Source organism: Methylosinus trichosporium OB3b (assembly GCF_002752655.1).
GTDB lineage: Bacteria > Pseudomonadota > Alphaproteobacteria > Rhizobiales > Beijerinckiaceae > Methylosinus > Methylosinus trichosporium.
Window position 1 is genome coordinate 57,672 of the sequence record NZ_CP023740.1, and the last position, 56,143, is coordinate 113,814.

Here is a 56,143-nt window from a genome sequence, read left to right on the forward strand (position 1 = left end):
CTTGTCGATCGTGATCTTCTCCGGCTCGCCATGCTGGTCGATCGCCTTGCGCAAAAAGCGCAACGCGGCTTTGCAGTCCCTCTTGGCCGTCAGCAGGAAATCCACCGTCCCGCCTGCCTTGTCGACCGCCCGATACAGATATTTCCAGCAGCCTTTGACTTTCACGTAGGTCTCATCGAGACGCCAGCTGGATCCGATCGAGCGCTTGCGAGTGTGGAACTGTTTCTCCAGCAAAGGAGCATACTTGACGACCCAGCGGTTGAGCGTCGAATGGTCGACTTCGACACCTCGCTCTTCCATCATTTCCTCGAGTTGACGATAGCTCATCGGATACGCCACATACCAGCGGACGCCCCACAGAATCACGTCGCGTTCAAAATGGCTGCCCTTGAAATCAATCATCGCACTCGTCCGCCAGCTCCACTGCCGGCAATTATAGCCCAAACCGACCTGCGACAAAAATTCGCGACAGAACCAGCAGCGCTACACCTCCTATTTCAACGTGGCCGACCACGGGTGGCCTCCATCAGCCCACGATCTGCATAGATGCGCCCGAGTGGAACGCGCATCGCTGGGCGATAAAGGTCATAATGCTTTGCGCATTCGGACTATATGAATTTTCGTGCAAAGGATTGTTGCGAAGGCCGAGGGCTTCCGCGGTTCCGTTCGAGCATCCCCAAGGCCTTAATAGGATACCGGCCAAAAAGGCGGGGTGTGGCGCACTGAGCTCTCTATATGTTGCGGCGCAGACGAGTGCAAACGATGAAGCCAGATTGTCGATCACGGAGCCTCCCGTTCGCGCGCGTCCGCGCCACTTTCGCCTCGAAGAGGCGCTTTGCCGAATCGACGGAAGGGCGTTCGACTGGCCAAGTTCGTCAGTCTTCCCTTTCGGGGCAATTCTCTCATGCCATGAGGCCTAAAACGCTTTCTGTCCAATCGGCGACGGCTTCGACGCCATGCTCTTCGCGAATCGACAGGGCAAAGTCCCGTGCGGCGCGCAGATAGCTGTCGTCACAGAGTTCGGCGAGCGCACGGGTGACGCTTCGTAGATCATAGCTGGAGAGCTTCAACGCTAGACCGAGGCGCAGACGTCGGACGCGCTCGCCATGGTCTGGCTGGTCGCCAAAAAACGGAACGACCAATTGCGGCTTGCCTGCACGTAGTGCTTGAGCGGTCGTTCCGATCCCGCCATGATGCACCACGCAAGAGGCATGAGGGAAGAGTTCATCGTGGGGCGCCTCGGAGCAGACGAATTCGTTTGGCCCAGCCGAGCCGGATAGCCTCTCGGCGTCCTTCGCTCCGGCGAGCAAGACAGCTCGACGCCCGAGAGAGCGGGCCGCCCTTATGCTGACGTCGTAGAAGTCGCCTGAAACTTGTGGAGCGAAGGAACCCAAGGTGAAGACGATTGGCGCGCTTCCCGACGACAGGAAAGCGCACAATGACTCGCTTAGTCGGCGCCTTCCCTCGTCTCGAGGCTCATAGAAGGGAAAGCCCGGAACTTCCATATTCGCCGGCCCGTCCAGCGGGCGCGGCGCGAAGCGGGGTGAATAGAGACCAAATATTTTCGACGCGCTGCTCTTCCCGCCAAAATCAAGGAAGAAATCCTCGCGCGACTGGGGCAGTCCGAGCTTTTTTCGAAACGAATGGAAGCGCTTCATCCGTAAGCGTCGTTGTGGCCCCATTGATTTTTCGGGTTCGGGCGGATATTCGGATGTGAGATTCTTCTGAGGGACAGCCATGTCTCTGGAAGGATCCGAAGATGAATGAGAATGCGACGGTCGAAACGGCTTTTGGCGCGGGATTTGTCGGACGTGTGGATTTTCGTCGTTCACGTTCGGGCAATCGGCTGTGGTCGAAAGAGCTGAAGGGCCGGATCGTGCGAGAGAGCCTCGCGCCTGGAGCGCGCGTCGCCGACGTGGCGCGCAAATATCGGATATGCGCGCAGCAATTGACGCAATGGCGCCGCCAGGCGCGCACCGGGCGGCTCGCGCTGGTGACCGATGGTCCCGCGGAGTTCGTGGAGATCGAGCTCGAGCAACCCGCGGCTCACAGCGAAGGCGATGCGAAGATCGAGATCGTCGTCGGCAAGGTCGTGTTGCGGCTGGAGCAGGACACCGCGTCGACGCGCATCGCCGAGATCATGACTGCGCTGGAGCGTGGCGCATGATCATTCCGTCACAAGGGCTGCGGATCGTGCTCGCGGTGCGGCCCATCGATTTTCGCTGCGGGCATGACGCGCTGGCCGCTCTGGCGCAGAACAAGCTCGGACTCGATCCGCATTCCGGCCTCATCGTCGTGTTCCGCTCGAAGCGAATGGATCGCTTGAAGATTTTGCTGTGGGACGGAACCGGACTGGTGCTGATCTACAAGCGTCTCGGCGAAGGCGGTTTTTCTTGGCCGCAAATCAGCGACGGCGTCCTGCAATTGAGCCGGATTCAGTTCGAAGCGCTGTTCGACGGGCTTCACTGGAAGCGCGTCGGCGAGCGGATCGTGGCGACGCCGACCGCGGCGAGCTGATCGCAACTTCGGCTTCATTCGGCGACTCGCTTGCGATAGAATCGCCGAGATGACGCCGAGCTTCGATCCCGCCAGACTCGCAGAGCTTCCTGCCGAGCTGCGCGCATTGTTCGAAGCTCAACGCGACATGCTCGAAGCCGAGCGCATCCGCGCCGATCGCGAGCATCGCCGCGCCGAGAACGAACTCGCCGCGCGCCTTCACACGGAGAGCGAGCTTGCAGCGTCGAAGGAGACGGTCGAACGTCTGCAACTGCTCGTCAAGGAATATGAGCGCGCGCGTTTCGGCAAACGTTCGGAGAAGCTCGATCCCGATCAGTTGCAGCTCGTTCTGGAAGATATCGAGATCGCCATCGCCGAAGTCCAGGAGCGGGAGGACGATCGCGCGCGCCGCTCGGGACGCCCGGCGACGAGCGCGCGCGCCGGCCGCGCCGCGCGCGCCTTTCCTGCTCATCTGCCGCGTGTCGAGCGTGTGATCGAGCCAGAGAGCCTCGCCTGTCCTGCGGCTGCGGCCTGATGGTTCGGATCGGCGAGGACCGCTCCAGCCGCCTCGACGTGACGCCGGCGCAATATCGCGTCATCGAGACCGTGCGGCCCCGCTACGCCTGTCCGAAAGGATGCGCGGGCGTCGCCCAGGCGCCGGCCCCCGCGCATCTGATCGAGGGCGGCATCCCCACCGAGGCGCTGCTGGCTCGAGTGGCGGTCGCCAAGTTCAGCGAGCACATGCCGCTCTACCGCCAATCGCAGGTCTTCGCGCGCCATGGGATCATGCTCGACCGCGCCGTTCTCGCCGATTGGATGGGAACGACGGCCTTCCACCTCGCGCCGATCGTCGAGCGCATGAGCGCGTTGATGAAGCTGTCCGGCCGTCTATTCATGGACGGTAAGCGCACACCCGGCGCCGTTCACTCGGTAGGCTTGAAATTCCAGGGCATGAGCGCCTCGATGTTCTTGTTGGACCATCGGTCGGCGATTCGTTCGAGGGTCTGCTGGGCCCAGGCGTAGGGATCGACGCCGTTCACTTTGCAAGTCTGAAGCATGGTAGCGATGGAAGCCCACGTCCGCCCACCGCCGGCGGACCCGGCGAAGAGTGAGTTCTTGCGCGTGATGGCCTGGGGCCGGATCGCCCGCTCGACAATGTTGGAGTCGATTTCGACGCGGCCATCGTCGAGGAAGAGTCCGAGAACCGCTCGATGCGATCGGGCGTAGCGGATCGCCTCGGCCAATTTCGATTTGCCGGAGATGCGCGGCAGCTCGCGCTCCCAGAGATCGAACGATGCCTGCACGATGTCGCCCGACGTCGCCCTTCGCGCCGCCAGGCGCGCCTGCGGCGGCTGACCGCGCACCTCCTCCTCGACGGCCCACAGCAGCTTCATCTGCTCCACCGTCGCCGTCGCGACGATCGACTCGCCGTTCGCGTGGAGCTCGAAGAACCGGCGGCGCAGATGGGCCCAACATCCGGCCAGACGCAGCCCGTTGGAATGAGGAGCGCCCGCGAGCTTGCGATATCCCGCATAGCCGTCGCATTGCAGGATGCCGCGATAATCGCCGAGGTGACGCGCCGCGCAATCGCCGGATCGGCTCTCCTCGAACCGATAGGCGACCATCGGCGGTCCCGCGCCTCCGAACGGCCGATCATCCCGCGCATAGGCCCACAACCAGGACGTCTTGGTCTTTCCGGCGCCGGGGCTCAGCGTGGGCAGCGTCGTTTCGTCGGCGAAGATCCGTTCGCCCTCGCGGATGCGCGCGAGCACATGCGCCGCGAGCGGCTCGAAGTGGAAACCAACCGCGCCCATCCATTGCGCTATCAGCGAACGTCCCAGCTCGACGCCGTCGCGAAGGTAGATGGCCTCCTGACGGTAGAGCGGCAGCCCGTCGGCGTATTTCGACACCGCGACTTGCGCGAGCAGCGCTTCCGTCGGCAGGCCGGCTTCCACAATGTGCTCGGGCGCCGGCGCTTGCAGGATCGCGGCGGGGTCCTTGTAGGCGTATTTCGGCCGGATCGTCACGATCAACCGGAAGCGCGCGCGCACGACATCGAGCCTGACGCTCTCCTCCCGCCCGATCTCGACCCGCTCCTTGCCCTGGAGCTCCTCGGGAACCTCGGGCTCCAGGATTTCCTCGACCCGCTCCAGATGCGAGGGAAACCGCGGCTTGTCGCGAGGCGTCTTGCGCGGCTTGGAATCCGCCTTCGCGGCCAAACGCGCGTCGATCGCCGCGAGGCCGGTTTCGACTTCCTCGAACACGAAGCTCTGTTGCTCGGCGTCGTCGGCGCCGAGCTTTTCGGAACGTTTCCCGAAGCGGTCGCGATGAAGCGTCTTGATGATCGAGGTCAGCCGATCGATCTCGGCTTTCGCCACCGCATTCGTTTGCGTGAGATCCTCGACCTTCGCCGTCAGGCTCGATGTTTGCGAACGCAATGCCTGCGCGTCGGTCTCTGAACGATCGACGCGCGCCAAGGCGTCACGCGCCAGCGCCTTCAGTTCATCGACGTCGTCAGGAAGCTCGCCGAAGCGCTCGATCATGCTGCGCAAGGTACCGCTTTCGTTGCTGAAAGTCCCGCATTTTATGGACTTTTCAACGCTTCCGGCGCGCCTTTTTCCAAGGTCAGCCGGCGCTCTGCGGCGCCGGCGCCTCTACCGCCCGAACCCGCCGCCAATCGAGTCCTTCGACCAGCGCCATGACTTGCGCGTAGCTCAGACGGATCTCGTGGCTCCCCGCTGTCGGCCAGCAGAAATGCGAATGCTCGAGGCGCTTGGCGAAAAGACAAAGACCCGAACCGTCCCACCACACGATCTTGATCCGGTCGGCTCTTTTCGCTCGGAAAACATAGAGGGAACCGTCGAACGGATCGGCGCCGGCGTCCTGAACCAAGGAAACCAATCCTTCTGGTCCTTTCCGGAAATCCACGGCCGCCGCCCGCAACAGCACCCGTGCGCCCGGCGGAATCATGCCTCACGCACCGCGCGCAGCAGGCGGCGAAGGTCGGCTTCCGAAATATCCGCGTTCACCCGCACGACCGCCCCGCCGAGTTCTATCTCCACGCGCCGCGTCTTTGCCGCACGCGGCTCCGCCGGCGCCTGGCGCTCGATCTTTTCCGCGCGGAGAGCGGCGGCGCGTCGCCACCCGAAAAGTTGCGACGGCGTGATATCGAGCGAACGCGCCAGCGCCGAGACATTCGTGCCGGGCTCCAGCGACGCGGTGATCGCCCGGTCCTTGAAGTCCTCCGACCAACGTCGACGTTCTCCGACCGGCGCTCCTTCGAGACGTTCAGCTCGGACCTCGATGAACTGGTTCGTGTCAGTTCTGCGCATAGGCGTAGACATAGATGTTGCTATCCATGTCCAACCGCTACCACTTCCACGCCACGCGCCGCCAGAATGGCGCCGGGTGAACGCTTACCATGGACGAGACGCGGGCGCCGGTTCTCGATCCCGGCCGCGGCCGGACGAAGACGGGCTATCTTTGGGCCGTTCTGCGCGACGACCGCGGGCACGGCGGCGCCGATCCGCCGATCGTGGTCTATCATTACGCGCCGGGTCGCAGTGGCGAGCACGCCGAGCGGATGCTCGAAGGATTCGACGGCGTTCTCCAGGTCGACGGCTATGGCGGCTATCATCGTCTGGCTCGCCCCGAGCGCAAAGGCGGCGCCCCGCTGCGGCTCGCCTGGTGCTGGAGCCACGGAAGGCGCGAGATCATCGCCGCCACGCCGAAGGCGGGCTCGCCAATCGCCGAAGCGATCCTGGCGCGCATCGCCGCGATCTATGCGATCGAGGCGGAGATCAGGGGCAAAGAGGCGTCGATCCGGCAGAGCGGTCGCGCCGAGCGGTCGCGGCCTCTCGTCGTCGAGCTCGAAGAGTTTTTGCGCGCCCAGGCCGCGCGCCTCTCCGGACGCAGCGACATAGGCAAGGCGGTCGCCTATCTTCTGAACCATTGGGCCGGGCTGACACTGTTCCTCGACGATGGACGCGTCGAGATGGACACCAACCTCGTCGAAAATCGGATTCGGCCGCTGACTCTCACGCGCAAGAATGCATTATTCGCGGGGCACGATGAAGGTGGACGTTCCTGGTCGCGTCTCGCTTCGCTCATTGCGACATGCAAGCTGAACAGCATCGATCCCTATGCCTGGATGAAGGCGACGCTCGAGGCGATCGCCGACGGCCATCCGCAGTCGCGCATCGACGAGCTGATGCCCTGGGCCTTCAAATCCTCGTCGCCGACGCCAGCCGCCTGATCGATTGCCGCACGCTGACCTAATCGCTGGCGAAGCTTTGCGCCAAAGGCGTGCAATGCCTTGTCGCAAAGAATTGCAAGCTGTTCTTCCATTCCAGCGGCAATGGGACGGAAACGGCGCTTACCTTCATCCGCATGTTCACGCCGGTCCGTATGAACGAGCGGACCACTTTGTTGAACCTGATCGCGGGGCGAGACGCAGGCTGAAGGATGTAGGGCGCCGGAGGCGTCAGCGACGGATTGGAAGCCGACTGCACATACAGCGGCGCAAGGGCGAGCCTCGCAGTCGGAAGGCCAGACGTCTCTGCGGCCAGATTCGCGCCGACGAGCAGATTATGAGTGACGATCGCATCCGCTCCCTCCGCCGCGGCGAGAGTGTCGTCGTAGGTTTCGGCGAGGAAACGAAGATAAATTTCGTCCAAGATAAAATATGGGTTCCTCAACATGATCCGAAAGGCGCCGGCAAGATCGACGCCGAGCGCGCCGACGATGTCGTTCTCGTGTGGTCGCAAGCGAGCATAGGCGATACCCTCGCGCTCGATCGAGCCTCTATGCATTTCAGGCGCAGCGATGACCACATCCAGACCCCGGCGGCGCATTGCGTGAGCGACGGCGATAAACGGATAAATGTCGCCCAGAGTGCCGAATGTCGCCAACAAAATGCGCTTGCGCCGCCCCATCGCTTTTTCCAAATTTCAAATGTGCTTCACAACTCTTACCAACAAATGTTCGTCGTGAGCAACACGACCCGGAAGCCAGCCGACGATGTATAAAATAACTCGCCCGATCATATTTGTCCCACGAAGGATCTATATGGCGCGCTCCCGCCATTCGATCATGAATACTCGTGGCGCCACTTCATAGCCCAGGCGTCCGTGGAATGGAACCACTCCAGTGGCCGCTTCTCGCACGAGCACCGTATCAGCGAAAATGCTCTGCGGAGGCAAGATTGTAGAGCTGACCCCAGTGACCGTCATATCAGACCATGACGTTTGCAATGACCCAACCGACGCGAGCAGCACGTCCGAGCAGGCTCCTTTGCTGTCATTGAGGTCGCCGGTAAGGAAAACTGGCGGCTCTCCCGATGAGGGAACGCGGAAGCGTACGACTGGCGAGATAGGCTACACGGTTTCCCAACCCGGGCACTGTCATGTAACGCCGCCGCAGCAGCGCTTCGACCGCTGATGCAGCGCAGCGATCCACGTCCATCAGCCCCATCCGCCCCCAACGCAAATCGCTTTGTGCGGCCATAGCCGTATCTATGCCTCCCGGCAAAAAAGCGCCGACACTTACACTCGTCCCTCTCAGTTCGATTGAAAGCGCCTGAATGAGCGTGTTCATATACGCCTTCGAGGCCCCGTAAACCGCCTGATACGGCAATGAGGTCTCGGCTCCCAGACTGGAGATCGCGAGAATCGCCGTCTCGGAACGGCGAAGTTTGAAGATGCTGACGATACGCGCCAGCAGGTCCGTGAAGCCGAGAACATTGGTCTCGATCAAACTATGATAGTCGGAAATGTTGTTTGCGTCGAACCGACCAACGCTCGTGAGGCCGGCGGCGAGCAAGGCTGCTGTCGCATCGAGCTCCTCGATCTTGGCGGCGATCCGCGACCGGCCCTCTTCTGTGCTCTGGTCGGCCGAGACGACCTCGCTGGCAATTCCGAAACGTAGTTCGATTTCGGACTGCAGATCGAGCAATCTGTCCATGCGTCGGCCGACCAAGATGGGCTTTGCTTTGTAGGAACCCGCCAGGCAAAGCGCTGCGGCCCTGCCGAGGCCCGATGATGCGCCAGTGACAACGACCCATGATTCAGCGATAGGCAGGCGCGCCATTATTTCACTCTCTCGCGATCGTTCCCGGGCGCGCTCGAGGGCTCGCGGGAGAAGTTTAGGGTGTTCCGCGATCTCAGCGGTGCTTGTTGGTCAGCTTGATGATGGCAGTTCTTACGGGTCGGGGCAACTTCCGCTGTTTCGCGACCAATATACTGCTGCTTGCGTATCGCGGACGACTTCGCATTCCTTCCGTTCAATCAGTTCATCAGCGCTCTTGGAACCTGTTTGGCAGCGCTGAAGTGTCATCGGCGCGCATCCTGCGTATTCCGCGGCCGGGTGACGGAGAACGGCTCGTCCCGTCATTCGTAACCCGTGATTGCCGCGTCGATTTCTATCCGCGCACCGTCGCGCTCCAGCAGCAACCGGCGTCGCTCCCCCGGAGCGCCGTGGAGTTTCGACAACACCGCTTCCCTGCTGGCGCCCCGAATTTCAGCGCCGTCGACGGCCACGAGCTCGTCTCCGATTTCAGCTCCTTCGATGGCTTCATCGGCTCCCTCGGCGCTCGCCTTGCGAACAAGGTTGCCGATGAAGTAGCGATCATCGCGCCGAACGAGGGTAAGGCCCGGCTGATCGAGTCCGTGCAAATCAATGCTCCGCTGCTTTCGCCAATAGGTCATTCGGTTCGGGTAGTCGATCGTCAGCTTGTAGTCTTTGAGCACGTTGCCGCCGAGCCAGCCTATGACGGGCGTCGGAGCCGCCTTGCGCCAATTGTCCCAAAAGAAGTCGCCGAGCAATCCATCGACGAAGACGCCGAGTATCGGGGCGGTCGCCAGTGCGCCGACATTGTCGAGGGAGAGCGCGCCGACCGTGATTCTCGGAACGCGGAACACGACGCCATCCTTCTCGAAGGCGAAATCGACCATATTGGCGTTGGCCGGACCGACCGCGCCAAAAGCGCGCCGCCATTCGGGATGTTGCGCCATCCAGCCTCTCGCGACATCGCCTCGCACCCAGCTGTAACCGGAGCCAGCGTCAAGCGCGAGCGGGTAAACGCTATCGCCGATTTTGACCTCGATCGCGATGACGCCGGTCTTCGAATTAACCTCGCACGGAACGGCGACGCCCTCTGGCTTTCGAGTCCCGGGCTCCGCGATAGCCAAGGCGTGACGACCATAGTCGAGAGTTACAATGAACTGCTGTAAGAGACTCGCCGGCAGCATAGCTTCGACCGGCTTGGGCGCGAAGAGATGTCGAAAGTCTGGAACGCCGAGTCCGCCATCGCCATTCACGACCCCGCCCGCGTCCGCCATGATCGCGCGGTCCCCGACCCAGAATCGTAACGGTCGCCCTCGGTCGATGGCCAACTCCTGATAGAGCGTCCGCGTCAGAACCGGCGCAGCCATACCCATGTTGAACCAAACGAGCGCCTTACGCGTTCCCCCCTCCGGCGTTTCGAAGGCGACGTCCAGCAGCACACGCCCGGCGTCGAGGATCATAGGAATTTCACCAGTCGCGAAAGCCACGGTCGTTTGCGGCGGAGGGCCTTTTCGCGCCGCCTCGGCCGGCGCGGAAACGCAACTCAGAAGCATGGGAACGACCAAAAGCGCACAACGGGGAAAATCGGTCATGGCGAAGCCTAGCCATAGAATGAATCAAACGGCGTCTTTCAAGGATCCCACCTCATCATCCGGCGTATATTCCATCAAGTCGCCGGGCTGGCAGTCGAGATAGCGGCAAATCGCGGCGAGCGTCGAAAAGCGAACGCCATTCACCTTGCCCGATTTGAGGAGAGAGAGATTTGCCTCGGTGATGCCGATCGCCTGCGCGAGAGTCTTTGAGCGAATCCTGCGTTTGGCCAGCATGACGTCGAGGCGCATGATGATCGGCATCAGACGAATCCGTCCCGTTCCTGCTCGATCTCACGACCGAACTCCATGACGTCGGCGATGACGAAGGCCAGTGTGCCGAAGATCAACGACATGACCTCGTCGAGGTGAAACCAGATCGGATCACTCGTCACTCCCGCGAGTATGATGACGCGATTGGCGACGAATGGCGCGGCCGAGTAGAGAATGAGGCCTACGCCCATGAATTTTATTCGGCGCGCATTTTCGAAGGCGAACACGATCCCATCGGCATAGAGACGAAACAACCCGCGCGCCTCGTGAAGAATGAACATGATCGGCGTCGTGAGGAGGCAGATGGCGACAGCGCCCGCCAGCCGCTGGCTCGGGGCAAAGGCCGAGAGAGCCACGCGGCCTCCTGCCGGTTCGGGCGCTCGTCCGATCCATAGTCCTCCCGGACCAAATGAGAGGAGCGGCCCGTCATAGAGCAGCGCCGCCATGGCGAGCGTCAGAGTAAACGCCGCAGCCAATGCGAAGGCGACGGTCAGCGCGGTCGCAAGCAGATCGCTTCTGCGGGTTGTGTCGCAAATTTTGTCTACGGACGCGACACCGGCGTCTGAGAGTGACGCGGCTCACGCCACGAGGGCATAGAACTGCTGCGCTGGACGCAATTCGCCTGTCGTTCGCAGCTGCCCCTTGCGGATCATATGCATGAGCTCGATCCCGGAAAGTGTCGCGGCAGCCGATCGAAATGATTTGAAACCCAACATCGGCCGCGTCACTCGCTTCACCGCTCGATGGTCCTGTTCGACAATATTGTTGAGATATTTGATGCGGCGGATTTCGATGTCCGCTTCATGCTCCGCATTGTAGCGTTCGATCGCGGCCGTGTTGGCGCCGCTCTTGTCGATCGTGATCTTCTCCGGCTCGCCATGCTGGCCGATCGCCTTGCGCAAGAAGCGCAACGCGGCTTTGCAGTCCCTCTTGGCCGTCAGCAGGAAATCCACCGTCCCGCCTGCCTTGTCGACCGCCCGATACAGATATTTCCAGCAGCCTTTGACTTTCACGTAGGTCTCATCGAGACGCCAGCTGGATCCGATCGAGCGCTTGCGAGTGTGGAACTGTTTCTCCAGCAAAGGAGCATACTTGACGACCCAGCGGTTGAGCGTCGAATGGTCGACTTCGACACCTCGCTCTTCCATCATTTCCTCGAGTTGACGATAGCTCATCGGATACGCCACATACCAGCGGACGCCCCACAGAATCACGTCGCGTTCAAAATGGCTGCCCTTGAAATCAATCATCGCACTCGTCCGCCAGCTCCACTACCGGCAATTATAGCCCCAAACCGACCTGCGACAAAAATTCGCGACAGAACCATCATGCGCGGCGCCGTCGAGCGCGTGCGCCCGAAGATGATGACGGTCACGGCCATCATCGCCGGCCTGCTGCCGATCCTCTGGAGCCATGGCGCGGGCTCGGAGGTCATGCAGCGCATCGCGGCGCCGATGATCGGCGGCATGGCGTCCTCGACGGCGCTGACGCTCGTCGTCATTCCGGCGATCTATGCGCTCGTCAAGGGCTTCCGCTTGCCTCGCGCCGGAGTCACTTCGAACGCAGGCCGAGCAGCACGCGGCCGTCCGGTTCGGAATTGACGCTCGATCCCGTGACTGCGGAGGGCTTCGACGCGAGCGCCCGCGCGCGCAGGCGAGAGGCGTCGACGCCGAGCCGCGTCAGCGCCAGGACGACCGCCTCCGCCCGCTGCTGATCGTAGCGCGCGCTCCCGCGCCCGGCGCATCAGGCCACCCACGGCGTCGGAGCAGTTGGACGAGTTGCTGGGATACCATGTCCCTATGGGCCGCCCGCCCAAGCACGACCTGTCCACCTGGACCGTCACCGACGATTGGCCGCGCCCCGTTCCGGTCACGCAGGCCGAGATCGAGGTGTTCGAGCAATGGTTCGGAGACCTATTCGATGAACTGTTCGGCCCTGAGGGCTGACACTTCGGGGATTTGAAATCGGCGTTGAAACCCGCCTTCCAATAGATTATATGTAGTCACATATGCCTACATATGTGAGGGCGCAACATGCTGACCATCAACCTCAGAGACGCCAAGGCTGGATTTTCCAGCCTCGTTGATGAAGTCGTCAAAGGAGAGATCGTGACCATTACCCGTCATGGTAAGCCCGTTGCGGCCCTGGTTTCGGTCGAGGCGGCGGAGATCGCGCGCAAGGCGCTCGAACGCAAACGGGCGGGCCTTGTCAGCTATCTCAGGACATTCCCAGGCGGAGAGTTCCCGCGTAACCGCAAACCATCGCGGGATGTCGAGCTTTGAGCGGCTTCCTTCTCGACACCAACGTCGTTTCCATGTTGGCGCCGTCGAGGGCGAAAGCGTCAGCCGATTTTCTCGACTGGTTGGATCGCATGGACGGCGACGGCCGGTTATTCCTGTCGGTTGTCTCCATCCATGAAATCGAGAAGGGAATTGCACTTCTCGATCACAAGGGGGCAACGGCGAAGGCCGCGAGCCTGAAAGTATGGCTCAGTGGCCTTGTCTCCACATACGATGACAAGATCATTGGCTTCGACGCGCAGGCTGCCGCGATCGGTGGGCGATTGGAAGCGAAGGCGCTCACGGCCGGCCATGATCCTGGCATGGCCGATGCCGTGATCGCCGGCATCGCAGCGGCGCATGAACTCATCGTTGTCACCCGCAACACGAAGCATTTCCTGCCATTCGGTATCGCCGTGTTGTCGCCGAACGAGGCAACTGCCCAAGGAGACCCGGCATGAGCGCTGCCTCTTCCACGATCCCCCTGCGCGCCGCCCTTTACCTGCGCGTCTCGACGGCGCGGCAGGCCAAGCATGACGTGTCCATCCCCGATCAGAAGCGCCAAGGCGAAGCCTATTGCGAGGCGCGCGGCCTGCAACTGGTCGAGACCTATGTGGAGCCCGGCGCGTCGGCGACTAATGACCGCCGGCCAGAGTTTCAGCGCATGATCGAAGCGGGCACGTCCAAGCCCGCGCCGTTCGATGTCGTCGTGGTTCACAGCTTCTCGCGCTTCTTCCGCGACGCCTTCGATATGGAGTTCTACGTCCGCAAGCTGGCGAAGAACGGCGTGAAGCTGCTGTCGATCACCCAGGAGATCGGTCGACGATCCGGTGCATCAGATGATGCGGCAGATCATGGCGCTGTTCGACGAATACCAGTCGAAGGAAAACGCCAAGCACGTCATGCGGGCCTTGAAGGAGAACGCCCGTCAAGGCTTCTGGAACGGCTCGCTTCCTCCTATCGGCTACCGTGTCGTCGCGGCCGAGCAGCGCGGGGCCAAGACCAAGAAAAAGCTGGAGATCGACCCGCTCCACGCCGACACGGTGCGGCTGATCTATCGCCTCGCGTTGGAAGGCGACGGCACGACCGGCCAGATGGGCGTCAAGAACATCGTCAGCTACCTCAACAGCCGCCGCATCTTCACCCGCGACGGCGGGCGCTGGGGCATCGGTCAGGTTCACCGTATCCTGACCCGCCGCACCTATATGGGCGAGCACGAGTTCAACAAGCGCAGCAAGACCAAGAAACTGAAGCCGCTCAGCGAGATCGTCACGGTTCCGGTCCCGCCGATCATCGACCGCGAGACGCTCGACACCGTGCAGGCGTTGCTCAAGGCCCGTAACCCCAAGGTCATGCCATCCGCCGTCATCAGCGGCCCGACCATGCTCACCGGCCTGATCCATTGCGGCAAGTGCGGTGGGGCGATGACCATCCGCACCGGCAAGGGCGGGTGCTATCGCTATTACGCCTGCTCCATGAAGGCACGGCAGGGGCCGACCGCCTGCACCGGCATGGCCGTGCCGATGGGCAAGCTGGACGATCTTGTCGCCAGCCATCTGGAAAGCCAGCTGCTCCAGCCCGAGCGGCTTGAAACCATCCTCGCAAGCGTTCTCGACCGTAGGCAGGAGCAATCCGAACGCCGCCGCGAGCACATCGCCGAACTGAACAAACGCGCCGCCGAATCGGAACTACGGCTCAAGCGCCTCTACGACGCCATCGAGGCGGGCGTCGCCGACATCGACGACCCGGCGCTCAAGGACCGCATTGACGGCCTGAAGGCCATCCGCGATCAGGCCAAGGCCGATGCCGAACGCGCCCAAGCCATGCTTGATAATTCCGGCGCTAGGGCCATTACGCCGCAGATGGTCCGCACCTTCGCCAAGACCGCGCGCCAGCGCATCCGCCTCGAAGGCGGCGGCTACCGCCGCGACCACCTCCGCGCGCTCGCCCAGCGCGTCGAGGTCGCGGACGGCGAGGTTCGGATCATGGGATCGAAGACCCGGCTGCTTCAGGCGCTCACCGCGAAAAACGGCGTAAACTCAGTGCCCACTCAGGGACTGAAGTGGCGGGTCATACGGGATTCAAACGCCTAGGTCGCGGCGATCCGCCGCGAACGTTCACGAATTCCAGGGAAAGCGGACCCTGGGGCCGTCCGCGACGAATGGCCGGTCCTTTCCGACGGCGAAGGAGGAACTGTGACCCAAAGCCGTCATTCTGATCCGAGACAAATTTCGTTCTTGCAAAAGCTCTACCTTTAGCAATACTGTCTATGTTCGGCTAAGACGCCATCGACGGAGGCCGGTATGGTCAGAATACTTAACGTGATGGATGATCTCTCAAATTTTAAGTCGCTTGGGGACGGCAAATATGAATCAGGTTATTGGGTGGCTCCTGATCTTAACTGCTCTATAATTCGACTATTCAGAAGGGTTGGCGTTTCATTCCTTGGTAGAAAGATTCTTGCCGAACGAATAGAGGATTTTGAGGATGAAAAAGGCTCAAGAAAGGTAAAGATTTTCATTTTTAAAGATGACAAATCCCAACACGGAAAGTCTCGACCGCCTCGCTTCAGACCGAACGGATGTGTTTATAGCGACGAATAGAAAATTTTGGGCGCCAGCCTTGTAATCCTGCTCCCTGACACGAGATCGGTTTGCGTCGCCGTGCCTTTGGCGAGGGGCGCAAGCGCCTCCTTTCGCTGATGGCGATTGAGGGCAGGGGGCCGCCCCATGTGAACGCCTTGCGCCTTGGCGCGGCTGCGGCCCTCGCCGGTGCGGGCGCGGATTAGCTCGCGCTCGAACTCAGCGTGCCCGCCGAGAACGGCCAACATCAATTTGCCGTGCAGTGTCGTGATGTCGGACCATGTGTCCGCGAGCGAGCGGAAGCCCGCTTCGGCTTTCGCAATGGAGTCGAGCGTGTTGAGAAGATCGGCGTCGAGCGGGCGAGGCGGTCGCATCACCAGCAACACGTCGCCCTTGCCAGCGGCGAGGGCGCGGTGGAGCTGGGCGGGCCGGAGCCAAGTCAAATTCGCGGTCGAGCCTTTCTTGCGAACGTCCGCTCCTGGCGCCTTCCGGCCGCAGCCACGAGGCTCGCGGGTTTTTTCCGAAGCGACCGAGCCGGCCTCGACACACTTGGGAGTAACGCTCCGATCGGCTATTCTCTCCGCACAGTTTCGTTTCAGCCTATTCGTCGCCCAAGGCGCAAGGTGATTTTGTGGCGCTCACTCTCACTCGCATCGAGGCGCTCGCGCCGGACCAGGCTTCGCTCGCTGCGGCGCGCAAGCTCCTGAAACCCTCGAGCTGGCCGACTTTGGCGAGCGACGAGCAGGGGCTCGTTTGGGGCGAGGCGCAGGGGTTCGGCTCGGCGCCCTATCGCGTCATCGTCTGCGAAACCGACGCCGGCTATAAATGCACCTGCCCCAGCCGAAAATTTCCCTGCAAGCATTCGCTCGCGCTGATGTGGCTGCGCGTCGAGGGACAGGCGAGTTTTGCGCAAGGCGAGGCTCCGCAATGGGTGCGCGACTGGACGGCGCGTCGACGCGGCCCCTCCGCCGAGTCCGCCGAGCAGCCCCCGCGCGAGACCTCGATCGCGAAGGCGATCCTCGATGAAAACGCGACCGCGGAGACGGCCCCGGAGGCGGAGGCCCGCGCCGCCGCTCTGCGCGAGAAAAACCGCAAAGCGCGCGAGGCGGGCGTGCTAGCGGGTCTGGACGAGCTCGATGTCTGGCTGAAGGATCAGATCGAGCGCGGCCTCGCCGTCTTCGTCGTCGATGCGGCTTCGTCCTGCCGCAAGATGGCGGAGCGCCTCGTCGACGCCAAGGCCCCCGGCCTCGCGACGCGCCTCGACAGCCTACCGGCGCGGCTCTTCGGACTCGGCGAGGCGCTGCGTCCGCAGGCGGCCGCCGAGGAGCTCGGACTGCTTCATCTGATCGCGGAAGCCTATCGTCGGCAGGCGACGCTCGACGCGCCGCTTCGCGACGACGTGCGCCAGATGATCGGCTGGACGCAGACGCGCGAGGCCTTGCTCGCCGATTCCGGCGCGCTGCGGGTCTCGGGTCGTTGGCGCGTGTTCCTGACGCGAGCCATCGTCCAGCCGGATCGGCTGAGGCGGGTCGAGACTTGGCTCCTGCGCGAGCGCGACGCGCAAGGGCCGCGCTTTGCGTTGCTGCTCGATTTCGTGCCGCTGTCCGGCGGCGGCAACGTTTTCGGCTATTCGACTGGAGACGGGTTCGAGGCCGAGCTTGTCTTTTACGGCTCTCCCGTGCCGTTGCGAGCGCTGGTCGCGCGCCAGATCGGGCCTTCGGCGCAGAGCTCCGCGGCGCCTCTCCCCCAGCAGTCGCTCGGGCGCGCCTTCGAGACCTATCGCAGCGCGCTCGCCGCGCGGCCCTGGCTCGATATCTGGCCGATGGCCTTCCACGGCGCGCGCGTCCGACGCGCCGCCTCCGGGACCTTTCTCGTCGACGAGACGGACGCAGGCTTCGCTCTGCCGCTCGCTTCGGAGCAGGACGCCGCCGCGCCCGGCCTCGCCATGGCGTCGCGACTCGACGGCGTCGGCCTCTGGGATGGACGCGTATTTCTCCTCGCCGAAGCGAGTTCCGATCTCGGCCGATGGACGCAGGCATGAGGCGCGCGGCCGTCTCCTCTCTCCTGCCCGGCTTCGTCGTCGGGACGTCGCGACGCGCGCTCGATTATTCGCGCCTCGCCGTTCCGCCCGCCGATCCGAAGGCCGATCTGAAAGCTCTGGCGCTGCTCGCGACGGCGTTGCGCTTCGCGCCGCCGCCCGCGCCGGAAACCTATTTCGCGGTCAGTCCGCGCGACTCCGGGCGGCGCCTCGTGACGCAAGAACAGCGCGCGCTCATGCTTCGTCTCTTCGCCTCCGGGAAGCCCGCGCTCGCGCCACAGGACGATCTCGCTTTCGCTGTCGCGCTCGCCATGGAGCGGGCGCGAGTCGCGCCGCATCCATTCGATTTTCACCGCTTGGAGCCCTTCCTGCGCGCGCATGCGGAACGGTTCGGCGCCGACGCGCTGGCCTTCATCGAGCGCGACAAGGCGATCGAGGAACGGCGCAGCTATTTCGACGCGGAATTCATCGTCGACGACAATTGGATCGACGCCACGCCCGCCCGCCGCGGCGATTTTCTCGAGCGGCGCCGGCTGAGCGATGCGCCCCGCGCGCGGGAGTTGGCGGAGGCCGTTTGGTCCGGCGAGTCCGCCGACATGCGCTTTCGTCTGCTGAAAGCCTTTCGTGTCGGGCTCTGCGTCGAGGACCGCGCATTTTTGGAAGGGCTCGCCAAGGATCGCGCGCCCAAGGTGCGCGACCTCGCCGCGCGCCTTCTCGGCAAGCTCGCCGGCGCCGATCCGATGCTGGCGGAGGCGATGAAACGCATTCGCGTCGGCAGCCGGGGCCTGCTGCGCAAACGCCTCGCGCTGACGATGGAGCTGCCGGCGACCGTGGCAAAGAATAATTGGCGTCAATGGGTGCGCGAGACATTCTCCGAGATCGAGATCGCCGATTTCGTCTCGGCGCTCGGCGCGACAGAAGAGGAAGCGATCGAGGCGGCGAAGGGCGATGCGCCGCTCCTCGGCGCAATGCTGCTGATGACGCTCCGTGCTCGCCGCTTCGATCTCTTCCGCAAGGTCGCGCCCCTCGGCGCCGATCCGCTCTGGCTGCTGATCGAGGATTTCTTCGCCGACAGCCTCGATCTTCCGCCGGACGATCGGCAGTCCTTCGCCGCCGCCATTTTGCAGGCGGAGGCGCCCGACGCTCGCGGCGGTGGAGTGCTGGCGCAAGCGATGAGCCGTCTGCTGCGCATTCTCGAAGCCCCGCTCGCCGCGCCGACCTTCGACCATCTCTTTCAGTTGGTGGCGAAAGCCGATGCGCAAGCCGTCGAAGCGGCGGCCCAGCCCCGCCTCGTCGCCCTGGCGCCCGCCGAATTCCACCCGCGCCTGCGCTCGCGTCTCGAGGCCAACGCCTCGGATGAGGCCGCGCAAAGCCTCGTCGCGCTCGATCTTCTCGACAGTCTCGAAAGCATTTCGACCCATGGCCAATAATATGAATGAACTGAAATTGCGCCGGCCCGCAGAAGATATTTTCGTGCAGGAGCTCGACGCGCTGCGGCGCGGCGACGACCGGCCTCGGCCCGAGAATTGGCTGATGTCGCCGCAGGCGGCGGTCACTTATCTCATCGGCGGAAAGGCCAAGGACGGAACACCGATCTCCGCCAAATATGTCGGCAATCGGCGCCTCGTCGAGACGGCGGTCGCGACGCTGGCGACGGATCGCGCGCTGCTGCTGCTCGGCCTGCCGGGCACGGCGAAATCATGGGTGTCGGAACATCTCGCGGCGGCCGTCTCCGGCACGTCGAAGCGGCTCATTCAATGCACCGCCGGCACGGACGAGAATCAAATCCGCTATGGCTGGAACTACGCCATGCTGCTCGCGCATGGTCCATCCATGGACGCGCTCGTCAAGACGCCGCTGACGCGCGCCATGGAGGATGGAAGCATCCTTCGGCTCGAGGAGCTGACCCGCATGGGCTCCGACACGCAGGACACGCTCATCACCGTGCTGTCGGAAAAGACGCTGCCGATCCCCGAGCTCGACACGGCCATAGACGCGCGGCGCGGCTTCAATGTCATCGCGACGGCCAATAATCGCGACAAGGGCGTCAATGAATTGTCCTCCGCGTTGAAGCGGCGCTTCAATGTCGTCGTGCTGCCGTCGCCGGCGACGATCGAGGAAGAGACCGGAATCGTCGTCAAGCGCGTGCGCGAGACCGTCACAGGACTCGGCCTGCCGCCGATCAAATCGCCGGATGCGGAGCTCATGCGCATCGTCACTCTGTTTCGGGAATTGCGCGACGGCAAGACGCTGAACGGCAAGATCAAGCTGAAGACGCCCTCTGGCTCGCTCTCCACGGCGGAGGCGATCTCCGTCGGCGTCGGCGCCTGGGCCGAGGCGGCGCATTTCGGCGAGGGCGCGATGGCGGCCGAGCACATGGCCGCCAATCTCGTCGGCGCCGTAGTCAAGGACCCGGTGCAGGACATGGTCGCGCTTCAAGAATATCTCGAGAATGTGATGCGCTCCCGCGAGGGATGGGACGATCTCTATGGCGCGATCCGCGACGTGATCTGACGCGATGGACTCCCATCTCCATCTTCTCGGCGTGCGCCATCACGGGCCGGGCTCGGCGGCGCTGCTCGTCGCCGCGCTCGACAGGCTCGACCCCGCCGTCGTGCTGATCGAGGGCGCGCCGGAAGGCGAAGCGCTCGCGCCGCATGTCCGCGGCGACGGGTTGAAGCCGCCGGTCGCCATGCTGTTCTACGCGCCGGGCGAGGCCAAGCGCGCGGTCTTCGCGCCCTTCGCGGAATTCTCGCCCGAATGGCAAGCCATGCGCTGGGCGCTCGCGCGCGGCCGTCCTCTGCGCTTCATCGATTGGCCGGCGAGCGTCTCTCTCGCCTTCACGCAGAAGGACGAGGATGCGGAGGCGCAGCGCTCCGACCCGCTCGACCTTCTGGCCGAAGCGGCCGGCGTCGCCAATGGCGAAGCGCTGTGGAATACGCTCGTCGAGGAGAGCGGCGGCGCGAGCGATCCAGTCGCCGCTTTCGCCGCCATCGGCGAAGCCATGACCGAGGCGCGCCGCCATGCCGAGGAGAGCGGCGCGCCCGCCGCCCGTCGCGACGCGATCCGCGAAGCCTTCATGCGTCTCTCCATCCGGAAGGCGCTTCAGGATTTCGGCGGCGCCGTGGTCGCGATCGTCGGCGCCTGGCACATCGACGGCCTCCGCGCGAAAGTTTCGCCCACGGTCGACAAAGCGACGATCAAAGGCCTCGCGAAAGTGAAGGTCGAAGCGACCTGGGCGCCCTGGACCGACAGCCGTCTCGCCTTTGCCTCCGGCTATGGCGCCGGCGTCGTCTCGCCCGGCTGGTTCCGACATCTCTGGCGCGCCTATCGCGAAGAGACGTTCGAGCCCCTATCCTTCGCGGCCGGCTGGCAGGCGCGCACGGCGACCCTGCTCCGAGCGGAGGGCTTCGCCGCCTCGCCCGCCGCCGCCATAGAGGCCGCGCGGCTCACACTGTCGCTCTGCGGATTGCGCGATCTCGCGACGCCCGGCCTCGACGAGATGCGCGATGGCGCGCTGGCCGCGCTCTGCAATGGCGATCCTGTGCCGCTGCGCGTCGTCGAGCGGCGGCTCTATATCGGCGAGACAATCGGCGAGATTTCCGGCGACGCGCCGCAGAGCCCGCTCGCGCGTGATCTCGCGCTCTGGCAGAAGCGCGTGAGGCTGGAGCCGAAGGATATCGAGAGCGACATACGTCTCGATCTGCGCACCGAGGCGGGTCTCGCGAAATCGACGCTGCTGCATCGGCTGCTTCTGCTCGGCGTCTCCTGGGGGACGCTCATCGAGGCGGACGCCGGCCGCGGCACGTTTCGCGAAATCTGGCGCCTCTCCTGGCGTCCGGAATTTTCGGTCGCGCTCGCCGAGGCGCTGATCTACGGCGTCACGATCGAGGAGGCCGCCGGCAATATCATCCGCGACCGCGCCGCGCATTGCGCGCGCGTCATGGACATGGCCAAGATCGTCCGCGCGAGCCTCGTCGCCGATCTTCCCGACGCCGCCGGAGCGGCGATCTCAGCGCTCCAGGCGCTCGCCGTCGACGCCAGCGATCTCACCGATCTGATGCTCGCCATAGCGCCGCTCGCGAGCGCGCTGCGCTATGGCGTCGCACGGCGGCTCCCCGAGGAGGCGCTGCGCGCGCTGGTGCATGCGCTCGCGGTGGAGGTCAATGCGGGCGTGCGCATCGGCTCGCGTCAACTCGCCGCCGATGTCGCCGCGGCGCGCGTTGCAGCCATGCGCGGCTTCGACGAGGCGCTGGCGATCTTCGACGCGCCCGATCTCGTCGCCGGCTGGCGCAAGGCGCTGACGCTCATCGTCGAGGACGAGCAGAGCGCGCCGGCGGCGGCGGGCTTCGCGCTTCGGCGCCTCCTCGATCTCGGCCTCTGGACCGCGGAGGCAGCCGCCGCGGCTTTCGTGCGCCGCATGTCCGCCGCGCCGCTGGAGGCTGGCGCCTTCCTCGAGCATTTCGTCGCCGGCGGCGCGGAAATTCTGCTTCAGGACGCGGCGCTGCTCGCGCTCGTGGACGCTTTCATCGTCGATCTCGACGACGATTCCTTTCTCGCCGCGCTTCCCTTGCTGCGACGCGCCTTCTCGGGCTTCGACAGCACGGCGCGCATCCGGCTTATCGATGGCGTCGCGCAAGGGCGGCGCACGCTCTCGCACGCGCCCGCGCCAGAACCCGAGGAGGATGATCCGGCCTTTGCGGCCGCGCTTCCTTTGCTGCTGCGCATTCTCGGACTCGAGGCCGCGTCATGACCAACGACAAGGAACGCATGCGCCGCTGGCGTCTCGCGGTCGGCGGCGAGGAGGCGGAGGCCGCTCTTTCGGACGCTGACCAGCGCCTCTCTCGCGCGCTCGGCGCGCTCTATGAGAGCGACCCCAAGACCGGCCGCCGTGGCGGGCTCGGCGCTTCGGCACCGCGCGTCGCGCGCTGGATCGACGACATTCGCGAATTTTTTCCGGCCTCCGTCGTCGAGGTGATTCAGAAGGACGCCTTCGAACGCCTCAATCTCAAAGCGCTGCTGTTGGATCCGGAGTTCATTGCGACTCTGGAGCCCGACGTGCATCTCGTCGCCGACCTCATGTCTCTGCGTTCGGCGATGCCGGAGAAGGCCAAGTGCTCCGCGCGCCTCGTCGTGCGGGCATGTGGTGGACGAGCTTATGCGGCGCCTCGCGCATAGGATGCTCGAAACGCTGCGCGGCGCGCTCGACCGCCAAAAGCGCACGCGGCGTCCCCGCGCGGCGGACATAGATTGGCGCCGGACCATCGGCGCCAATCTGCGCCATTATCAGCCGGAGCATAGGGCCATCGTGCCCGAGACGCTCATCGGCTTCGCGCGCCGGTCGAAGCAGCGCGCCGATATCGATCATGTGATCCTGTGCGTCGACCAATCGGGCTCGATGGCGGCCTCTGTCGTTTACGCGTCGATCTTCGCGGCGGTGATGGCGTCGCTGCCGGCGGTGCGCACCTCGCCGTCTGCTTCGATACGGCGATCGTCGATCTCACCCAGCAATGGCCGATCCTGTCGATGTGTTGTTCGGGGTGCAGCTCGGCGGCGGCACCGACATCAACAAGGCGCTGGCCTATTGCGAGGGCCTCGTCGAGCAGCCGGCGAAGACGCATCTCGTTCTGATCAGCGATCTCTTCGAGGGCGGAAGTGCGAAGGACATGATCGCCCGTGTCGCATCGCTGAAGCAAGCGGGCGTGAATGTCATCGTCCTGCTCGCTCTGTCGGATCTCGGCCGCCCCGGCTATGACGCCAATCACGCAGGGCTGATCGCCGCGCTCGACTGTCCCGTGTTCGCCTGCACACCCGACCAGTTTCCGGGCCTCATGGCGACGGCGCTCACCAGGCGGGACATCGGCGCCTGGGCCGCCGCGAACGACATCGCCGTCGTGAGAGCGACCGGCCGTATTTAGCTGAGGCGGTAGACCAACGATCGCTCGCCGGCGGAGCACGAGCGACATAACATCCGCCGCGGTGATGGCGCTTGAACAATCGCTTTTTCCACGATTTACGCGCTCACATTTCGCCTACTGCCCCGCCCGCCAGGGAGATCGATACGGGACCACTTCTCCGAAGATTGATTCGGAACGGGCCAGGGATCTGCCCCGCAAAGCGACGAGCGCTCACCACAGACCGGCGCCGATATCGATCTCCCTCATGCCCAAGCCGCGGACTGCACGAAAAGTGCGCGATAATCCTCGAATTCTGAGATCGGCCCGCGACAGCGCTGCAAAGCCCCAGCGCATTGTCCGAGCATGGCCGACGTCATCTCCCTCCCTCTCCGCATGATCTCGATCCATCGGCCGTGTCGAATAATTGACAAAGATCGGGACAGTCAGGAATCTTGCGTGCGGGGCCGGGTTCCCATCACCGTATTCTCAGACTTATAATAAGCGCCGACGTCGGTTTTGGAGAGGAGATTGCCGATCGGCGAATAGGAGAAGCGCTTGACGATCGAGGACGGTGAGGCGGCGCGGGTCGCCATGGTCAGGCGGTCGAGCTCGTCATAATCGAAGCTGTCCGAGACGCCCGATGTTGAAGCTACTTCAACTCTTTGTCAGACCACACGTCACGGTAATGCTCTGTAACCAAGAATCTCCAGCCTGGCGGAAGTCCCAAGAATGGCAGCACGAGCGGAGCCCACTCTTGTAGATGTATTCCATGGAGTGGCACAAAAAAATCTTCCTCCGTAGACAAGTTCTCGCCAGCCCAAATGTACCATCCGCTTGTTTCCTTGTCTGGGGAAATCCGCATCCCATTTATTGGGCGGATTCCCTCTTTAAGGTTCCTGGAAACGCCCACTTTCAGAGCAAGATCGCAACCATAATATGGCGCGCTGAACTGCGAGCATATTTGCTTTTGGGCCTCTTCAAGGTCGATCATTTCAGAATCCAAACTTGAGCTTCATGGTTCTGCTGAAGGCGCTCAATTGACCGCCTTGTATTGCAGAGCACGTTGGGCAGTGAGGCTGAACGGCACTTATCGAACTCTGGCCCTGTATATCGATAGAGCCTTGTCTATAATACTGAACGATGAGCGGATCAATGTGATCGGCAATTTGGTTACTTGTTATTTGCCCACAATCGACACAGGGCTGCCCTTGAACCGCGGCTCTTTGAGCAGCTGTAGGGCCTGCTCCAGACGGGCGAGTGTATGGCCGAGACACGTTGCTGCTTGGTTCAAAGCTGCTGTCGGGAACTCCGGATTTAGCACCTCCTTGGTTTTCCGAATACCAAGTGTAGAGCCCCTCGCCCAGCGCCGCGCCGGCTGCAGCGCCGCTCTGCGCGCCGGCATAGCCGCCGACAACCGCTCCGGCGAGTGCGCCAGCCGGAGTTCCGACCAGCACGCCAGCTCCCGTAGGCGCGCTGAGGCCAAATCCTTCGCCGCCTCCGACGGCCGCGCCCACAAGCACTCCTACAATGCCTCCACCGATGCCACCGAATATGCTTCCGACGGTTCTCGCGCAAGGCAATCCACAGCCGATTGTGTAGGCGTAAGCCCCACTGCCCGTCGCGTATCCCGCGGCGATGGTGGAGGCGGGGGCGTGTTCCGGGGGCGGCGTGAGGTTGGGCTGCCTCGTCATGAAAAAGCCCGCGGCTCGCAGCTGCGGCCCATAGATCCGCAGAAACGTATCCCTACGCCGTGGGCCGCCTTTTCAAAATCGATGGAATAGAGCGAAGCTGCGCAGCTAAGTCGGCTTTATGAGCGAGGCAAGCTGCACAGCATGGGTCGGATGACATTGATCACGGGCGGCGAACGACGGCGCCGATGGAGAAACGAAGACCGGACGCGGATATTGGCGGCGATCGCCGAGCCGGGCGCGGTGGTCGCCGATGTGGCGCGGCGCGAGGATGTTTGCACGAGCCTCGTCTACAAATGGCGGCGCGCGGCGCAGCGGGAGGCGAGCGCCGCTGTGTGCGGATTTTCGCCGGTGATCATCGAGCCCGCTCCGCGAGTGGCGACGTCACAGGAACAGCCGCTGCAAGAATCCGCGGCCGGCGTCGTCGAAGTCGAGCTGAACGACGTGCGTGTGAAGATCAGCGCCACGGCGCCGTCTTCCGTGATCGCTGCGACCTTGAAGGCGCTGCGCTCATGATTCCCTTGCCTGCGGGTTGCCGGGTCTGGATCGCCACCGGCCATACGGATATGCGACGCGGCATGCAGGGCCTGGCGCTTCAGGTTCAAGAGCAGTTGCAACGCGATCCTCACGCCGGTGACCTCTACATTTTCCGCGGGCGCCGCGGCGATCTCGCAAAAATCCTCTGGCACGACGGGCTCGGCCTGTCGTTATACGCCAAGCGGCTCGACCGTGGAAAGTTCATCTGGCCCTCGGCGAGCGCGGGCGCGGTGTCGATTTCGGCCGCCCAGATGGCCTATATGCTCGAGGGAATTGATTGGCGAAATCCGCAATCGACATGGCGTCCAGCAAGCGCGGGATGAGCGAAAAAGCTGGGGTCGGACGCATTTTGGGGCGCCACAAATCGAAAGATTTGTGATTCACTCGCTATATGGACGCCATCGGCAAAGCCCTGTTGGACGAAAACGCCGCGCTGAGAGCCGAGCTCGCCGTCGCGCGCGCGAAGGCGTCGGAAGACATGGCGCTGATCGCCGCGCAGAAGCTTCAGATCGCCAAGCTGGAGCGCCAGATATACGGGCAGAAATCGGAGCGGTCGGCGCGTCTTCTCGAGCAATTGGCGCTCATGTTCGAAGAGCTGGAAGCGAGCGCGACGGAAGACGAGATCGCCGCGGAACAGGCGGTCGCGAAGACGACGGCGGTCGCCGGCTTCGCGCGCAAACGGCCGGAGCGCAACACCTTCCCGGAACACCTGCCGCGCGAGCGCGTCGTGATCGAGGCGCCGACGAGCTGCGCCTGCTGTGGCGGCCAGCGCCTGCGCAAGCTCGGCGAGGATGTGACGCAGACATTGGAGACGACGCCGCGTCAGTGGAAAGTGATCGAGACCGTGCGGGAAAAGTTCTCCTGCCGGGACTGCGAGAAGATCACGCAGCCGCCGGCGCCATTCCATGTCGTTCCGCGCGGCTGGGCGGGGCCGAGCCTTTTGGCGATGATCGCTTTCGAGAAGTTCGGCCAGCATCAGCCGCTGAACCGTCAGGCGGATCGTTATGCGCTCGAAGGCGCGCCGATCGCTTTGTCGACCATGGCCGATGCGATCGGCTCCATTTGCGCCGCGCTCGAGCCACTGCGCCTTCTCATAGAAGAGCATGTTCTCTCTGCCGAGCGCCTGCATGGCGACGATACGATCGTGCCCGTGCTGGCGAAGGGCAAAACCGACACCGGCCGCTGCTGGGTCTATGTGCGCGACGATGCGCCCTTCGACGGCGCCGGACCGCCCGCTGCGATTTTCTATTACTCGCGTGATCGCAAAGGCGAACATCCGCAGACCCATTTGGCGAACTACTCCGGCATTCTGCAAGCGGACGCCTATGACGGCTACAACAAGCTGTATGCAGCGGAGCGCAAGCCTGGTCCGATTCTCGAAGCGGCGTGTTGGGCGCACGCGCGGCGCCCGTTCTTCGTCATGGCCGACATCGATGCGAACGTCCGTCGCAAGGCGGCGGGGAAAAAGGAGATTCCTTTGTCGCCGATCGCGATAGAGATCGTGCGCCGCATCGATGCGCTGTTCGAGATCGAGAGGTCGATCAACGGCAAGAGCGCGCAAGAACGCCTCGCCGTTCGCCGAGCGTCGAGCCGACCTCTCGTCGACGCGCTCGAGAGCTATATGCGCGAACAGGTCGCCAAGCTCTCGCGTGGACATGATCTTGCCAAAGCGATGCAATATATGCTGAAGCGATGGCCGGCCTTCACGCTGTTCCTCGACGACGGGCGCGTTTGCGTCTCGAACAATGCAGCCGAGCGTGGACTGCGGGGAATTGCTCTGGGACGAAAATCATGGCAGTTCTGCGGGTCTGACCGTGGAGGCGAGCGCGCCGCCGCTATGTATGGGCTCATCGTCACAGCGAAGATGAACGGCGTCGATCCGCAGGCCTGGCTCGCCGACGTCCTCGCGCGCATCGCCGCGCATCCGGCGCATCGGCTCGATGAATTGCTGCCGTGGAACTGGCGCCAGAAGGATAAAGCTGCGCCGGCGCTGGCGGCCTGACCATGCACGTCAACAAGGTCTCTCACGTCACGACCATCGATCGTATCGCTGCGCAGCTCAGCGAAAGCGTCGACTTCCTCCATGACGTCGCCAATGAAATGGAGCCCGAGGATGGCGTGATCTGGGTCTATGGCCTCGGCGACCTCGAGATCCTGGCATTCACCGACTTCGGCATCGAAAACCTCGTCGAACTCATCAAAATCCACAAAGAGATGAAGTTGCCTCGAGAGCGCTGACGCGACGGTCCTGCGGCCCACGGCGAATGCTTACGCAGAAACGACAGATATTGCTGATATTGCAGCTGACTGCCGATTGGGAATGGTAGGATCGACGCGCCGTAATAGGCCGCGCCGGTGATCCGGCCATAGATCGCGGCGTGTAGCTCGTCCATTTCCGCGCCGCGCCGACGAAAGCGGGCCGGCTCCGCTGCTTGACGCGGCCGAGATCGTCATATTGGGTGGCGACCTGCACATGGCTTCCGTCGAAGCCCTGCGTGTCGCGCAGGACCTCGCAAGTCCCGGACCGATCGTCTCAGATACTCTTAACAGAAATCTCCCAAGGAACCGCGCTCGGAAGTTCTCGAATCTCCCCATTTATACTCACAAAAACCGGACCATTCCCTGCCAATGCGGATGTAATATCGCCAGTTCTAATAAATTCATCGGTATTATAAAAAAATACCCACCCACCTTCTATGGTAATAGCTTTCTCTTCCATGATTGATAACTTCTCCCCAGCCGATTCGCCGATTTTCCTGACAAGATCGCGAGCTAGAGAAGTTGCTTCGTCCACTGATATTGTCATTGGTCTGTCCTCAGCAGTCGAAAGGCATCAAACCCGTCAAATGCCTTCATAGGCCTACCTTGACCTCTGCTGCATTGAGATCCTTCGCTTCACCATACCGCTTTATTGCAAAGCCGCCTCGCGCCAGGGGGGTGGCGCACAGGATCGGCTCGACGACGGCGAACAACTGGTCTGCATTCGGGCCGTACATGTAGATGACGCATTTCCCGCCGCCGAACTCCTCGCCGTCGAACTCGCCCACGTTGCCTACATTGATGGCATGTTGAAGCTCACTGGTCAGATCAGCGATGATCTCACGCTCCCGCTCTGAACCGAAGGGGTCTTCGATCAATCGCAGATGGGCGATTACAGCATGTTGCATCTAAATCTCACGCCAAGAGCTTGCTTAATTTCGCTTCCACAAAAGCATAACCCGCCAAGCCATCAGCGGGGAGGTCGTTGTCATTTTCCAACACCTCCTCGCTCAATATCTTGCTCGGATCGTTATCATCATAGCGTATCAATATAGGCTTGGTTTTCCCCAGCGGATCACGCCTGACCGCATTAGGCATCGGCCATTTGGTAGGATCCCATGAGGGCAGCTTTCCAACAACACGCCACAGCCCCTTGAATAAGCCGAGATCACCAAATCGCAAGGACAGGACTGCATCGTTCGGCTCAAGACCCGATAGGTCAACGTCGGTTTGCGATGCGAGGCGCGGCCCAAAAAAATAACCGAGCAGCAGTTTGCCGGTGGGGGCGGTTCGCGCAACCACCCCTCTGGCGAAGCCTCCATCTTTCAATGGAACCAGAAAAACCGAGCTGTCCGGGTATGAGCGCTTCATGGTCCACCGTGTTCTAAGAGATGCTTTTGAGCCGCGTCCATATAGGTTGGAAGCTTCGCATTCGACGGGCTGATCGGCCTGATTTTGTTCAGCGCCGGGCCAGGTTGTGTCGCAAATTTTGTCTACGGACGCGACACCGGCGTCTGAGAGTGACGCGGCTCACGCCACGAGGGCATAGAACTGCTGCGCTGGACGCAATTCGCCTGTCGTTCGCAGCTGCCCCTTGCGGATCATATGCATGAGCTCGATCCCGGAAAGTGTCGCGGCAGCCGATCGAAATGATTTGAAACCCAACATCGGCCGCGTCACTCGCTTCACCGCTCGATGGTCCTGTTCGACAATATTGTTGAGATATTTGATGCGGCGGATTTCGATGTCCGCTTCATGCTCCGCATTGTAGCGTTCGATCGCGGCCGTGTTGGCGCCGCTCTTGTCGATCGTGATCTTCTCCGGCTCGCCATGCTGGCCGATCGCCTTGCGCAAGAAGCGCAACGCGGCTTTGCAGTCCCTCTTGGCCGTCAGCAGGAAATCCACCGTCCCGCCTGCCTTGTCGACCGCCCGATACAGATATTTCCAGCAGCCTTTGACTTTCACGTAGGTCTCATCGAGACGCCAGCTGGATCCGATCGAGCGCTTGCGAGTGTGGAACTGTTTCTCCAGCAAAGGAGCATACTTGACGACCCAGCGGTTGAGCGTCGAATGGTCGACTTCGACACCTCGCTCTTCCATCATTTCCTCGAGTTGACGATAGCTCATCGGATACGCCACATACCAGCGGACGCCCCACAGAATCACGTCGCGTTCAAAATGGCTGCCCTTGAAATCAATCATCGCACTCGTCCGCCAGCTCCACTACCGGCAATTATAGCCCCAAACCGACCTGCGACAAAAATTCGCGACAGAACCATCACGTCGGCGTCGCAGGCGTTCGGTCCTGCCGGCAAGGTCGCCGGCAAGGTCGCCGGGGCAGGAGCTTCGAGTCTACGTTCGCTGGCGAACCTCAGCGCGGCTGAACGGGCGGCAGTCATCGCCGCAGAGAGTGCAACGGGTGCGTTTAGTCCCCGGCGCTCGGCTTGGAGGAGACTTAGGAATATTCGCCGAGCGTGAGCTTACGGTGACGCCGAAGGGCCTTGATTTGGTTAGAGGACACCTTGCGCAGTTCGGTGATGTCCCGGCGAACACCGCGATGCTAGAGAGATTGGAGGGGGCAATGGCATCGGGGCAGCGGGTGACCGGCGCGGACGCCATATTCTACACTCACGAGGCGGCCGAGGCGACAATGATGGGACGGGGCCTATCGTATGACGCGGCTCATGCGGCGTCTTTGGAAAAATATGGCGTGTCCCCCTTCAGCGTGTATCATCCCGACGTCATTCGATCGATGCCGGAGCACTTCAACTCGAACTGGTATAAGTTCTGGGGGATCAAATAATGCCCTGCCTTGAATTTGATAATAAGTTCGGAAGAAGGGCCAGGGTCTGGCTCGACGATCTCCCGAGCGATACGCTACTGTCTAACGAGACGATGCGTGAAACGCATGTCTTCGAAGGTGGTGGTGCGACTGTTTTCCGAAAGCGCGTCGCGATCGAAATCTTCCAACCTTTTGGGGCCTCGTTCCACTATGGCCTGTTGGGCGGAGAGTACCAATCGAATGAAGGGAACGGGCTAGAGGTTATTGTCCCCGTCGATACTCCCTTCCCTGAGCGGCGCTATGTGGACGCCCTCACGCGTTCGTTAGATACGGTGATGATCGGGGGCTTGCCAGAGTACGCGAGCGCGATTTGCGCGGGACTGGAGCAGGTAAGCATCAGTGCCCGACCGTGCGGGGTCTTGAATCTCACCTGCATGGCACACGGAGAAATCGGTTCCGCGCAAAGCGTGTTTAGTTCGCTCGCTCGGGCGCTGATCCACGCCCTGTGCCGATCTGATCAGCCTGCTTCGTTGGATGAGGCGATGGCGCTCCTGACTGCCTGAAAGTCCCCTTTGAGGCCACGGCAAGGCGCTTCGGATCGTCAAGCGCTTCTCCTATTCGCCGATCGGCAATCTCCTCTCCAAAACCGACGTCGGCAATTACGACTATCCGCCCGCCGGCTCGGCGCGCCCGCACGCCGTCTCCGGCATTTCCGGCGGGCCGGTCCCCGCGACCTTCGCCTATGACGCCAATGGCAATCAGACCTCCGGCCTCGGCCGCACGATCGGCTATACCGCCGCCGATCTGCCGGCCAGCGTCAAGCAGGGCACGCGCACGATCGGCTTCGCCTATGATCCCGAGCGCCAGCGCTACAAGCAGACCGCGCCGGAGGGGACGACGCTCTATTTCGAGGCGTTCGGCGTGCGCGCCGAATTGCTCGGCAGCCGCTGGACCCAATATCTCACCGTCGGCGGCGCCATGGTCGGCGTGCGTTTCGACAATGTCGCCACCGGCGCCGTCGCGCTGCGCTACTTCCACCTCGACCATCTCGGCTCGGTGGCGGTCGTCACTTATGCCGGCGGCGATGTGGCGGAGCGCAATTCCTACGATCCCTGGGGCAAGCGCCGCTATTCCGACGGCTCCGACGATCCCTCCGGCAGCCTCGACAGCGTCGCCAGCCGCGGCTTCACCGGCCAGGAGCATCTCACCGAGGTCGGGCTGATCCATTTCAACGCGCGGCTCTATGATCCGCTCGTCGGCCGCTTCACCAGCGCCGACAGCATCGTCCCCCATCCCGGCGATCCGCAAAGCTATAACCGCTACGCCTATGTCCGCAACCGGCCGCTGTCGGCGACAGACCCCAGCGGGCATTACGATCTGGTGGCGCTGCCGCCCATCGATGTCGGCGCCCCCTCTTGGAGCACGTTCAATTGGACGTCGTTCGCAGCGAGCGGGGCAGCCAACCAGGCCTATCTCGCCGCGATCTATGGCCGGATCACCGGCGCGGCCTATTACGGCGCATCGATCCTGCCATTCCCAATCGGCAGTCAGCTGCAATATCAGCAATATCTGTCGTTTCTGCGGATCTATGGGCCGCAGCTGCGAGCCGCGGGCTTTTTCATGACGAGGCAGCCCAACCTCACCCCGCCCCCGGAACACGCCCCCGCCTCCACCATCGCCGCGGGCTTCGCCATCAGCAGCTATGCTTATGCGTATGCGAGCGGGGTCGGACGCGTGTTCCATGATTTCATTTTCGATCCGCGGCGTTATTGGAGCGATCTCGCATCGAGTTTGGGTAGAGCCTTGGACGCCTGCGGCGCCATTTGTGATCCGAGCGTTCAGGCGTCGATTGGCGATGTGCCCGGTGCTGTGATATTAGGGGGCATCCAGACGGCGGCGAAAATCGGCCGAACTGCGGAGAGAGTTGCAGTTGCGGGAGCCGAAGTTAGTGGGGCCCTTGCAGATTTGGCGAATTTTCGATCTGAACTAGGTTTGCAGCCCGGGCAAGGAGCCCTCGCTCGCCTAGATGTCGGTGGCCGAAAATTCTATGGAATTAATGCCCATGGGCAGGATATAACGCTGAGCGTGAATGCAATTTCCCGCACCCATGCAGAAGCAGACGCTTTTCAGCAGGCAGCTAGCGCGGAATCCGATCAAGCTGCATCATAGCCGGATGCCGCGAAGTAATTCGCGCATTCGCTCGGCGTGACGCTTCGCAGGGCCTGGGCGACCGCTGCGTCGAGCGCATCGACGGTGCGCGCCGCGATGCGCTGGAGAACCGACTTGATCTTCGAGAAGGATTTTTCGATCGGATTGAAGTCCGGCGAATAGGGCGGAAGATAAAGGACCTTCGCGCCTTTCGCTTCGATCGCCTCCCGCACGCCCGCGACCTTGTGGGTGCTCACATTGTCCAGCACCACGATCTCTCCCGCGCCGAGTGTCGGCGCCAGAACCTGCTCGACATAGGCCAGGAACGAGCGGCCATCGAGCGCGCCGTCGATCATCATCGGCGCGTCGATGCGATCGACGCGCAGCGCCGCGATCAGCGTCGTCGTCTCCCAATGTCCGAACGGGACCGACGCCCGGCAACGCTCCCCGCGCGGCGCCCGGCCGAAGCGCCGCGCCATGTTCGTCGAGACGCCCGTCTCGTCGAGGAAAACCAGCTTTTCCGGGTCGAGATCGAGTTCGCCCTCGAACCATTCCTCTCGGGCCTCGGCGACGTCCTCCCTGTCCTGCTCCGCGGCATGGCCGGTCTTCTTCTTGCGCGTGATCCCATGGCGCGCGAGAAACCGCCACACCGTCCCATAGCCGACGGCGAGGCCATGGCTCTCCCTGATCTTGTCGCGCAGCTCCATGACCGTCATGTCGGGCTTGTCCTTTATCTGCGCGAGGATGAAATCGGCGTGCGCCTCGATGCGCTGCGAGCGGCGGTCGCCGCCCATCTTGCCCGGCGCGACCTCGCCGGTGATCTCGACGCGCTTGGCCCAGCGCACGGCGGTCGCCGGACCGATATCGAACCGGGCGGCCGCCTGTCGGCGCGACATCCCGCCACGGATCGCCTTCATCACCTTCTCGCGAAGATCCATCGACAGCGTCATGATCCCCTCCCAGCCGCTCGCGCCGCTCAACGCTCCGCTTGAGATATGGGAATCCGTCCCGCTCTATTGAATCGCCCTGCTCGGATGATGCTCTAATGCGGGCATAAACGGAGGTAGGGGGATTTTGACTGTTGACCGAAGCCTTTGTCTGGCATGTGGCCAAAATGGTGGCGTGGCTTCGATGGCGCGTCAATTAGGTCTGGACTCGCTAACTATCCAAACACCCAGCTCGATCCTAACCATCACACCATAGGATATTGAGACGTGATTTTAACTTCTGATTTTTGGGAAAGCGTCATTAATGATGAACGCGTTGATCGTTTTCCTGATTGGGAGAGCATCGATAGGTCGATCAGTCGGCTCGATGAAAAGGTGTATACCCTGTCGTCCTTGATAACGAAAAAGGCTCAAACCTGTTTATCGGCGGGGTCGTCTGGTATCGTAGTCGCGTTAAGCAGTGGGAATGAACACTTGATCGCCCGGCAAGGAGATGAGACCAAGCCGATCTCAGTGATTGTGGGAGGGCAAGCCGGCGATTACCGGCAAAAAACGTCGTTTCCCCGGGATTCGCAAAAGATATTGCGAGAGCATATTTTAAGGGAGATGACGTTCGAGCGTTAAGCCAATGGGATAGCGTCTGACACCACTTAACTGGTTCACCAGCGCTACAAGCAAACCGCGCCGGAGGGGACGACGCTCTATTTCGAGGCGTTCGGCGTGCGCGCCGAATTGCTCGGCAGCCGCTGGACCCAATATCTCACCGTCGGCGGCGCCATGGTCGGCGTGCGTTTCGACAATGTCGCCACCGGCGCCGTCGCGCTGCGCTACTTCCACCTCGACCATCTCGGCTCGGTGGCGGTCGTCACTTATGCGGGCGGCGATGTGGCGGAGCGCAATTCCTATGATCCCTGGGGCAAGCGCCGCTATTCCGACGGCTCCGACGATCCCTCCGGCAGCCTCGACAGCGTCGCCAGCCGCGGCTTCACCGGCCAGGAGCATCTCACCGAGGTCGGGCTGATCCATTTCAACGCGCGGCTCTATGATCCGCTCGTCGGCCGCTTCACCAGCGCCGACAGCATCGTCCCCCATCCCGGCGATCCGCAAAGCTATAACCGCTACGCCTATGTCCGCAACCGGCCGCTGTCGGCGACAGACCCCAGCGGGCATTACGATCTGGTGGCGCTGCCGCCCATCGATGTCGGCGCCCCCTGGAGCACGTTCAATTGGACGTCGTTCGTAGCGAGCGGGGCAGCCAACCAGGCCTATCTCGCCGCGATCTATGGCCGGATCACCGGCGCGGCCTATTACGGCGCATCGATCCTGCCATTCCCAATCGGCAGTCAGCTGCAATATCAGCAATATCTGTCGTTTCTGCGGATCTATGGGCCGCAGCTGCGAGCCGCGGGCTTTTTCATGACGAGGCAGCCCAACCTCACCCCGCCCCCGGAACACGCCCCCGCCTCCACAGTCGCCGCAGGCTTCGCGACGGGCAGCGGCGCTTATGAATATGCGAGCGGGGCCGGACCGTCGCCATTCCGAGGCGGATTTAACTTTACCTCGACGCTTGATGCGGCTTCTGACACCGCGATCGTGTCGATGTTCCTCAACGGGTCTTTGACGGACAAAGCGGCAATTGCCGCCGGGGCGCTTACGGGCTATGCATATGACAGCGTTCGTATCCTCGCTGAGGGTGCCGTATACGCCGCGCCCGTGATCATCGGGAGAGTGGCGACTGCCGCGCAGATCATAGGTTCGCGAACCTTTACGTCTGGTGACCCGTTGGTAGCTGATCTGGCTAACGAAATTGAAGCGGCCTATCCTGGTCATGTAGTAGGGGTAAATGTGCCCATTAGAGATACGGCTGGTCAGCTCGTGACCGATGCTGACATTCAACTTCAGAACGCCATAATTCAGGTAAAGTCTGGTGGAGGAAAAGGTCTGACGAGTCAGGTGCTGCGGACCGAACAGGCAACGGGGATGCCTACTATCGGCTACGGTCCTTCACTAAAACCCAGCGTCGTAAGATCGATAGAGCAGGCAGGCGGTTTGGTCACTAGAGACAAGGGGCTGCTCATTGATGTGGTTAGGCCATGAAATCGTTAATAGTTGTATTCTCCAACCTGCCCGATCTTAGCAGTATGTCTGGGGCCTATGGTGACATCGGGTCAACAAAGATGCAGTCGCCCACACGCCTTGTGGTGGAAGGTACGTGGGGGTGGTTTGCGATCGCACTCGACCGCGAACTTGAAGCCGAGTTCTCAGACAATGAACGAGCGAGGATAACGAAGCTTATCGCCAAGCCTGTTTATGCGCAGCTAGAATACAGTAACTCTTCGGCAGCAGATTTGGCGATTGAGCTAATGCCGGTAGCCGCCGCGACGCTGATCGACAACGACCACGGGATGCTTCGTTCGATCGAGGAGGTACGAGATTTGATCCGCGCAGGGATGGAGTGGCAAACGCTTTCGCTCTAGGGACATCTGCATGAGCTTGACAGACTTCGCCTCCATTGATCTTGTAGCCCGCGTTCCGGGGGATCCTCGCCGCGTAATGCTGCTGATATACGATAAAGGCGAATACGCGGACGATATCGAGCGAGAATGTGCGCTCCAGAGAAAGCTATCTGCGTATCTTCTGTTCGTCGAAACTGGGCAATTTGCCGAAACGTATCCTGCCTTGGCTAACGCAAAGTTATCGGTAGAAGTTGTATGTTTGATTGCACCAACAGCCCGCATGAAGCTCATAGAGAGTGTACACTCCGCCAATCATTCAGGCTTCTTCCTTCCAGTGAATGTTTCTGAAGAAGCAGAGTTCCGATCGAAGTGGGGCCTCTCTGAAGCGAAAGCAAGATAAGGCGGATGGCAGCACTTGCAGGGTAATATCTTGCATTTCCGGCGGGCCGGTCCCCGCCGCCTTCGCCTATGACGCCAATGGCAATCAGACCTCCGGCCTCGGCCGCACGATCGGCTATACCGCCGCCGATCTGCCGGCCAGCGTCAAGCAGGGCACGCGCACGATCGGCTTCGCCTATGATCCCGAGCGCCAGCGCTACAAGCAGACCGCGCCGGAGGGGACGACGCTCTATTTCGAGGCGTTCGGCGTGCGCGCCGAATTGCTCGGCAGCCGGTGGACCCAATATCTCACCGTCGGCGGCGCCATGGTCGGCGTGCGTTTCGACAATGTCGCCACCGGCGCCGTCGCGCTGCGCTACTTCCACCTCGACCATCTCGGCTCGGTGGCGGTCGTCACTTATGCGGGCGGCGATGTGGCGGAGCGCAATTCCTATGATCCCTGGGGCAAGCGCCGCTATTCCGACGGCTCCGACGATCCCTCCGGCAGCCTCGACAGCGTCGCCAGCCGCGGCTTCACCGGCCAGGAGCATCTCACCGAGGTCGGGCTGATCCATTTCAACGCGCGGCTCTATGATCCGCTCGTCGGCCGCTTCACCAGCGCCGACAGCATCGTCCCCCATCCCGGCGATCCGCAAAGCTATAACCGCTACGCCTATGTCCGCAACCGGCCGCTGTCGGCGACAGACCCCAGCGGGCATTACGATCTGGTGGCGCTGCCGCCCATCGATGTCGGCGCCCCCTGGAGCACGTTCAATTGGACGTCGTTCGTAGCGAGCGGGGCAGCCAACCAGGCCTATCTCGCCGCGATCTATGGCCGGATCACCGGCGCGGCCTATTACGGCGCATCGATCCTGCCATTCCCAATCGGCAGTCAGCTGCAATATCAGCAATATCTGTCGTTTCTGCGGATCTATGGGCCGCAGCTGCGAGCCGCGGGCTTTTTCATGACGAGGCAGCCCAACCTCACCCCGCCCCCGGAACACGCCCCCGCCTCCACCATCGCCGCGGGCTTCGCGACGGGCAGTGGGGCTTACGCCTACACAATCGGCTGTGGATTGCCTTGCGCGAGAACCGTCGGAAGCATATTCGGTGGCATCGGTGGAGGCATTGTAGGAGTGCTTGTGGGCGCGGCCGTCGGAGGCGGCGAAGGATTTGGCCTCAGCGCGCCTACGGGAGCTGGCGTGCTGGTCGGAACTCCGGCTGGCGCACTCGCCGGAGCGGTTGTCGGCGGCTATGCCGGCGCGCAGAGCGGCGCTGCAGCCGGCGCGGCGCTGGGTGAGGGGGTCTACACTTGGTTTTCGGAAAATGCCGCTACGACAGCGCGTGGCGGCGCTTACGTGCTACGCGATGTCGAGGGTACGGTGGTTAGGTCGGGTAGAACCAACGACTTGGCGCGACGTGAGGCAGAACACCTTCGCGACCCGAACTTAGCAGAGTACCAATTCCAACCAGCTTACCGCACGGACGTCTATGCGGAGCAGCGAGGGCTGGAGCAAATTCTCCACGACCGATATGGCCCGGGGTTCTGTCGCGAATTTTTGTCGCAGGTCGGTTTGGGGCTATAATTGCCGGTAGTGGAGCTGGCGGACGAGTGCGATGATTGATTTCAAGGGCAGCCATTTTGAACGCGACGTGATTCTGTGGGGCGTCCGCTGGTATGTGGCGTATCCGATGAGCTATCGTCAACTCGAGGAAATGATGGAAGAGCGAGGTGTCGAAGTCGACCATTCGACGCTCAACCGCTGGGTCGTCAAGTATGCTCCTTTGCTGGAGAAACAGTTCCACACTCGCAAGCGCTCGATCGGATCCAGCTGGCGTCTCGATGAGACCTACGTGAAAGTCAAAGGCTGCTGGAAATATCTGTATCGGGCGGTCGACAAGGCAGGCGGGACGGTGGATTTCCTGCTGACGGCCAAGAGGGACTGCAAAGCCGCGTTGCGCTTCTTGCGCAAGGCGATCGGCCAGCATGGCGAGCCGGAGAAGATCACGATCGACAAGAGCGGCGCCAACACGGCCGCGATCGAACGCTACAATGCGGAGCATGAAGCGGACATCGAAATCCGCCGCATCAAATATCTCAACAATATTGTCGAACAGGACCATCGAGCGGTGAAGCGAGTGACGCGGCCGATGTTGGGTTTCAAATCATTTCGATCGGCTGCCGCGACACTTTCCGGGATCGAGCTCATGCATATGATCCGCAAGGGGCAGCTGCGAACGACAGGCGAATTGCGTCCAGCGCAGCAGTTCTATGCCCTCGTGGCGTGAGCCGCGTCACTCTCAGACGCCGGTGTCGCGTCCGTAGACAAAATTTGCGACACAACCGCCAATGATTGGATCAAGACCCGACACGCATGGATGAAGAAAGTAATGCATATCTTTGTCTTTCTTGTTTGCGTATAACTCCCAATACAAACGACCATTTCCTTTGATAACTAGATAATTTCCAATGTAAATTCCGATATCATTTATGACGTTCAGCCCATGAAACGGCCCCGAGAATGGCGGCTCATAATTGGATGCCGATAAAATACACTCAGGGTAACCTCTTCCTGGTAACAAAAACTCCCCATACTCCCATAGCCAATCGCCGATCTTAACAATATCACTTGGACTTAAATCGCATTCGATAGAAAAGTGTCTGAGAAAAGCAAGCATATCCTCGACTCGCTCAGCTTTATGAACAAGAAAATAGGCGTAATTTTCTCTGCCCTGTTGCCTCGTAATCCCTTCGCCGTGATGGGGCGGTGCATAAATTGGATAGTTTTCGAGCGCTTGTGATAGTGCTCGGCGTTTTTTTCGTTCGGATGACCACCACCACATGTTACGGCTCATTTCTCGAAGGGAGAGAGGAAGCTGCAATCAAATTTCCTCTTCGAACCTTCACAAGTCGCCACTGTCTGGGGCATTCCTGGCTTTGGCTGAACGGTTCATATCCGGTATATATTGCAATTCGATGTCGCTCCGAAGCAGGGCTCCGAATTCGGGTTAACGGCGGTTAACGGATGGGCTCAGGCGTGATTCCCTATCGGCGGAGTGATTCTGGAGCCGCCGTGATGAGCCTCGCCTTCGCAGTTTTCAAAGAGAAGTCGCGTCTGAAAGCGCTTCTCGACCATTTCTCGATCATCGACGATCCGCGCGAGCCCTGGCGCGTCGTGCATCCGCTTCGCGAGGTGCTGCTGCTCGTCGTCTGCGCCTCCATGGCCGATTGCGATCACTTCGACGCTATTGCATCTTGGGGCAAGGCCAATATCGGCTTCCTGCGCCGCTATTTGCCTTATGAGCACGGCGTGCCGGGCGGACGCTGGCTCACCCTGCTCATGAACCGCGTCGATCCGGCGCTGTTCTCGGCGGCCTTCACTGGCTGGGTGCGCGAGACCTGGCCGGAGCGACCCGAGCTCATCGCCATCGACGGGAAGACCTCGCGTCGCAGTCATGATCGCGCCGAGGACAAGGCCCCGCTGCATCTCGTCTCCGCCTTCGCCACCACCAGCCGCCTCGTGCTCGGCCAGGAGGCGGTCGAGGGCAAGAGCAACGAGCTGTCCGCCATTCCTGTCCTGCTCGATCGCCTCTCGGACGGCGGCGCGCTGAAGGGCGCGCTCGTCTCCATCGACGCCATCGCCACCAACGCCAGGATCGCCCAAGCGATCGTGGACAAGGGCGCCGATTATCTGCTGGCGGTCAAAGCCAATCAGCCGACCCTGCGCGCCGAGATCGAGAGCGCTTTTTCCGCCGCGACGCGGATCGACACATGCGTCGATTTCGACAAGGGCCATGGCCGCATCGAGCAGCGCAGCGTGAGCGTCATCACCGAGATCGACTGGCTGAACGGCGAGCGCCGTTTTCCGGGCGAGCTGCGCCTGCCGAACGCCGCGACGATCATTCGCGTCAAATCGCAGGCCGAGCTTGCCGACCGCGGCCGCTTCGAGACGCGCTATTACATCTCCTCGGCTCTTCTCCCGGCGAAGCGGGCGGGCGAAGCCGTGCGCGGCCATTGGGGCATAGAGAACCAGCTGCATTGGGTGCTCGACGTCGTCTTCGCCGAGGACCAATCGCGTCTGCGCAAGGGCCACGGCGCGCGGAACATGGCCGTCGTCAGGCATTTCGCGATCAACATGATCCGCACGGCGCCAGAGCCCGAGAGCAAGCCCATGAAGCCGCAACGAAAGGCCACAAAGCCCACACGCACCAGCATCAAGCTCCGCAGAAAAATCGCCAGCTGGCGCGAGGATTATCTCGCCATCGCATTGGGCGCGTCAGCCCGTTAACCCGGATTCGGAGCCCTGATCCATCATTTCCTCGAGTTGACGATAGCTCATCGGATACGCCACATACCAGCGGACGCCCCACAGAATCACGTCGCGTTCAAAATGGCTGCCCTTGAAATCAATTATCGCACTCGTCCGCCAGCTCCACTGCCGGCAATTATAGCCCAAACCGACCTGCGACAAAAATTCGCGACAGAACCATGATTTGAAACCCAACATCGGCCGCGTCACTCGCTTCACCGCTCGATGGTCCTGCTCAACGATATTATTGAGATATTTGATGCGGCGGATTTCGATATCCGCTTCATGCTCCGCATTGTAGCGTTCGATCGCTGCCGTGTTGGCGCCGCTCTTGTCGATCGTGATCTTCTCCGGCTCGCCATGCTGGCCGATCGCCTTGCGCAAAAAGCGTAACGCGGCTTTGCAGTCCCTCTTGGCCGTCAGCAGGAAATCCACCGTCGCGCCTGCCTTGTCGACCGCCCGATACAGATATTTCCAGCAACCTTTGACTTTCACGTAGGTCTCATCGAGCCGCCAGCTCGAACCGACCGTGCGCTTGCCAGCACGAAACCGCTTCTCCAGCAAAGGGGCATATTTGACGACCCAACGGTTGAGCGTCGAATGGTCGACATCGACGCCGCGTTCTTCCATCATTTCTTCGAGCTGGCGATAGCTCATCGGATACGCCACATACCAGCGGACGCCCCACAGAACCACGTCGCGTTCAAAATGGCTGCCCTTGAAATTGATCATCGCACTCGTCCGCCAGCTCCGCTGCCGCCGATCATAGCCCAAACCGACCCGCAACAAAAAATTCGCGACAGAACCCCCAGCGGCCGGATGATGGGAGCCGGATGATTTGAGAGGATCACGTCCGGTTCTGCGAGGAGCCGAGGGTGAAACTCCCTCGGCCTACTCACCCCTATGTCGCTACTTGGCAAGGCTTCGTCTATGTCGCCTTCGTGATCGACACCTTCGCCCGAAGGATCGTCGGCTGGCGCGCCTCACGGTCACATCGTCCAGCGCCTTCGCCCTGCGCAAGGTCTTCTACACCGTGCCGATGATCTCGAAGGCGCAAGTCCAAGCGCTCGCGGCCGGCGACGCCTGGCTCGAAAAAAGGAGCCAATTTGCTGGTTTTGGTTCACCTGGGGTCGGAAAGTCACACTTGGCGGCGGCGCTCGGCCTGGCGCTCATCGAAAGCGGCTGGCGCGTTCTCTTCGCGAGAACGACGGATCTCGTCCAGAGACTGCAAGCCACGCGACGCGACCTCACTCTCGAAGCCGCGATCGACAAGCTCGACAAATATCATTTGCTGGTCCTCGACGATCTCGCCTACGTCGCCAAGGATCAGGCCGAAACGAACGTCCTCTTCGAGCTGATCAGCGCCCGATACGAGCGACGCTCGCTGCTCATCACCGCAAATCAGCCCTTCGGCGAATGGGGAAAAATCTTCCCAGACCGAGCCATGACGCTCGCCGCCATCGACAGGCTCGTCCATCATGCGACGATCTTCGAGATGAACGTCGACAGTTATCGGCGGAAAACCGCGCTCAAAAAAGCCGCGGGTCCCGGCCGCCCGCCCGCGCAACAATCAAAGCCTCATCTTGATCGTCGCTCCGCGTCAATCAAAACAGACACCAGCAAAAATCCGCTTGCCTTATTGTCGCTCCGCGACAATCATCTCGTCACCGCGACCCAAGAAATCTCATCCAGATTGTCGCGCCATAAGTCTCCTCATTGTTGGGGAACCTGTTCCTGCACTACGCCTTCGACGTCTGGATAGAGCGGGCGGCACCCGGCGCAGGCGATTGGCCAGCTGGCGTGCGGGAGAAAGAAAAAGTCAACAAGCGCCGCAACGCTGCTGCCTATTTTTTCGCCATCAAAGATTCACCCGAGCGGTGGTACAGTCCGATGAGCTATTACGCTACATTGTCTTAAAACGAAAAGGAATCCTAGTCGTGCTTTCCGATATGCCGAATGTCGAGCGAAATGCACTGATCGAGTTGATCGACGTGCTTGCAGAAGTCGATACTTCCGACAAGTTCGTTGCTTGCATGAAAGGGGAGATGCAGCGGATTGTGCCGCACGAATGGTTCATCTGTAGCGTAGGGCGCATCGGACGCAACGGAATCGAGCCGATTCACGTCGTGACGCACAAATTTCCAGACGAGCTCTTTGCTCTCATTAGCGGATCGGATCCCAAAGTTCTAGATAATCCGGTCCTGTCCCGTTGGTGGGAGACGCGAGCGCCGATCGCGATCAACTTCGAGGATTGCAGCGGTTCATGGCCGCAAGTGATGGCGGAGCGGGCGATAAAGTTCGACGCTCGCAATCTGCTCGGGCACGGGCAGGTCGACATCGGCGGCGCGTTCGTCACCTACTTCAGCTTTCATCGCATCCCACAGCGGCTCGATCGTAAGCAGACTCTCTTGCTCGCTCGCATCGTTCCAAATCTCTACGCCGCTTTCGCGCGCGCGCATCCATCCTTCGAATCCGCGGCGACCGTCAAAAGGCTGAACGACGGTCGGGGCGCCGAGCTGACCCCGCGCCAGATCGAGATTCTCGAATGGCTACGGCAGGGAAAGACGAACTGGGAAATCAGCGTGATATTGGGAATGTCGGTCGACAACGTCAAATATCACGTCAAGCAGATCACGCGTAAGCTCCAGGTTGCGAACCGCACGCAGGCTGTGGCCGAGGCGGCCTCGCGATCGGTCATCTGACAATCGGAGCTGGCGGCGTCGCCTCCTGCTCCTCCAGCATATTTTTAGATCGATCGCTCGAGAGCCGGCGAGGCCTCTGGCGGCCGCGTGGCTTCGGACGAGGAGGCCGATGCGATTCGCGCCTTACCCTTGCGGGTAGTTGGCGCACTGCAGCACGAACGCTATAGCAAATGCGAATTTAGAATGGCGATCTGGACAGATACATAGGAATATTGACATGATAAACAATGATCTCGCGCTCTATTGCGCTGCAGGATAAAGCGCCGGCCAGCGAGGGCGTCGGCTGCTCCGCCCGCGCTTCCTCTCCGGCCACTTCGAACAGCCGCTGAACGATTTTATCTGACTCCACTACCGGTTTGGTCCTGCGAGCGGGCCGAAACGACTGGTTTTCTGCGCGCCAAATCGAGGCGCTGTTCGGAGTTTGGGAAGGAATTCGCAACATGAGACTTGTCGCTTTCAGCGAGGAGCTGCCCGGCGCACCGGTCACAAATTCGGAACTGGCGGCGAGCTTTGGTCTGCACGAGCAATGGCTCGACCAGATGACGGGCAACAGGAGCCGCCATTTCTGCCGGCTCGACGCGGCGCCCGGCGCGCCGCGCAGCGCCGGCGATCTCGCTACAGCCGCGGGCGCCAAGGCTCTGTCCGCCGCTGGCGTCGCCGCCGAGGAGCTCGAGTTCCTGATCCTCACCACGGCTTCGCCCGATCATCTGATGCCGGCGACCGTCAATCTTGTCGCCGATCGTCTCGGCGTGGATGGCGTGCCGACGCTGCAGATCACATCGGGCTGCGCCGGCGCTCTGCAGGGACTGTTCGTGGCGCGCGCGCTTCTCGCCGGCGGTCTGCGACGCGGCCTCGTCATCGGCGCCGACACCTGCTTGAAGCTGTGGCCGTCCAAACGCGATCTCAAACAAATGAAACCGGCCGAAATGGTCAATTTCGCGCTTTTCGGCGACGGCGCCGGCGCGGCGGTGGTCGAAGCGGGCGCGAATGGTCCGGGCCTTTTCGTCGAGCATCTTTTTCTGCGCACGGTCGGGCGCGGACGCAAGCCCGCGCAGATCGTGCGCTGGTTCGGCGCCGACGGCGCGCAGCCTTCGGAGCCGATGGGCGAAGAGGATTACAAAGCGATCGAACGCCATGTCCCAGAGATGGCTGCGGCGATCCTCGCCGAACTGGTGAGCGCGACAGGCTGGCCGCTCGCCGAGGTTGACTATGTGCTCACCCCGCAGCTCAACGGCGTCATGACCGAGAAAATCCGCGCCGGGCTCGGCGTGCGGCCGGAGCAGGCGGTGTCCTGCGTCGCCGAGACCGGCAACAACGGCAATGCGCTTCCCTTCATTCAGATGCGGCGCCTGGCGGACCGGATCGAGACCGGATTCGGCGATGGAGCACGAGTCTTCGTCGCAACGGTCGAGTCCTCCAAATGGATTATGTCGGGCATGGCGCTGCGCTACGCTCAGGAGATTCGCCATGCAGCTTGACGCCGTCGCGCAGACGAAAGCGGCGCGCACAAATCCGCTTGCCGAGCTGCGTGCGCTCAAGCGCGCAGGAGTCGGCGAAGCGGCGGGGCGTATTCGCGAGCTGCTCACAGAGCTCGAGGACGCTCTCGATCTCGACGCCGCAGGGGCGCTGCTCTCGGGCGAGGCCGAGCGCGCCGCGCTCGCCGCAGCCGAAGGATTTCGCACCCAGCGCATCGCGCTGCTCGGCAGCTCGACGCTCGACACGGTCCCCAATCTTCTCACCGCTCTGCTGGCGAGAGCCGGCGTGGCGCCGACGATTCGCTCCGCCGGCTTCAATCAATGGCGTTTCGAGATCATGGCGGGCGCGCCCAATTTGAAGGACTTGGCGCCGCGCCTCGTCGCCTGCCTGCTCGACGATCAGGCGGTGTTCGAGGAGATCGCCGATCCGCTCGATCTCGCGGCCGTCGAAGCACGCTGCAAGGCGTTTCCCGCCGAGCTCGGCCGATGGATCGACGCGTGCCGGGCCGCGCTCGGCGGGCGCGTCATTCTCTGCACAATTCCGCTCTCGCCGCTGCGGCGGGAGCGCATCGTCGATTATCGCGGCAAGGCGCGCCTTGCCGCGGCCTGGGAGCGGATGAACGCGGGCATTCTGGCGCTGGCGGAAGAACAGCCCGGAACCGTCGTGCTGGCCGCCGACGCGCTCGCCGCTCACGCGACATCGATATTCGCGCCCGATCGTATGCGGCACATCGCCGGACATGCGTTCACGCCCGACTTTTTGCGCGCCTACGCCGCCGAACTCGCGCGGGTCGCGCGGGCCGACCTCGGCCTCGCGAAAAAATGCCTCGTCCTCGATCTCGACAACACACTATGGGGCGGCGTCGTCGGCGATGATGGCGTCGCGGGACTGCGGCTCGGCGGCGCCTATCCGGGCTCGGCCTATCGCGAGCTACAGATCGTGGCGCGAGACCTCGTCGCGCAAGGCGTGATGCTCACCATCTGCTCCAAGAACGACGAGGCGATCGCGCGTGAAGCGATCGAGACGCATCCGGAGATGGCGCTGCGGCCCGAGCATTTCGTCGCCATGACCGCCGATTGGTCGCCGAAGCCCGACAATATTCGTCGCCAGGCGGAGAAGCTCAACATCGGCATCGACGCCATGGTCTTCGTCGATGATAATCCGGTGGAGCGCGGCGCGATGCGCGCCCTTGCGCCACAGGTGACGACCGTCGAGCTCCCCGCGGACCCGGCGTCCTATGCGACGGTCCTGCTCTCGCGCGGCGACTTCAACCTGCTCGAGCTCACCGACGAGGATCGCGAGCGGGTTTCGATGTATCGCGCCCAATCGGCGCGCGAGGAGCTCGCGGCCGAAAGCGCTTCTCTGGAGGATTATCTCGTCGGCCTCGACTCGCAGCTCGCCGTCGAACCGCTCGATCGGCTGAATGCGGGACGCATCGCGCAGCTCTTCGCAAAGACCAACCAGTTCAATCTCACCGGGCGCCGGTTCGGCGACGCCGAGATCGAAACGCTCCGCGCCGATGGCGTGCGTTTCTTCGGCGCGCGTCTTTCCGACCGGTTCGGCGACAATGGCCTGATCGCGGCGCTCGCGCTGGGCGCGGCGCCGGACGGCGCCTGGACCATCGAGAATTTCGTGCTGAGCTGCCGCGTATTCTCGCGCAATGTCGAAGGCGCGCTGGTGACGCTCGTCCTGCGCGCGGCGCGCGAACGCAATGCGCCGGCGGTCGACGGCTCCTTCGTCGAAACCGCCAAGAACAAGAAATTCGCCGACTTCTATCGCAATCTCGGCTTCGTCGAGACGGATGGGCGTTTTCGGCACGACCTCGAACAATTTCCCGAATGGCCGCGATGGATACGCGTCGTCGGCGGCGAGGAGGCCTTCCATGCTCGCTGAACGCACTGTCATCGAGATCGTCTCACAGCTTCTCGACGTCGAAGAGAGCGCGCTCGACGCAGACACGCCGTTCACGGCTATCGAAGGTTGGGATTCGGTGAATGCGATGCGCGTTCTGGTCTATCTGGAGCGCGAACTCGGAACCCCGGTCGATTTTCAGAGCTTCATGGCGGCGGAACGCATCGGCGATCTCTGGCGCGCCTGTGCGCAGGCGGTGACGCCGTGACACTTTCCGTGAGGCCGTTTCCGCGCGAGCGCGCGCACACTTACGCCTTCCTCGAGGATGCGCGGCGGACCTGCCATGTCCATCTGATGACGGATATCGACGCGACGCGCATCAAGGCGGCGCGCGCCGCCAGCGGCGGCAAGACGAGCTTCGTCAGCTATGTGGTGAAAGTGGCGGCCGATGCGGTCGCCGCTTGCCCGGAGGCGCGAGAGAGTCTTCGAGACGGTCTGCGCCCATGTCTGGCGACGATCCCGGACGTGAATGTGAAAGTTCTGTTCGACAAGACCATCGGCGCGCAACGATGCGTCGTGTCCGGCACGGTGACGAGCGCGCCATCGCGTTCGCTCGAGGATATTCAGCAGGCGATCGACGAATACAAACGCGCCGAAGTGACGAAAGCCGGGCCGTTCGCCGCATTGTGGACGTTGCAACGATTGCCGCTGCCTCTGCTTCGGTTCGCTTACAGGAGCGTGCTGCGCGATCCGACGCGCCGCGCCGCCTTGCAGGGCGCCTTCTCTGTCACCTCCGTCGGGCAGGAGCCGGTGCGCGCGATCTTTCCGATGATCGCCGGCACGCTCGGCTTCGGCGTCGGGCGGATCGCGGATGCGCCGATGGCGCGCGACGGCGAGGTCGTCGTCGCGCCGATGTTCACCTTATCGCTCGCTTTCGACCATCGCGTGCTCGACGGCGCGCTCGCGTCCGAATTGCTCGGAAACGTCAAACGAGGCCTGGAGACTTGGGGAGAAGCGTGACTATGCGGATGATCGAAACGGATGTGCTCGTCATCGGGGGCGGTCCGGCCGGCGCGCTGCTCTTCTGCCTGCTCGCGCGCCGCGGGCTGCGCGCGACATTAGTCGAAAGAGAGACGACCGCGGAGCGCAGCTTTCGCGGCGAGACGATCGCGGCGCGCTCCGTCGTGACGCTGCGCGAGCTCGGCTTCGGACCGGCGCTGGCGAAGCACGGCTTCGTCGAATTGACCGGCATCTCCTTCTGGGAGAACGGCGAACGCATCGTGCGCGCCGACTATCGGAGCTTTCCGATCGACGCGCTGCCGATCGACATTCCCCAGCCGGCGCTGATCGAGGCGTTCCTGGCGGCGGCGGGCGGGGCTCCGCGATGCGAGGTGATGCGGGCGACAACTTTCCTGTCGCTCGTCGAGGAGGACGGCGTCGTGCGCGGCGCCATGCTGAAGACCCGCGACGGAGAGACGCTCGAAGCGCGCGGGCGTCTCGTCGTCGGCGCCGACGGGCGGTTCTCGCGCACCCGCAAAGCGTCCGGGCTCGAGGCGACGATCACGCCGATGGAGCGCGACTTCCTGTGGTTCAAGCTGCCGCGTCCCGTCGATTGGGGCTCCGAGGCGCAGCTCGTCGTCGAGCGCGACAGGCATCTCGTCATCCTGCCGACCTTCCCCGATCTGCTGCGGGTCGGCTTCAATCTTCCCAAGCGCGGCTTCGAAGAGATCCGGAAGCGCGGCATAGACGCGTTCCGCTCCGACATAGCGGCGCTCGACCCGCGTCTCGCAAAGCTCGTCGCAGCGCATATCCAAGGCTGGCAGGACACCTCCTTCCTCGAGATATTCACGGCGGAGCTGCGCGAATGGGCGCGCGACGGGCTGGTTCTCATCGGAGACTCGTCGCATACGGCGACGCCGATCCTCGGCCAGGGCGTCAATCTCGCCATTCAGGACGCAGTGCTTCTCGCGCCGGCCATCGCCGCGGCGCTGTCGCGCACGGCGAACGACGTCGTCCGCGCCGCCGAGCTCGCCGAATTCGTCGCGAAACGTCGCGCGCATAAATCGATGGTGACGCGCTTCCAGCGCGCGCAGGAGACGAGCCTCGCGGAGAGCTCGCCGCTCGGCACATGGCTTCGCCGCGCGCGGCTGCGGGCGCTCGATCTGTTCCCGCTGAAATATCGTCTGCTCGATCGCGTGCTGAACGCGCCGCACGACATGCCGCGGGAGGCGATTCATGTCGGCGCTGTCTGAAGCCAAGCAATTCGTCGGCCTGCACGCGCGGCACATGGGCCTGTCGGACGCGCTGGTGTGCGGTGTGCTGCGGCGCGTCGCTTCGCTCGACGGCGAGGGGCCGGGCGGCTGGGCGCGCGAATGGTCGAGCGAAGCGGAGGCCGCGCTCGGCCGCAAGGACGCGCGCGCCGCATCTAATCTCTATAATCTCGCGCGCTTCCCTTGCGCCGACACGCCGACCAAGGCGCGCGCCGCGCAGCTCGCCGCAGAGGCGTTTCGCGGCTGGCTCGAAGCTGGCGGCGCAGGCGAAAGGCGCGAGGCGCGCGTCGGCGGAGAGCGCGTTCCATTCCTGTTTTGCGCCGCATCGCGCGCCAACGCGCCGCTTGTCGTGCTGATGGGCGGGATCGTCTCGCTGAAGGAGCAATGGGGAAGCTTCCTCGGGCTCGGGCCGCGCCTCGGCTGCGCGGTGGCGATCGCCGATTTTCCGGGCGTTGGCGAAAATCCGATTCGCTATGCGCGGGCGGCGGCGGCGGTCTTCGGCGCGATCATGGACGCGAGCGAAGGCGCCTGTGACACGGGCCGCACATTGATCATCGCGCCGAGCTTCGGAGGACATCTGGCGATCCTGCAGGCGCGCGGCGACGCGCGCCTGCGCGGGATAGTCACCGTCGGCGCGCCGCTCGCGCATTTCTTCACAGATCCGGATGCGCGACGCGGGATGCCCGAGATCACGCGCGCGGCGCTCATGAGCGCCGCCGGGGTCGATGCGTCCGATTTCGAGCGAAGGCTGACGGAGCTCGCCTTGACCCCGCAGGAGATCGCCGAGATCGCGATTCCCATCGCCTATGTCGCCAGCCTGCGCGACGAGATCATTCCGCAAGCCGAATGGCGTGAGGCGGCCGCGCTCACGCGCAATCTGCGCGTCTATTCTTTCGACGACGTTCATGGCGCGCCGCATCATCTGCGCCAGACTCGTCTGCTGATTCTGGCCGCGCTGCTGCGCCACGCCGGCCGTCCGCGGGCGGCGGGCCTGCTCGAGCGGGCGCTGCGATGGACGTCTCGCGTCGAGCTCTATCATCCTTAAAAGATCGCATGAGGCCCTGATATGTCGTCCCTCGAACGCAATTCGGATACGCTTCTCGCTATCGTCGGCGCTTCGGGCCGCTTTCCCGGCGCCGCCGACATGGAGAGCTTTTGGCGACTTCTCAGCGAGCGCGGCGACGCGATCCGGCCCGTGCCGAAGGAGCGCTGGGACGCGAACGCGCAACTCGACCCGGAGAAGACAGTTCAGTCCGTAGGCGGATTTCTCGACGACGTCGATCAATTCGATCCGACCTTCTTCGGCGTTTCGCCGCGCGAGGCCGAGGACATCGACCCGCAACAACGCCTCATGCTGGAGGCGAGCTGGATCGCGCTCGAGGATGCGGGGCGACGCCCGGAAACGCTCGCCGGCGCGAGCGTCGGCGTTTACGTCGGCGCATCCTGGCACGATTACGAAATTCTGCGCAAGGAACGCGGCGCCCATGCGACGCAGCATACGGCGGTCGGCCAGGCGCTCGACGTGATCGCGGCGCGCGTCTCCTATTTCTACAAGCTCACTGGTCCGAGCCTCGCCGTCGAGACCGGCTGCTCTTCGGCCATGGTCGCGCTGCATCTGGCGGCGCAGGCGCTTTCGTCCGGCGAGATCGAAGGCGCCATCGTCGGCGGCGTCAACCTCATTCTCGCGCCCGATGTCTCGGTCGGCCTCACGCGCTTCGGCGGGCTTTCGCCGGATGGCCGCTGCAAGGCCTTCGCGGCGGCTGCGAACGGCTTCGTGCGCGGCGAGGGCGTCGCCGCATTCTATTTGAAGACGCTCGCGCGCGCGCAGGCCGACGGCGATCGCATACACGTCGTCGTCGTCGCCACCGCCGTCAACAACGACGGCGGCGGCGACAGCCTCGTCACGCCCAATCCGTCCGGTCAGGAGGATCTGCTGCGGCGCGTCTACGCCCGCGCCGGCGCTCCGCTCGATCGGGTCGTCTATATCGAGACGCATGGCACGGGCACGGCGGTCGGCGATCCGATCGAGGCCGGAGCGATCGGCCGCGCGATCGGGCAAAAGCGCGCCGGCGCGCGCGCGCCGCTCGCCATCGGCTCGGTGAAGACCAATATCGGCCATCTCGAGGCGACGGCCGGCCTCGCGGGCGTCGCCAAGGCGTTGCTCGCGATCCGGCATCGCGAGGTTCCGCCCAATCTCCACGCCGATGCGCCGAACCCCTCCATCCCCTTCGACGAGCTCGGCCTCGAGGTCCTGCGCGAGCCATTGCCGCTGCCGGCGGACGAGCCCTTCTACATCGGCGTGAATTCGTTCGGTTGGGGCGGAACCAACGCGCATGTGATCCTCGCGCCGCCGCCGCGAAGCGAAGCGCGAAAGCGGAGCGAGTTCGCCGAGACGGCGCCGATCCTGTTCCCGATCTCCGCTCATCACGACGAGTCGCTGAGGCGGCGCGCCGCCGATGTGCGCGCCGTCGCGGCGAGCGACGATGCGACGCTCGCCGACATCGCCGGGACGCTCGCCTGGCGGCGCGGCCATTTCGCCAGACGCGCGGCCTTCCTCGCCGAGAGCAGGGAGGCGCTGTGCGCGGCGCTCGACCGCTTCGCCGCAGGCGAGGACGAGATCGCCGAGGGCGCGTCGGGAATGGCGCGCGAGAGAGGAAAGGTCGCCTTCGTCTTTCCGGGGCAGGGCTCGCAATGGGTCGGCATGGGCGCGCGGCTATTCGTCGAGAGCCCGATCTTCGCGGCGACGATCCGCCGCTGCGCGCAGGCGCTGGCTCCGCATGTGGACTGGAATCTCGAGGAGGTCGTCGCCGGCTCGGGCGACGAATGGACGACGCGCGTCGACATGGTGCAGCCGGCGCTGTGGGCGATGTTCGTCGCGCTCGCGGAGATGTGGCGCGAGGCGGGCGTCGAGCCCGACGTCGTCGTCGGCCACAGCCAGGGAGAGGTCGCCGCCGCGACCGTCGCCGGCATTCTCAGCCTCGAGGACGCCGCGCTCATCGTCGCGCGGCGCGCGGCGATCATCCGCCGCAAGGCCGGCAAGGGGCTGATGCTCGCCGTGGATCTCGACCTCGAGGCGGCGCGCGCCGCGCTCGCGGGATTCGAGGACAATATCTCCATCGCGGTCAACAATGGCCCGACCTCCTGCGTTCTCTCGGGCGACTCGGAGTCGGTGACGACGCTGAAGGAGCTTCTCGACGCGGACGGCGTCTTCAATCGCCTCGTGCGCGTCGATTACGCCTCGCACAGCCATCACATGGACGAATTCAAGGACGAGCTGCGCGATGCTCTGAAATCCATTCGCCCGCGCGTCGGGCGCGCGCCGCTGTTTTCGACCGTGCGGCTGAACGCGCTCGCCGGCCCGGAGATGGATGCGGACTATTGGGTGCAGAATCTGCGCGAGCCGGTGCTGTTCGCCGATGCGATGGCGCGGCTCTTCGCGGAGGGCGTGACCCATGTCGTCGAGGTCAGCTCGCATACGGCGCTCGTTCCGGCGCTCGAGCAGCTCGCCGCGCTCGAATCCGATCCGCCGCGCATCCTCTCGACCATGCAGCGCGACCATGGCGCGCCGGCCGACATCGCGCTCGCCTTCGCGCGCGCCTATGTCGCCGGCCTCGAGCCCTTCGCCGCTCTGCCGCGCGACGCCCATGTGGAGCTCCCCGCCTATCCCTGGCGGCGCGCGAGCTATTGGCTGCCTCCGGCCAAGCGCCGCACCGCGCCGGGCGGCGGGCTCGACGTGGCGCTGCTGCCGGCCGCCGCAGAAAAGGATTTGTGGGAAGGGGCGCTCGAGATCGCGCTCGACGACAATCCCTGGCTGCGCGACCACAAGGTCCATGACGCGATCGTGCTCCCCGGCGCGGCGATGCTGGCCCTCGCTCTGGCGACCGGCCGCGCGCGCCTGGGCGTGACGCCGCGAACGCTCGCCAATGTCCGCTTCATCGCCGACCTCACGCTCGGCGAGGAGCCGGCGCGCGTCGGCGTGGCGTTCCGCGACGATGTGAACGAGGGCGGAACATTCGCCCTTCTTTCGCTCGCCGCCGGCGCGACGTCCTGGTCGGAGCATTCGACGGCGCGCGTCGAGCAGCGCGCGCGCCCGGTCGAAGCCCGCGCCTTCCCCGCCCATCTGCTCGAGCAGGCGCCGCGCGACGCCGAGGCTTTCTATCGCGCCTGCGCCGCGCGCGGGCTGAATTACGGTCCGGCGTTTCAGGGCGTGCAGCGCATCTTCGCCTCCGAGACGGAAGCGCTCGGCGAATTGCGGCTTCCACAGTCGTGCCGCGCCGGCGCGCGCGCGCATGGGCTGCATCCGGCGCTGCTGGATGCGGCGCTGCAGGTCTCGCTCGCCTTGTGCGAGAGCGAGGAGGCCGTGGTGCCGACGCAGATTCGCCGACTGACGCTCTTTGTCGATCCGCAGGAGCCGGCGACGGCTCTGTGGGCCCACGCCATTCGCCGCGACGCCGATCATTACGATCTCGCTTTCTTCGCCGACGACGAAACGCCTTTCGCTCTTCTCGAAGGGCTCGCGCTCGAGGCGCTCGCCGCCGGCGATCCGGCGAGCGGCGACGCCGAGCGTCTGCACCGGCTGCGCTTCGTCGCGCAGCCGCGATCCGAGGCGCAGGCCGCTCCGGCCGGCGCCTGGATCGTCTGCGGCGCGAACGCCGATGGCGCGCAGCAGCTCCATGACGCGCTGGCGATCGCCCGGGCGAGGGTGCGCGCCGCCACGCCGGACTCGATTTCCGCCGCCGACGAGCTCACGGGCGTCGTCTATGTAGCTCCGCGCGCGGCCTCCGGGCTCGACGCGCAGAAGCGTGGCCTGCTGGCGCTGACGACGCTGGCGAGAGCCTGTTCCGAACGCGCGAGTCCGCCACGACTGGTGGTCGTCACCGCTGACGCGCAAGCGGTCGTCGCCGAGGATCGCCCCGATCCGGGCGCCGCCCTCTTTTGGGGCTTCACGCGGGTGCTGCGCCGCGAGCAGCCGGAGTTGCAGGCGCTCGTTCTCGACGTGGCGTCGACAGACGCGCGCTGGGCCGAGGCCTGCGCGGCGGAGATCCTCGCCGGCGGGGACGAGGATCAGGCGGCGCTGCGCGGCGACACGCGCTTCGTCGGCCGTCTGACGCGCGGCGATGATGAGCGCGCCTCCCCGCTCGACGCCTATCCTTGGCAGGGACCGGCGCAGCCGTTCCGGCTGGCCGCGGCGCGTCCCGGCTTTTGGGACCGGCTCGAATACCGGCCGTTGCGGCGCGAGACGCCCGGACCGGGCGAGATCGAAATCGAGGTTGCGGTCGCATCGTTGAACTTCATCGACGTGATGAAGGCGATGGGAACCTATCCGGGCGTCGAGGGCCGCGCGGCGCTGCTCGGAGGCGAATGCGCCGGTCGGGTCGTAGCTGTCGGACCGGGCGTGAGCTATCTCGCGCCAGGCGACCGGGTCGCGGCCTGCGCCTTCGGCTCCTTCGCCTCCCATGTGACCACCCGCGCCGATCACGCGCAGAAAATTCCCGACGTAATCTCCAACGAGGTCGCCGCCGCTCTACCGCTGGTCATGGCGACGGCCTGGTACGCGCTGGTCGATCTCGCCGATCTCGCCGAAGGCGAAAGCGTCCTCATCCATTCGGCGACTGGCGGGCTCGGCCTCGCGGCCATAGAGGTCGCGCGGGCGCGCGGCGCACGAATTCTCGCCACCGCCGGCAGCGAGGAAAAACGGAGTCGGCTCGCGCGGCTCGGCATTGCCGACGTGTTCGATTCGCGCGATCTGTCATGGGCGGAAGGCGTGCGCGCCGCGACCGCCGGCAGGGGCGTCGACGTCGTCCTCAACTCGCTCGCCGGCGCCGCGATCCCCCTCGGGCTCGACGCTCTCGCCGAGGACGGCCGCTTCATCGAGGTCGGCAAAAAAGACATCTATAGCGGCCGCGCCATCAGCCTCTCGGCGTTCAAGAAAGGCATCAGCGTCTCGGCGGTCGATCTCGCCGGGCTGATGGAGCGGCGCCCGGAGCGTTTCGCGCGGCTCTTCGCCGATGTCTGGGCGCGCATTGTCGCCGGCGCGCTCACGCCGCCGCCGGTAAAGGCGTACGCTTTCGCCGACGCCGCCGAAGCGCTACGCGAGATGGCGCGCGGAGCCCATATCGGCAAATTCGTGCTGACGCGGCCGAAGAGCGTGCGTCATATCGCGCCGGAGCCGACGCCGCAGGGGCGCTTCCGCGCCGACGCGACCTATCTCGTCACCGGCGGTCTCGGCGCCCTCGGTCTTTCGCTCGCCGATTATCTCGTCGAGAATGGCGCTGGCGCGATCGCCCTGCTCGGACGGTCTCCGCCGAACGCCGAAGCCGAGCGGCGCATCGCCGCTCTCGCGTCGCGCGGCGCTCTCGTCGAGAGCTTCGCGGTCGATGTGAGCGACGCCGACGCGCTCGGGCGCACGCTGGCGAACATTCGCGCGCATATGCCGCAATTGCGCGGCGTCGCGCATGGGGCCGGCCTGCTCGACGATGCGATGATCGTCAATCTGCGGCAGGATCAGCTCGACAGGGTGCTCGCGCCCAAGGTGGAGGGCGCGCGCAATCTCGACGCGCTCACGAAGGACGATCCGCTCGATCTCTTTGTCATGTTCTCTTCGGCCGCCGCGCTGGTCGGCAACATCGGCCAGGCGGCCTACGCCTCGGCGAACGCCTATATGGACGCGCTCGCCGAAGCGCGGCGCCGGCAGGGACGTCCCGCGCTGAGCGTGCAATGGGGTCCTTTCGCCGGGATCGGCCTCGCCGCGCAGGACGACATTCGCGGCGCGCGTCTCGCGCAGCGCGGCATGGGAAGCTTCTCGGCCGCGGAGGCATGGGCCGCTCTGGCGCGGCTGCTGCAAGGCGGCGCCTCCGTCGTCGGCTATGTGCCGATCGAATTGCGGCAATGGTTCGAGGCCTATCCAGCGACGGCGGCGCAGCCGAGCTGGGCGCTGCTGCGCGAGGCGGCGAGGAGCGGCGCGCAGACGACCGCGGCCGACGACTTCCGCTCGCAGCTCGAGGCGGCGCCCGAGGAGGCGCGTCGCGAGCTCGCCGAAGGCAAGGTGCGCGAGCTCGCCGGCCGCGTGCTGCGTCTCGATCCGAAAGCCTTCGATCGCGAGACGCCGTTCAAGGCGCTGGG

Annotated in this window: 53 protein-coding genes and 7 pseudogenes (2 of these 60 only partly in view); 38 read left to right on the forward strand and 22 right to left on the reverse strand. The window is 63.4% G+C overall.

The window, feature by feature from the left end; genetic code table 11:
• Positions 1–402, reverse strand: partial view of an IS6 family transposase gene (locus CQW49_RS23610; RefSeq protein WP_024750089.1) — the 5' portion only. Its footprint begins 270 nt before the window's first position; only the first 402 of its 672 coding nucleotides appear in the window; its start codon is at positions 400–402; its stop codon lies beyond the left edge, outside the window.
• Between the two features lie 500 nt (positions 403–902).
• Positions 903–1,658, reverse strand: coding sequence for a glycosyltransferase (locus CQW49_RS23615; RefSeq protein ID WP_024750090.1), 756 nt, complete (start codon positions 1,656–1,658; stop codon positions 903–905).
• Between the two features lie 101 nt (positions 1,659–1,759).
• Here CQW49_RS23615 and tnpA (CQW49_RS23620) point away from each other — a divergent pair, with 101 nt between their 5' ends.
• From tnpA (CQW49_RS23620) to CQW49_RS25945, 4 genes are read left to right on the forward strand one after another with little or no spacing between them, the layout of a single operon-like run.
• Positions 1,760–2,167: an IS66-like element accessory protein TnpA gene (gene tnpA, locus CQW49_RS23620; protein WP_003615373.1), complete on the forward strand. Its 408-nt coding sequence runs from the start codon at positions 1,760–1,762 to the stop codon at positions 2,165–2,167.
• A complete protein-coding gene (gene tnpB / locus CQW49_RS23625) occupies positions 2,164–2,517 on the forward strand; it encodes an IS66 family insertion sequence element accessory protein TnpB (RefSeq protein ID WP_003615375.1) in 354 nt (117 codons plus the stop codon). The genes tnpA (CQW49_RS23620) and tnpB (CQW49_RS23625) overlap by 4 nt, the downstream gene beginning before the upstream one ends.
• 49 nt (positions 2,518–2,566) lie before the next feature.
• Positions 2,567–3,031, forward strand: coding sequence for an IS66 family transposase (locus tag CQW49_RS25940; RefSeq protein ID WP_003615377.1), 465 nt, complete (start codon positions 2,567–2,569; stop codon positions 3,029–3,031).
• Positions 3,031–3,519 carry an IS66 family transposase gene (locus tag CQW49_RS25945; RefSeq protein WP_003615378.1) on the forward strand — a complete coding sequence of 163 codons (489 nt, stop codon included), beginning with the start codon at positions 3,031–3,033 and terminating at the stop codon, positions 3,517–3,519. Before CQW49_RS25940 ends, CQW49_RS25945 begins: the two co-directional genes overlap by 1 nt.
• Here CQW49_RS25945 and tnpC (CQW49_RS23635) read toward each other — a convergent pair.
• The 3 genes from tnpC (CQW49_RS23635) to CQW49_RS23645 form a co-directional block, all read right to left on the reverse strand.
• A complete protein-coding gene (tnpC, locus tag CQW49_RS23635) occupies positions 3,420–5,039 on the reverse strand; it encodes an IS66 family transposase (RefSeq protein WP_003615380.1) in 1,620 nt (539 codons plus the stop codon). The genes CQW49_RS25945 and tnpC (CQW49_RS23635) overlap by 100 nt on opposite strands.
• 82 nt (positions 5,040–5,121) lie before the next feature.
• Positions 5,122–5,388 (reverse strand): IS66 family insertion sequence element accessory protein TnpB, encoded by a 267-nt coding sequence (tnpB, locus tag CQW49_RS23640; protein ID WP_244441404.1) that lies wholly within the window; start codon positions 5,386–5,388, stop codon positions 5,122–5,124.
• A gap of 74 nt (positions 5,389–5,462) precedes the next feature.
• A complete protein-coding gene (locus tag CQW49_RS23645; RefSeq protein WP_003613712.1) occupies positions 5,463–5,840 on the reverse strand; it encodes a transposase in 378 nt (125 codons plus the stop codon).
• Between the two features lie 71 nt (positions 5,841–5,911).
• On the opposite strand from CQW49_RS23645, the pseudogene tnpC (CQW49_RS23650) reads away from it, so the two are divergent.
• Positions 5,912–6,751: pseudogene (tnpC, locus tag CQW49_RS23650) on the forward strand (IS66 family transposase); the annotation flags it as partial.
• 19 nt (positions 6,752–6,770) lie between these two features.
• Here tnpC (CQW49_RS23650) and CQW49_RS23655 read toward each other — a convergent pair.
• The 6 genes from CQW49_RS23655 to CQW49_RS23680 all read right to left on the reverse strand — a co-directional run bounded on the left by CQW49_RS23655 (position 6,771) and on the right by CQW49_RS23680 (position 11,671).
• On the reverse strand, positions 6,771–7,430 hold the full coding sequence (locus tag CQW49_RS23655; RefSeq protein WP_003615386.1) for a glycosyltransferase: 660 nt from the start codon (positions 7,428–7,430) through the stop codon (positions 6,771–6,773).
• Positions 7,431–7,794: 364 nt separating this feature from the next.
• On the reverse strand, positions 7,795–8,583 hold the full coding sequence (locus CQW49_RS23660; RefSeq protein ID WP_003615388.1) for an SDR family NAD(P)-dependent oxidoreductase: 789 nt from the start codon (positions 8,581–8,583) through the stop codon (positions 7,795–7,797).
• A 299-nt stretch (positions 8,584–8,882) separates the two neighbouring features.
• The gene (locus CQW49_RS23665) at positions 8,883–10,151 is read right to left on the reverse strand and encodes a S41 family peptidase (protein WP_003615390.1); all 1,269 of its coding nucleotides are present in this window, start codon (positions 10,149–10,151) and stop codon (positions 8,883–8,885) included.
• 24 nt (positions 10,152–10,175) lie between these two features.
• Positions 10,176–10,412, reverse strand: coding sequence for a helix-turn-helix domain-containing protein (locus tag CQW49_RS23670; RefSeq protein WP_003615392.1), 237 nt, complete (start codon positions 10,410–10,412; stop codon positions 10,176–10,178).
• Positions 10,412–10,777 (reverse strand): DUF2975 domain-containing protein, encoded by a 366-nt coding sequence (locus CQW49_RS23675; protein WP_244441405.1) that lies wholly within the window; start codon positions 10,775–10,777, stop codon positions 10,412–10,414. The genes CQW49_RS23670 and CQW49_RS23675 overlap by 1 nt, the downstream gene beginning before the upstream one ends.
• 222 nt (positions 10,778–10,999) lie before the next feature.
• On the reverse strand, positions 11,000–11,671 hold the full coding sequence (locus CQW49_RS23680) for an IS6 family transposase (RefSeq protein WP_003616345.1): 672 nt from the start codon (positions 11,669–11,671) through the stop codon (positions 11,000–11,002).
• A 75-nt stretch (positions 11,672–11,746) separates the two neighbouring features.
• Between CQW49_RS23680 and CQW49_RS23685 the strand changes: the two are divergent.
• The 5 genes and pseudogenes from CQW49_RS23685 to CQW49_RS23700 all read left to right on the forward strand — a co-directional run.
• Positions 11,747–12,022 (forward strand): annotated as a pseudogene (locus tag CQW49_RS23685) (efflux RND transporter permease subunit); the annotation flags it as partial.
• A gap of 168 nt (positions 12,023–12,190) precedes the next feature.
• A complete protein-coding gene (locus tag CQW49_RS24235; protein WP_193787577.1) occupies positions 12,191–12,367 on the forward strand; it encodes a hypothetical protein in 177 nt (58 codons plus the stop codon).
• A gap of 87 nt (positions 12,368–12,454) precedes the next feature.
• Entirely contained in the window at positions 12,455–12,703 is a 249-nt protein-coding gene (locus CQW49_RS23690) for a type II toxin-antitoxin system Phd/YefM family antitoxin (RefSeq protein WP_003615266.1), read from the forward strand.
• A complete protein-coding gene (locus CQW49_RS23695) occupies positions 12,700–13,161 on the forward strand; it encodes a type II toxin-antitoxin system VapC family toxin (protein WP_003615267.1) in 462 nt (153 codons plus the stop codon). The genes CQW49_RS23690 and CQW49_RS23695 overlap by 4 nt, the downstream gene beginning before the upstream one ends.
• A pseudogene (locus CQW49_RS23700) lies at positions 13,158–14,793 on the forward strand (recombinase family protein). Before CQW49_RS23695 ends, CQW49_RS23700 begins: the two are co-directional and overlap by 4 nt.
• Before the next feature lie 494 nt (positions 14,794–15,287).
• Here CQW49_RS23700 and CQW49_RS23705 read toward each other — a convergent pair.
• Positions 15,288–15,725: a recombinase family protein gene (locus CQW49_RS23705; RefSeq protein ID WP_024750094.1), complete on the reverse strand. Its 438-nt coding sequence runs from the start codon at positions 15,723–15,725 to the stop codon at positions 15,288–15,290.
• Positions 15,726–15,913: 188 nt separating this feature from the next.
• On the opposite strand from CQW49_RS23705, the gene CQW49_RS23710 reads away from it, so the two are divergent.
• From CQW49_RS23710 to CQW49_RS23730, 5 genes and pseudogenes are all read left to right on the forward strand, one after another.
• On the forward strand, positions 15,914–17,323 hold the full coding sequence (locus CQW49_RS23710) for an SWIM zinc finger family protein (RefSeq protein WP_003615273.1): 1,410 nt from the start codon (positions 15,914–15,916) through the stop codon (positions 17,321–17,323).
• Entirely contained in the window at positions 17,320–18,750 is a 1,431-nt protein-coding gene (locus tag CQW49_RS23715; protein ID WP_003615276.1) for a DUF5691 domain-containing protein, read from the forward strand. The genes CQW49_RS23710 and CQW49_RS23715 overlap by 4 nt, the downstream gene beginning before the upstream one ends.
• Position 18,751: 1 nt before the next feature.
• On the forward strand, positions 18,752–19,834 hold the full coding sequence (locus CQW49_RS23720; protein WP_024750096.1) for an ATP-binding protein: 1,083 nt from the start codon (positions 18,752–18,754) through the stop codon (positions 19,832–19,834).
• 4 nt (positions 19,835–19,838) lie between these two features.
• The gene (locus CQW49_RS23725; protein ID WP_003615281.1) at positions 19,839–22,073 is read left to right on the forward strand and encodes a DUF5682 family protein; all 2,235 of its coding nucleotides are present in this window, start codon (positions 19,839–19,841) and stop codon (positions 22,071–22,073) included.
• Positions 22,070–23,238: pseudogene (locus CQW49_RS23730) on the forward strand (VWA domain-containing protein). Before CQW49_RS23725 ends, CQW49_RS23730 begins: the two are co-directional and overlap by 4 nt.
• 422 nt (positions 23,239–23,660) lie before the next feature.
• Here the strand turns inward: CQW49_RS23730 and CQW49_RS24945 are convergent.
• Positions 23,661–23,810 carry a hypothetical protein gene (locus CQW49_RS24945; RefSeq protein WP_003615285.1) on the reverse strand — a complete coding sequence of 50 codons (150 nt, stop codon included), beginning with the start codon at positions 23,808–23,810 and terminating at the stop codon, positions 23,661–23,663.
• Positions 23,811–23,866: 56 nt separating this feature from the next.
• On the reverse strand, positions 23,867–24,208 hold the full coding sequence (locus tag CQW49_RS26450) for an immunity protein Imm33 domain-containing protein (RefSeq protein WP_081735808.1): 342 nt from the start codon (positions 24,206–24,208) through the stop codon (positions 23,867–23,869).
• A gap of 850 nt (positions 24,209–25,058) precedes the next feature.
• Here CQW49_RS26450 and tnpA (CQW49_RS23740) point away from each other — a divergent pair.
• The 4 genes from tnpA (CQW49_RS23740) to CQW49_RS23755 all read left to right on the forward strand — a co-directional run bounded on the left by tnpA (CQW49_RS23740) (position 25,059) and on the right by CQW49_RS23755 (position 27,680).
• On the forward strand, positions 25,059–25,421 hold the full coding sequence (tnpA, locus tag CQW49_RS23740; RefSeq protein WP_051418692.1) for an IS66-like element accessory protein TnpA: 363 nt from the start codon (positions 25,059–25,061) through the stop codon (positions 25,419–25,421).
• Complete coding sequence (tnpB, locus tag CQW49_RS23745; RefSeq protein ID WP_024749862.1) at positions 25,418–25,765, forward strand: IS66 family insertion sequence element accessory protein TnpB; 348 nt, start codon at positions 25,418–25,420, stop codon at positions 25,763–25,765. The genes tnpA (CQW49_RS23740) and tnpB (CQW49_RS23745) overlap by 4 nt, the downstream gene beginning before the upstream one ends.
• A gap of 68 nt (positions 25,766–25,833) precedes the next feature.
• Positions 25,834–27,444 carry an IS66 family transposase gene (gene tnpC / locus CQW49_RS23750; RefSeq protein ID WP_003616133.1) on the forward strand — a complete coding sequence of 537 codons (1,611 nt, stop codon included), beginning with the start codon at positions 25,834–25,836 and terminating at the stop codon, positions 27,442–27,444.
• Between the two features lie 2 nt (positions 27,445–27,446).
• Entirely contained in the window at positions 27,447–27,680 is a 234-nt protein-coding gene (locus CQW49_RS23755; protein ID WP_003616132.1) for a hypothetical protein, read from the forward strand.
• Positions 27,681–27,975: 295 nt separating this feature from the next.
• Here the strand turns inward: CQW49_RS23755 and CQW49_RS23760 are convergent, their stop codons facing one another.
• The 4 genes from CQW49_RS23760 to CQW49_RS23775 all read right to left on the reverse strand — a co-directional run bounded on the left by CQW49_RS23760 (position 27,976) and on the right by CQW49_RS23775 (position 29,903).
• Positions 27,976–28,248 carry a YrhB domain-containing protein gene (locus CQW49_RS23760; protein WP_081735800.1) on the reverse strand — a complete coding sequence of 91 codons (273 nt, stop codon included), beginning with the start codon at positions 28,246–28,248 and terminating at the stop codon, positions 27,976–27,978.
• A 46-nt stretch (positions 28,249–28,294) separates the two neighbouring features.
• Positions 28,295–28,609, reverse strand: a complete 315-nt coding sequence (locus CQW49_RS23765) for a hypothetical protein (RefSeq protein WP_003616216.1) — start codon at positions 28,607–28,609, stop codon at positions 28,295–28,297.
• 7 nt (positions 28,610–28,616) lie between these two features.
• Positions 28,617–29,072 (reverse strand): Imm26 family immunity protein, encoded by a 456-nt coding sequence (locus tag CQW49_RS23770; RefSeq protein ID WP_081735801.1) that lies wholly within the window; start codon positions 29,070–29,072, stop codon positions 28,617–28,619.
• Positions 29,073–29,231: 159 nt separating this feature from the next.
• Positions 29,232–29,903 (reverse strand): IS6 family transposase, encoded by a 672-nt coding sequence (locus CQW49_RS23775; RefSeq protein WP_003616345.1) that lies wholly within the window; start codon positions 29,901–29,903, stop codon positions 29,232–29,234.
• 379 nt (positions 29,904–30,282) lie between these two features.
• On the opposite strand from CQW49_RS23775, the gene CQW49_RS23780 reads away from it, so the two are divergent.
• The 3 genes from CQW49_RS23780 (at position 30,283) to CQW49_RS23790 (ending at position 32,652) form a co-directional block, all read left to right on the forward strand.
• Positions 30,283–30,504, forward strand: coding sequence for a hypothetical protein (locus CQW49_RS23780; protein WP_003615960.1), 222 nt, complete (start codon positions 30,283–30,285; stop codon positions 30,502–30,504).
• A gap of 92 nt (positions 30,505–30,596) precedes the next feature.
• Entirely contained in the window at positions 30,597–31,046 is a 450-nt protein-coding gene (locus tag CQW49_RS23785; RefSeq protein WP_155931339.1) for a hypothetical protein, read from the forward strand.
• Positions 31,047–31,404: 358 nt separating this feature from the next.
• Positions 31,405–32,652 (forward strand): RHS repeat-associated core domain-containing protein, encoded by a 1,248-nt coding sequence (locus tag CQW49_RS23790; RefSeq protein ID WP_003615964.1) that lies wholly within the window; start codon positions 31,405–31,407, stop codon positions 32,650–32,652.
• On the opposite strand, the gene CQW49_RS23795 is transcribed toward CQW49_RS23790, so the two are convergent.
• Entirely contained in the window at positions 32,637–33,581 is a 945-nt protein-coding gene (locus CQW49_RS23795; RefSeq protein ID WP_003615965.1) for an IS630 family transposase, read from the reverse strand. The two genes, CQW49_RS23790 and CQW49_RS23795, sit on opposite strands and share 16 nt — an antisense overlap.
• A 264-nt stretch (positions 33,582–33,845) precedes the next feature.
• On the opposite strand from CQW49_RS23795, the gene CQW49_RS24950 reads away from it, so the two are divergent.
• From CQW49_RS24950 to CQW49_RS23815, 6 genes are all read left to right on the forward strand, one after another.
• Positions 33,846–34,202: a hypothetical protein gene (locus tag CQW49_RS24950; protein WP_157926144.1), complete on the forward strand. Its 357-nt coding sequence runs from the start codon at positions 33,846–33,848 to the stop codon at positions 34,200–34,202.
• 96 nt (positions 34,203–34,298) lie between these two features.
• Positions 34,299–35,675 (forward strand): RHS repeat-associated core domain-containing protein, encoded by a 1,377-nt coding sequence (locus CQW49_RS23800; RefSeq protein WP_024750100.1) that lies wholly within the window; start codon positions 34,299–34,301, stop codon positions 35,673–35,675.
• On the forward strand, positions 35,672–36,055 hold the full coding sequence (locus CQW49_RS23805; RefSeq protein ID WP_024750101.1) for a hypothetical protein: 384 nt from the start codon (positions 35,672–35,674) through the stop codon (positions 36,053–36,055). The genes CQW49_RS23800 and CQW49_RS23805 overlap by 4 nt, the downstream gene beginning before the upstream one ends.
• Before the next feature lie 10 nt (positions 36,056–36,065).
• Positions 36,066–36,434 carry a DUF6572 domain-containing protein gene (locus CQW49_RS24955; protein WP_155931341.1) on the forward strand — a complete coding sequence of 123 codons (369 nt, stop codon included), beginning with the start codon at positions 36,066–36,068 and terminating at the stop codon, positions 36,432–36,434.
• Positions 36,373–37,998 (forward strand): RHS repeat-associated core domain-containing protein, encoded by a 1,626-nt coding sequence (locus CQW49_RS23810; protein ID WP_099832126.1) that lies wholly within the window; start codon positions 36,373–36,375, stop codon positions 37,996–37,998. The genes CQW49_RS24955 and CQW49_RS23810 overlap by 62 nt, the downstream gene beginning before the upstream one ends.
• Before the next feature lie 31 nt (positions 37,999–38,029).
• Positions 38,030–38,701, forward strand: a complete 672-nt coding sequence (locus CQW49_RS23815; protein ID WP_003616345.1) for an IS6 family transposase — start codon at positions 38,030–38,032, stop codon at positions 38,699–38,701.
• Positions 38,702–38,713: 12 nt separating this feature from the next.
• On the opposite strand, the gene CQW49_RS24960 is transcribed toward CQW49_RS23815, so the two are convergent.
• On the reverse strand, positions 38,714–39,295 hold the full coding sequence (locus tag CQW49_RS24960) for a hypothetical protein (protein ID WP_155931342.1): 582 nt from the start codon (positions 39,293–39,295) through the stop codon (positions 38,714–38,716).
• A 194-nt stretch (positions 39,296–39,489) separates the two neighbouring features.
• Between CQW49_RS24960 and CQW49_RS23820 the strand changes: the two genes are divergently transcribed.
• Positions 39,490–40,701, forward strand: coding sequence for an ISAs1 family transposase (locus tag CQW49_RS23820; protein WP_024750060.1), 1,212 nt, complete (start codon positions 39,490–39,492; stop codon positions 40,699–40,701).
• Between the two features lie 21 nt (positions 40,702–40,722).
• Here the strand turns inward: CQW49_RS23820 and CQW49_RS25950 are convergent.
• A pseudogene (locus CQW49_RS25950) lies at positions 40,723–40,827 on the reverse strand (IS6 family transposase); the annotation flags it as partial.
• 72 nt (positions 40,828–40,899) lie between these two features.
• Positions 40,900–41,454: pseudogene (locus CQW49_RS23830) on the reverse strand (IS6 family transposase); the annotation flags it as partial.
• Positions 41,455–41,680: 226 nt separating this feature from the next.
• Here CQW49_RS23830 and istB point away from each other — a divergent pair.
• From istB to CQW49_RS23875, 9 genes and pseudogenes are all read left to right on the forward strand, one after another.
• Positions 41,681–42,484: pseudogene (gene istB, locus CQW49_RS25955) on the forward strand (IS21-like element helper ATPase IstB); the annotation flags it as partial.
• Between the two features lie 175 nt (positions 42,485–42,659).
• A complete protein-coding gene (locus CQW49_RS23840; protein WP_003614807.1) occupies positions 42,660–43,424 on the forward strand; it encodes a helix-turn-helix transcriptional regulator in 765 nt (254 codons plus the stop codon).
• Between the two features lie 440 nt (positions 43,425–43,864).
• Complete coding sequence (locus tag CQW49_RS23845; protein WP_003614809.1) at positions 43,865–44,902, forward strand: beta-ketoacyl-[acyl-carrier-protein] synthase family protein; 1,038 nt, start codon at positions 43,865–43,867, stop codon at positions 44,900–44,902.
• Positions 44,892–46,793, forward strand: coding sequence for an HAD-IIIC family phosphatase (locus tag CQW49_RS23850; protein WP_003614811.1), 1,902 nt, complete (start codon positions 44,892–44,894; stop codon positions 46,791–46,793). The genes CQW49_RS23845 and CQW49_RS23850 overlap by 11 nt, the downstream gene beginning before the upstream one ends.
• Entirely contained in the window at positions 46,783–47,019 is a 237-nt protein-coding gene (locus tag CQW49_RS24965) for an acyl carrier protein (protein WP_003614814.1), read from the forward strand. Before CQW49_RS23850 ends, CQW49_RS24965 begins: the two co-directional genes overlap by 11 nt.
• Entirely contained in the window at positions 47,016–47,771 is a 756-nt protein-coding gene (locus tag CQW49_RS23860) for a 2-oxo acid dehydrogenase subunit E2 (RefSeq protein ID WP_003614816.1), read from the forward strand. Before CQW49_RS24965 ends, CQW49_RS23860 begins: the two co-directional genes overlap by 4 nt.
• A 2-nt stretch (positions 47,772–47,773) precedes the next feature.
• Positions 47,774–49,003, forward strand: a complete 1,230-nt coding sequence (locus CQW49_RS23865; protein ID WP_003614818.1) for an FAD-dependent monooxygenase — start codon at positions 47,774–47,776, stop codon at positions 49,001–49,003.
• Positions 48,987–50,066 carry an alpha/beta hydrolase gene (locus CQW49_RS23870; RefSeq protein ID WP_003614819.1) on the forward strand — a complete coding sequence of 360 codons (1,080 nt, stop codon included), beginning with the start codon at positions 48,987–48,989 and terminating at the stop codon, positions 50,064–50,066. The genes CQW49_RS23865 and CQW49_RS23870 overlap by 17 nt, the downstream gene beginning before the upstream one ends.
• A 21-nt stretch (positions 50,067–50,087) precedes the next feature.
• Positions 50,088–56,143, forward strand: the 5' portion of a protein-coding gene (locus CQW49_RS23875) for a type I polyketide synthase (RefSeq protein WP_003614821.1). The gene runs 148 nt beyond the window's last position; 6,056 of the gene's 6,204 nt are visible here — the first part of the coding sequence; the start codon lies at positions 50,088–50,090; the stop codon falls past the right edge of the window.

Bases quoted from the DNA above. Each gene is read 5' to 3' on its own strand.
- CQW49_RS23845 (WP_003614809.1), top strand. From the start codon at position 43,865: ATGAGACTTGTCGCTTTCAGCGAGGAGCTGCCCGGCGCACCGGTCACA.
- CQW49_RS23870 (WP_003614819.1), top strand. From the start codon at position 48,987: ATGTCGGCGCTGTCTGAAGCCAAGCAATTCGTCGGCCTGCACGCGCGG.
- tnpA (WP_003615373.1), top strand. From the start codon at position 1,760: ATGAATGAGAATGCGACGGTCGAAACGGCTTTTGGCGCGGGATTTGTC.
- CQW49_RS23785 (WP_155931339.1), top strand. From the start codon at position 30,597: ATGCGTGAAACGCATGTCTTCGAAGGTGGTGGTGCGACTGTTTTCCGA.
- CQW49_RS23780 (WP_003615960.1), top strand. From the start codon at position 30,283: ATGGCATCGGGGCAGCGGGTGACCGGCGCGGACGCCATATTCTACACT.
- CQW49_RS23760 (WP_081735800.1), bottom strand. From the start codon at position 28,248: ATGACAATATCAGTGGACGAAGCAACTTCTCTAGCTCGCGATCTTGTC.
- CQW49_RS23865 (WP_003614818.1), top strand. From the start codon at position 47,774: ATGCGGATGATCGAAACGGATGTGCTCGTCATCGGGGGCGGTCCGGCC.
- CQW49_RS25940 (WP_003615377.1), top strand. From the start codon at position 2,567: ATGACGCCGAGCTTCGATCCCGCCAGACTCGCAGAGCTTCCTGCCGAG.
- CQW49_RS23755 (WP_003616132.1), top strand. From the start codon at position 27,447: ATGCACGTCAACAAGGTCTCTCACGTCACGACCATCGATCGTATCGCT.
- tnpB (WP_003615375.1), top strand. From the start codon at position 2,164: ATGATCATTCCGTCACAAGGGCTGCGGATCGTGCTCGCGGTGCGGCCC.
- CQW49_RS23690 (WP_003615266.1), top strand. From the start codon at position 12,455: ATGCTGACCATCAACCTCAGAGACGCCAAGGCTGGATTTTCCAGCCTC.
- CQW49_RS23615 (WP_024750090.1), bottom strand. From the start codon at position 1,658: ATGAAGCGCTTCCATTCGTTTCGAAAAAAGCTCGGACTGCCCCAGTCG.
- tnpB (WP_024749862.1), top strand. From the start codon at position 25,418: ATGATTCCCTTGCCTGCGGGTTGCCGGGTCTGGATCGCCACCGGCCAT.
- CQW49_RS23665 (WP_003615390.1), bottom strand. From the start codon at position 10,151: ATGACCGATTTTCCCCGTTGTGCGCTTTTGGTCGTTCCCATGCTTCTG.
- CQW49_RS23655 (WP_003615386.1), bottom strand. From the start codon at position 7,430: ATGGGGCGGCGCAAGCGCATTTTGTTGGCGACATTCGGCACTCTGGGC.
- CQW49_RS23725 (WP_003615281.1), top strand. From the start codon at position 19,839: ATGGACTCCCATCTCCATCTTCTCGGCGTGCGCCATCACGGGCCGGGC.
- tnpC (WP_003616133.1), top strand. From the start codon at position 25,834: ATGGACGCCATCGGCAAAGCCCTGTTGGACGAAAACGCCGCGCTGAGA.
- CQW49_RS23765 (WP_003616216.1), bottom strand. From the start codon at position 28,609: ATGCAACATGCTGTAATCGCCCATCTGCGATTGATCGAAGACCCCTTC.
- CQW49_RS23775 (WP_003616345.1), bottom strand. From the start codon at position 29,903: ATGATTGATTTCAAGGGCAGCCATTTTGAACGCGACGTGATTCTGTGG.
- CQW49_RS23720 (WP_024750096.1), top strand. From the start codon at position 18,752: ATGAATGAACTGAAATTGCGCCGGCCCGCAGAAGATATTTTCGTGCAG.
- CQW49_RS23670 (WP_003615392.1), bottom strand. From the start codon at position 10,412: ATGCCGATCATCATGCGCCTCGACGTCATGCTGGCCAAACGCAGGATT.
- CQW49_RS24955 (WP_155931341.1), top strand. From the start codon at position 36,066: ATGAGCTTGACAGACTTCGCCTCCATTGATCTTGTAGCCCGCGTTCCG.
- CQW49_RS23715 (WP_003615276.1), top strand. From the start codon at position 17,320: ATGAGGCGCGCGGCCGTCTCCTCTCTCCTGCCCGGCTTCGTCGTCGGG.
- CQW49_RS25945 (WP_003615378.1), top strand. From the start codon at position 3,031: ATGGTTCGGATCGGCGAGGACCGCTCCAGCCGCCTCGACGTGACGCCG.
- CQW49_RS24965 (WP_003614814.1), top strand. From the start codon at position 46,783: ATGCTCGCTGAACGCACTGTCATCGAGATCGTCTCACAGCTTCTCGAC.
- CQW49_RS23795 (WP_003615965.1), bottom strand. From the start codon at position 33,581: ATGACGCTGTCGATGGATCTTCGCGAGAAGGTGATGAAGGCGATCCGT.
- CQW49_RS23850 (WP_003614811.1), top strand. From the start codon at position 44,892: ATGCAGCTTGACGCCGTCGCGCAGACGAAAGCGGCGCGCACAAATCCG.
- tnpC (WP_003615380.1), bottom strand. From the start codon at position 5,039: ATGATCGAGCGCTTCGGCGAGCTTCCTGACGACGTCGATGAACTGAAG.
- CQW49_RS23680 (WP_003616345.1), bottom strand. From the start codon at position 11,671: ATGATTGATTTCAAGGGCAGCCATTTTGAACGCGACGTGATTCTGTGG.
- CQW49_RS23645 (WP_003613712.1), bottom strand. From the start codon at position 5,840: ATGTCTACGCCTATGCGCAGAACTGACACGAACCAGTTCATCGAGGTC.
- CQW49_RS23820 (WP_024750060.1), top strand. From the start codon at position 39,490: ATGAGCCTCGCCTTCGCAGTTTTCAAAGAGAAGTCGCGTCTGAAAGCG.
- CQW49_RS23660 (WP_003615388.1), bottom strand. From the start codon at position 8,583: ATGGCGCGCCTGCCTATCGCTGAATCATGGGTCGTTGTCACTGGCGCA.
- CQW49_RS23815 (WP_003616345.1), top strand. From the start codon at position 38,030: ATGATTGATTTCAAGGGCAGCCATTTTGAACGCGACGTGATTCTGTGG.
- CQW49_RS24945 (WP_003615285.1), bottom strand. From the start codon at position 23,810: ATGGCGACCCGCGCCGCCTCACCGTCCTCGATCGTCAAGCGCTTCTCC.
- tnpA (WP_051418692.1), top strand. From the start codon at position 25,059: ATGACATTGATCACGGGCGGCGAACGACGGCGCCGATGGAGAAACGAA.
- CQW49_RS23810 (WP_099832126.1), top strand. From the start codon at position 36,373: ATGTTTCTGAAGAAGCAGAGTTCCGATCGAAGTGGGGCCTCTCTGAAG.
- CQW49_RS23805 (WP_024750101.1), top strand. From the start codon at position 35,672: ATGAAATCGTTAATAGTTGTATTCTCCAACCTGCCCGATCTTAGCAGT.
- CQW49_RS23770 (WP_081735801.1), bottom strand. From the start codon at position 29,072: ATGAAGCGCTCATACCCGGACAGCTCGGTTTTTCTGGTTCCATTGAAA.
- CQW49_RS26450 (WP_081735808.1), bottom strand. From the start codon at position 24,208: ATGATCGACCTTGAAGAGGCCCAAAAGCAAATATGCTCGCAGTTCAGC.